Raw genomic sequence first — 57671 nt, 5'->3', positions numbered from 1 at the left:
TGCTGCCGGTGTTGCCAGCAGGCAGGATCAGCTCCAAGCGTTCGCGGTAGATCTGCGAGTCACCGAAGAACTCATCGCTATACGGCAGCCCAGGCGGCAGCTCGGGCTTAACCCCGGCGGGCAGACCGTTGAATTGCAGGCGGTGCTGGTAGAGGTAGTAGCCGGGAGCGATATCCCAGCGCAGCAGGGTTTCACCATTGGCCTGCGGTTCAACGCTGAGCTCAAACGCCTGCTCGGCGGGGAGGAATTCGGCCTGCTGGCTGTTACCCGTCAGCAGTGAGCTGATTGGAAAGCTGGAAGCCTGTACCGGCTGCAGTAGCCAGGCCCACATCAGAGAGAACAGTAGAAGCGTGCGCATGCATAACCACGTCTGTGAATGTCGATGTGCGCAGGATCGCAGTTGGCGGTTAAGTCAGGATTAACGATGTGATAATCGGCGCAAATTGCAGTCGCCGGTTATCATTTCGTGCCCCGCGATAACGGCGGCTTAATCCTGACAACGGATACTTCAAACTCCTCCACGGACTGGTTTCATGTACATATTGCTGACTGAAGACAACGCCCTGATCGCCAGTGGCGTCGTGGCCGGGCTCACCGCCCAGGGCTTTCGCGTGATGCGCGCCGCGACTGCGGCCGAGGCTGAGGCGCTGCTGCGCACGGTGGAGTTCGACGCATTGGTGCTGGATCTGGGCCTGCCGGACGAAGACGGTCTGAGCCTGCTGCGCCGGCTGCGTCAGCGTGGTATGGCGCTGCCCGTGTTGTTGCTGACCGCCCGTGACTCAATAGCCGACCGCGTGTCTGGCCTGCAGGACGGGGCCGACGATTACTTGGTCAAACCCTTCGACCTGCGTGAACTCGCCGCACGCCTGCATGCGTTGTTGCGTCGCGCCGCCGGACGCGCCAGCCCGCAGGTCGAGCACGGCCCGCTGCGTTACGACCCAGTGGCCTGCCAGGCGTTTTTGCACGAGCAACCGGTCGACCTTTCGCGCCGTGAGCAAGTGCTGCTGCAGGCGCTGTTGCAGAGCCCAGGCCGAGTGCTCAGCGGCGAACAGCTGAAGGATGCGGTCTACGGCCTCGACGGTGATGTCGAGAGCAACGCGCTCAACGTGCATATCCACCACCTGCGCCGCAAGCTGGGCAACGGTATTGTCGAGACGGTACGCGGCCTGGGCTACCGCCTGGGGCCAGCCGGGCATGCAACCACTTCTGACGAGAGCAACAGTTCATGAGTTTGCGTCTACGCCTGACCCTTATCCTCGGTTCCGCCTTTGTGCTGCTCTGGTCGCTGGCAGCTGTGTGGATGCTGTTCGATCTGCGTAATCAGTTGACCCTTTCACTCGATCAGCGCCTGGCCTCATCAGCGCGTATGGTCGCAGGATTGCTGGCACAGCTGCCGTCACCCCAACAGGGGGAGTCAGGAACGCCACTCAGCACCGAGCAGCTAGGCATTCCCGAAGGCATCGCCTGCCAGATCAGCTCGGTGCGTGGCGAGATCCTCGCCAGCAGCCGCGCCGCACCGGACAGTGCGTTGGGTGTGGTGGGAAGCGGTTTCCATGAGCGCACCATTGGTGATCTAACCTGGCGCACCTTCACCTTGGTTGAAGGCGACATGCGGGTGACCACAGCAGACCGCCTGGATGAACGCGACACACTCAAACGTTCCATCCTGCTGACTGCCGCCGCTCCGGTGCTTCTGGCCCTGGTCGGCAGCTTGTTGGTGCTCTGGTTTGGCCTCAGTCGCGAGCTGTCGTCTCTGCAGCGCATCCGCCTGGCGCTGGCCCAGCGTCGTGCCGACTGTATCGAACCTCTGCAAATCGAAGGCCTGCCGCAAGAGCTACAACCGCTGGTAGCAACCCAGAATCAGCTGTTTAAGCGTATCGCCCAGGCCATCGAGCGCGAACGCCGGCTCACCGAGGATGCCGCCCATGAGCTACGCAGCCCGCTGACCGCTATCAAGACCCACCTGCAAGTGGCCGGCATGACCGAAGGCGAAACTGCCCGCCAGGCACTGGCCAACGCTGAAGCCGGTGCCGACCGTCTGCACCAGACCCTAGAGCAGTTGCTGCTCCTGGCGCGGGTTGAGGGTCGACTGCCGTTTGACGAAAACCTGCAATACAGTGCCGAACAAGTGGCGCAGATGGCCATCAGCGATACTCATCAGCAGGGTCAGCCAGCTATCGAACTGCAGTTACTCGACTCCAGTGCGCAGCGTCTTTTAGCGATGCCACCAACCTTGGCGATTGCCGCCTTGCGCAACCTACTTGATAACGCCCAGCGCCATACCCCTACCGATACTGCCGTCAGCCTGATCGTGCAAATGCGTGGGGATAAAGTTTGTTTCAGCGTGCGCGATTCGGGGCCAGGCGTAGCTTCGGACAAGCTCGCCCAGCTGACCGAGCGCTTCTGGCGCAACTCCACCGGCGAAGGTAGCGGACTGGGACTTTCCATCGTCAAGGCGATTGCCGAGCGTTGCGGTTGCGAGCTTGAGTTTGTAAACACGGGTAGCGGGCTCTGCGTAAATTTTCTGGTGCCTAGATCACCCCTGGATTCGTAGCCACTCTTGAATGTCCGCTTTTGGCCCAGAGTGTGTAAAAACGCACCGGTAAACTCTTGCTATGATTTCCGAGAATCTCAGCGCAAGGGACGCCCATGAAACGGTTTATCCAGGGTGAACACCGAGGTCAAAGCACCTTACTTCCCGAAAGCCTCGACGATTACGTCAGCGATACCAATCCGGTGCGCGTGGTCGATGTCTTCGTCGACGAGCTTGACTTAGCCACGCTGGGTTTTGATGGCGTCATTCCAGCCGAAACCGGCAGACCTGCTTACCATCCCGCTGTCCTGCTAAAGATCTATATCTACGGTTACCTGAACCGCATCCAATCGAGTCGCCGTCTTGAGCGAGAAGCTCAGCGCAACGTTGAACTGATGTGGCTGACCGGGCGCTTGATGCCCGATTTCAAGACCATCGCCAACTTTCGGAAAGACAACAGCAAAGCCATTCGCGGCGTTTGCCGCCAGTTCGTTTTGCTATGCCAGCAGTTGGGGTTGTTCGGTGAAAGCCTGGTCGCCATCGACGGCAGCAAATTCAAGGCGGTGAACAACCGCGACCGTAATTTTACTAGCGCCAAACTGAAGCGGCGCATGGAAGAAATTGAGTCGAGCATCAATCGTTATTTGGCCACTTTAGATGCTGCTGATCGGCAAGTTCCTAGCGCTTCTGAGTCAGACGCTGCGAGCCTGGAAGAGAAAATAGCCAAGCTCAAAGCGCAGATGAAAGAGCTTCAGGGGATCGAATCTCAGCTCAACAAATCGTCAGACAAACAGGTTTCACTGACCGACCCGGATGCCCGCTCTATGATGACGCGCGGTAACGGCATCGTCGGCTACAACGTACAGACGGCAGTCGACACGCAGCACCATTTGATCATTGCTCACGAGGTTACCAACAGCGGTTCCGACCGTGACCAGCTCAGCTCGATGGCGAAGCAAGCTCGGGAAGCTATGGCCTCAGAAACGCTGTCTGTGGTGGCTGATCGAGGCTATTTCAAAAGCGAAGAAATCTTGGCCTGTCACGACGCCAGCATCACCACCTATGTACCCAAGCCGATGACCTCAGGTGCTAAGGCTGATGGGCGTTTCAATAAGGACGCCTTCATTTATGACGCCGTTAAAAACGAATACACCTGCCCGGCTGGCGAGGCGCTTATTTGGCGGTTTTCCAGCGTAGAGAAAGGCCTAAACATGCACTGCTACTGGAGTTCGAATTGCCAGAGCTGCGCGCTGAAAACGCAGTGCACGCCGAGTAAGCAACGGCGAGTGCGACGCTGGGAGCATGAGGCGGTACTGGACGAAATGCAGCGCCGGTTGAACCAAGCACCAGAGATGATGAAAGTTCGAAAACGGACTGTTGAGCATCCCTTCGGGACGCTCAAACAATGGATGGGCTCGACGCATTTTCTGACTCGCAAGCTGGTTGGAGTGAGCGCGGAGATGAGCCTGAATGTGCTCGCCTACAACTTGAAGCGTGTGATGAAAATCATCGGCATCGCAGGCTTATTGGAGGCAATGGCGGCGTAAAAACCCCGGCTTTCGTTGCGCTAGGAGGCGCTAACGCGCTTTATAAACGCTCTGGAACGTTACCGGTGGTGATCGTGGCAAATACTTGGGCAATCGCCTGTCCAGGAGCGCTGGGCTGCGGCACCCAAGCTACGAAAGTGTTTTTACACACTCTGGGCCGTTAACTGCCTATCGATACCAACAGCAAGTAGCCCTAACAACCATCGCAATGGTGGATGGATAAAGCGACATCCACCCTACGCGCGGAGTTCGGTTACATAACAACTCAGGAAGCCATGCTGGCCACCTGCCATTACCTGATATACCGTTACAACTAGGTCAGGCACGCATCAATGAAGCCAAGGGCTATCACGTGCGGTGACCGAACAAAGGCTTCGGCCCGCTCTCCGGTATGGGTTGACCCACCCCTCTACTTACCTGAAAAGAACTCTACGTAGCTGGCAAAAGGAAAACTGTCATAAAAATAAAAACAATAAATTTGCGCGGAGCAAGTCCAGCCCTGCGCACGAAGCCATCTATACGGGCGTTGGGGCTATTTCTGCTGGGTTGCTTTCTTGGCCCGGTGCAGGCTTCTACCGCAGTGCAACTGACCCTAGGCGGCATAACTGAGTCGGTTGTTTATACCCGTCAGGTGCTCGAGCAGACATTGGAACTCGGGGCACATCCTGTCAATGTGCGAGAGCTTGGCTATCTACCAACGACGCGTCTGGAACTCATGTTGCAACGTGGCGATATCAGCGTACTGTTCCTTGGGCCGACGGCCGAGCGTGATCACAGGTTTCTGCCCGTGCGGGTGGATATGACCGACAACCTTGTTAACAAGCGCATCTTGTTCATTCCCAGAGGTAGCCAGCCGCTGTATGACCCCGTGCAGAACCTGGAAGACTTCCGCGCTCTGCAGTATGTGGCAGGTATGGGCAAGGACTGGGCGGATAGCGCCATCTGGAAGGCCAATGGCCTTCCGGTGGCGACCATTGATGGTGACTGGAAACGGCTCTATCGCATGGTGGCTTCACAGTCGCGGCGGATCGACTATCTACCCCGCGGTGCTCACGAAATAGCTCTCGAATGGATGCAGCACGCCGATCTGGAGGTGGAGCAGAACCTGGCATTCACCTACACGCAGGATCACATTCTTTACGTCTCGCCAGCGCGTCCGGAGTTGCATCTGTTGTTACAAGAGCTGCTACCGCAGGCTGAACGAATGGGTCTGATAAGCCGTCTGGCCAGGGCTCACTACCATGAGGTCTTCGAGCCGCCCATCAACCTTCAACAACGGCGAGTCATTCGCTTGGAAATGCCAGCTAGTAGCGAGTAGCCCGGACAACCAACGCAATGATGGATGCCTAAGGGACATCCACCCTTGCGCTCGATGCTCTGGCGTCCCGCTGAGCGATCTTTGACCGCAATGACGCAGAACGTTTAAGGCTTGCGGCCACGAAGAGCCGTGTCGCTTTCGGTAGCTAAACGCCAGCGCACGTACCAACTCAGCCACTATGTCTCAACACTGCTCCACTGTTTGCTCAGGCGTTTGTCGGAGACCGGCAGTTTGGTGCCCAGTTGTTGGGCGAACAGTGACACGCGGTATTCCTCCAGCAGCCAGCGGTAGAGCGTCAGTTGTGGGTCGCGTTTGCCTTCCTGGTTGTGTTTGGCCAGGCGCGCCTGGTACTGCTCCCAGTAGCCGGCCAGCTCGCCGCTCCAGACGCGATCGCGCTGCACCTGGCCGCCAATCTTGTCCAGGCGTTGTTCGATGGCTTTGAGGTAACGCGGCACTTCTTTAAGCCATTGCGCCGGGGTTTCGCGGACGAAACCGGGATACACCAGATGGCTCAGCTGCTGCTTGATGTCGTTGAGCGCCATGGCCTGGGCCAGGTCGATCTTGCCTTTGAAGCGCTTCTGCAGGCCGTGCCAGAGTTTGAGTATTTCCAGGGTCAGTTTGGCCAGGCGCTCGGCCTCAGTGGTCCAGTCGCTGCGTTTGCGTTCGGCCAGGGCGGCCAAGCCAGCACCGTCACGCGGCAGCGGCTCAGCACCTTCAAGGATGCAGCTGTCGAGGCTGGCCAGCAGGATGTCTTCAACCAGCGCGTCAACGCGGCCCAGCTCGCGATAGAGCAGCGCCAGCTCGGTCAGCCCCGGCAGTTTGCCGCGCAGCCATTTACCTTGATCGGCCAGTTGTTGCAGCAGCAAACGCTGCAGGGCGCGGCGATGCTGGAATTCGGCTTCGGCCAGGGTCGGGAAGCGCCCTTCCTTGACCACGCCGCCCTCTTCCACCAGCGCCGGGTAAACGGTCATGGACAGGCCGGCGACCTGCTGCTGAGTCTTGGCCGCCACTTCGCTAAAGGCCTTGGCTTCCACCGGTTGCTGGCTCTTGGCGGTTTTCGGCAAGGCCAAACCGGCTTGGGTGGCTTCGCTAAAGCGTGCGGTCAGCTCGGCCAAATCGCGGCCTTCCCCCAGGGGTTTGCCCTGGTTGTCGACCACTTCGATGTTCATGCGCAGGTGGCCTTCGAGCTGCGCGGCGGACTCGGCCCACGCCTCGTCACTCACGCGTGCACCGGTCATGCGCGTCAACTCGCGGCCCAGAGCCTCGGGCAGGCTGCCATCAGCAAAACTGATCTTGTCCAAAGCAGCGCCGACAAAGTCCGGCACGGGGACAAAGTTCTTGCGCAGCGCCTTGGGCAGACCACGCACCAGGGCCATGCATTTAGCTTCCAGCAGCCCTGGCACCAACCACTCCAGCCGCTCGGGCGGCAGTTGCGGCAACAGCGGCGCCGGCACGCGCAGGGTCACGCCGTCACGCGGGTGATTGGGCTCAAAGTGATAGGTGAGCGGCAAGGTCAGTTCACCCAGGCGCAGGGTGTCCGGGTACTGCGCGGCGGTGACTTCCTTGGCATCACGGGCCAACACATCCTCTTCACGCATCAGCAGCAGCTGCGGATTCTTGGCGCTTTGCGTTTTGTACCAGCTGTCGAAGGTGGCGCTCTGGTAGATGTTCGCCGGCAAGCGCGCCTCGTAGTAAGCGAACAGCGTTTCCTCGTCGGCGAGGATGTCACGCCGGCGCGCCTTGGCTTCCAGCTCGTCGAGTTTTTCCAGCAGCTGGCGGTTGGCCGTCAGACACGTGGCGCGCGAGTTGATCTCGCCACCCACCAGGCCCTCGCGGATAAACAGCTCGCGCGAGGCCACGGGATCAACCGGACCGAAGTGCACCGGACGGCGACCGACCACGATCAGGCCGTACAGGCTGATTTGCTCGAAGGCTACAACCTGGCCGCGCTTCTTCTCCCAGTGCGGTTCCAGATGGTTTTTCTTGATCAGGTGGCCGGCCAGCGGCTCGATCCAGTCCGGTTCGATTTTGGCGACCATACGCGCGAACAGCTTGGTGGTTTCCACCAGTTCGGCAGCCATTAGCCAGCTGGGTTTCTTGCGGCCGATCACTGAGGACGGATGCACCCAGAAGCGCCGCTGACGAGCACCGAGGTAATCGCCGTCTTCGGTCTTTTGGCCGATCTGGCTGAGCAAGCCAGCGAGAATTGCCTTGTGCACGGCGGCGTAGCCTTTGGCTTTTTGCGCGGCCTGGTCTTTTTCGGCCAGCTCTTTTTCTTTCTGCGCAGCGGAGAGCTGGGGTGTGGCATTGCGGCGATGACTTTCTGGGCTCGAAGGCTTAGTTGCCTGAGCGCCCGAATCGCCAGCAAGCTGGCTCCTACCCTTCGCGTTGTCACCTGAAGACAGCTGCAAATCACGGCTAATCAGCACCAGCTGACGGTGCGCGTCGCGCCATTCGCGCAGGCGCAAATAATTCAGGAAGTTCTTCCGGCACCAACTGCGCAGGGCGCTGGAGCCGAGGGCCTGACGCTGTTCTTCAAAACCGCGCCACAGGTTAATCAAGGCGGCGAAGTCGGAATCGACATCTTTCCACTGCGCGTGGGCTTGGTCGGCGGCTTGCTGGCGGTCGGACGGGCGCTCGCGCACATCCTGCACCGACAGCGCGCTGGCGATGATCAGGATTTCCTCCAGGCTGCCCTGCTTGGCCCCTTCCAGCACCATGCGACCCAAGCGTGGGTCCACCGGCAAGCGCGCCAGCTGGCGACCCAACTGCGTGAGCTGACCTTCGCGGCTGACCGCCGAGAGTTCCTGCAGCAGGTTGAAACCGTCGCTGATGGCCTTGCCATCCGGCGGCTCAATAAAGGGGAAGGCGTCGATCTCACCAAGGCGCAGATGAAGCATCTGCAAAATCACCGCCGCCAGATTGGTGCGCAGGATTTCCGGGTCGGTAAAGGCCGGGCGACCGTTGAAATCGTCCTCGCTGTACAAGCGGATGCAGATGCCCGGCTCGACCCGCCCGCAACGGCCCTTGCGCTGGTTGGCGCTGGCCTGGCTGATGGCCTCAATCGGCAAGCGCTGGACTTTGGCGCGGTAACTGTAGCGGCTGATGCGTGCCGTGCCGCTGTCGATCACATAGCGGATGCCCGGCACGGTCAGCGAGGTTTCCGCGACGTTGGTGGCGAGCACTATTTTGCGCGCGCCCATGGGCGCAAAAATCTTCTGCTGCTCGGCCGGGGTCAGGCGCGCATACAGCGGCAACACTTCGGTCAGGCGCAGGTTGGCTTTGCGCAGCACCTCGGCAGCGTCGCGAATCTCGCGCTCGCCGGGCAAGAACACCAACACATCGCCGGGGCGTTTGCCTTCGGCCTTTTCAAAGGCGCTGATTTCATCCAGCGTGGCGAGGATCGCCTGATCGACCGAGAGGTCTTCCTCAACGCGGTTGCCGTCTTCATCCTGCTCGGCGGCCAGCGGCCGGTACCAGGTGTCCACCGGGAAGGTACGCCCGGACACTTCAACAATCGGCGCGCCGCCAAAGTGCTCGGAGAAGCGCTGCAAATCGATGGTCGCCGAGGTGATGATCAGCTTGAGATCAGGCCGGCGCACCAGCAGGGTTTTCAGAAAGCCCAGCAGAAAGTCGATGTTCAGGCTGCGTTCGTGGGCTTCGTCGACGATGATCGTGTCGTACTTTTCCAGGTAGCGGTCGTGCTGGGTTTCCGCCAGCAGGATACCGTCGGTCATCAATTTGATCAGGCTGCGCTCGTTGCTCTGGTCCTCGAAGCGCACCTGATAGCCGACCAGTTCGCCCAGCGGCGTGCCGATTTCTTCCGCCACCCTTGTGGCCACACTGCGCGCAGCCAGGCGGCGCGGCTGGGTGTGGCCGATCAGCCCGTGCACACCGCGGCCCAGCTCCAGGCAGATTTTCGGCAACTGGGTGGTTTTGCCCGATCCGGTTTCCCCGGCGATCACCACCACCTGATGCCCGGCGATGGCGGCTTTGATTTCATCGCGCTTGGCGGCAATTGGCAGCGCGTCGTCGTAGCGCAGGGTCGGCACGCTCAAACGGCGCGCCTCGACCTTGGCCTTGGACGCCTCAAAGCGCTGCAGCCATTGCGCCAGCTTGGCCTCGTCCACCGGCGTTTGCTTGCGCAGCTCCTGCAACTGACGGCGCAGACGAGGACGATCGCCCAGCAGGGTCTGGTCGAGGTTTTTCAGCAGTTGATCAAAAGCGGGCGTGGCGTCGGTCATCGGGTAATCGCGGGGGTGGAGTCAAGGGGAAGAGCAGGAAGGCGGCGATTGTCGCATTTTTGCCTAGGGGAAAACGACCGAAGGGCAGAAAGCAAAAAGCCCATCGGCGATGGGCTTTCTACTGAGGGAATGGGCTTAAACGGCGGACACGTCGTCAGCCTGCAAGCCCTTCTGCCCCTGGGTCACGGCGAACTCGACCTTCTGCCCTTCGAGCAGGGTGCGATGGCCCTCGCCACGGATCGCACGGAAATGCACAAACACGTCCGCGCCGCTCTCGCGCTGAATAAAGCCATAACCCTTGGAATCATTGAACCACTTGACGGTGCCTGTCTCGCGCTCAGCCATTACCTGTATCTCCAGCGTGCAGTTTTTATTGTTTGGCGCGGCCTGCAGGCGAGTGCCCGGCCATCACCGAAAGCCGAGTATAAAACAGCGTTTATGACTGAAAAGCACTTTTTGCAGGAAGGCTACAGGCCATACAGGACAAGCTATGCAGCGATATTCATAAGGTGGAAAGGCGGGCGCGGGATGGGTTAGCCGCACAGCGGCGTAACCCATCACCATGTGCCGAGGTGAAAGCCGACTAGTCGCGCTCAGACCACATCACACCACCAGTGGCCCAGTCGCCTTTTTTGACCTCTTCAAAGATCACATCCACCGCGCTGGCATCGCAGCCAAGCACGTTGGTCGACGCGTCGGTCAGGGCTTTGGCGTACTCGCGTTTGATCTCATCGCTGCGGCCTTCGAATATTTTGACCAGGAGAGTCGGCATCTAATTAATCCTCAAGACAGGTGAAGCAGGACTGGTTAGATCGGTCACGGCGATCCGCTTGGCGCATAGGCGCGAGGGGCATTATGGCGTGAGTTGCGGTTTTTGGCTGCACTGCGCTTAGACCCTGAATTACCGCCTTGGCCGCGATGCTTTATGGCCTTGATCGCGGGCAAGCCCGCGCCTACAGAGACAGAGTGGCAATAGCGTGGGAGGCGCTTTAGCGGCGGGCTTTTAATCGCTTTTATCGCGGCTGCGACTGCATGGATGCAGGAGGTAGGCCGCACCCGCTCCCGGCGGGTCTGCGGCATTCACCACATCCCTGTGGATCGCGAAGCAGGATGCCAGAGCCGAAAGCCCCTCCCACACGGTTCATAAAGAAGCACAAAAACAAAGGGCCGCATCAAGCGGCCCTTTGCAGGCACTAACGGAATCAGCCGTGCTTGCGCCGACGCCACAGCCACAGTGCCAGCACGCCGAGGGTCAGCACCAGCGGCACCAGGGCGATATTGAGGAACTTGAGCGTGCTGCCCAGGGCCTCGATATCGGCATTCAGCTGGTAACGCACATCGCGCAACTCCTTGCGGATCGCCAGTTTCTGCTGCACAAACTGCTGCACCGCGGCTTGCTGCTCGGGCGTCAGTTCCAGGGTTTTGCTCGGGTCCTCGCTCTGCTGCAGGGCGGCGAGTTTTTGCTCGGTATCGGCCAGTTGCGTTTGCAGGGCCTGTTCCTTCTCGCGGAACTTGACCTCGGCCTCACGCTGAATGGCGTCCACCACCTCGAACGGCCGGGTGAAGCGACCGCGCGAACGCACGCTGATCAGGGCTTCGGAACCGGCCAGGTTGTCCAGGGCGTTGATCGCAAAGCCGGCGTTGTCTGCCCACGGCTGCGGGATGCGCTGGCCGAAGAAATCCTGCACCTGCACCCACATGCGGTCGGTGAGCATGTCGGTGTCGGCCACAACGATCACGTTGATGTTATCGGCCTGTTTGAGGCCATCCTTCTGCCCCTCGATACCATCAGGGAAGGCCGTTTGTGCCGGACCACTGATGCGCGCCGCCAGGGTGTAGCGCTCGCCGGTGGGTTTGAGTTCGCGGATCAGCTCTTCCGGGTTGGCCAGCATGCCGAAGCGTTTGACATCAAACGGCATGGCGTACTGCGAGCTGCGCACCAGTGGGATGAACTGGGTTTTCGCGCCGTCCAGCGGTTCCAGCATGCCGGCGGTGGCCACCGTGATGGTTTCCAGCGAGGCGGTGCTGATGTCGTCCTTGTCCAGGGCGTTTTTCGGCAGGCTCAGCCAGGCAGCGTGACGCACCGGACGCTGACCTTCACCCATGCTCACCGACATGGCGTAGGAACCGTCGCCGAGCACCTGGTCCGGCACCATGCGCAAGCCCCAAGCCTTGAACAGTGCGGGCAGGTCGGACGCTTTGTCGACCACCATCTCGCCGGGCATTTCGGCCTGGTTATCGGCCTCGCTGAACGGATCGACGAAGGTCAGCAACTTGCCGCCGCGCAGGACGAACTGGTCAATCGCATACAGGGTCTGCTCGGGCAGCTGCTTGGGGTGGATCAGCAGCAGCACCGAGACCTTTTCCGGGATCAGGTCGACATCGCGCTTGAGGCTTTCGATCTGGAACAGCTGACGAATTTCCTCGATCAGCATCCAGGCCGGTGTCGGCTGACGCGCGGCCATGTCGAAACCACCATTGACCTGCAAGCCAGACAATACGCCGACCACCGGCCGCTCGGGCTTGGCCAGGCTCTGCACCAGACGGCTGAGTTCGTATTCGAGGAACTCTTCCTGATCCAGGGCGAAGAACGGGATCACCTGGGTCTGGCCTTCGGCATTTTTGCCGGCCAGGCCGAAGTAGATCGAGTCGCCGCCCTGCTGCAGTGGAATACCCTGCAGGCCGAACTCAGCGGCCTTGTCTTCGTCCTCGGAAAACGGCGCCGGATCAATGATCGTCAGCTTGAGCTTGTCACCGGCCTCGCGCTGGTAGGCCTTGAGCATTTCCTCGACGCGCTTGGCATAGGTGCGCAGCGCCGGCAGGTCCTTGGTCGCGGTGTCGGAGTAGAAGAAGTTCAGCTCCACCGGCTCGTCCAGTTCGGCGAGAATCTGCTCGGTGCCGCTGGAGAGGGTGTAGAGCTTCTGCTCGGTCAGATCCAGACGTACGCCACTGAGGCTGACGCTGGAGAACAGGTTGAAGGCAAGAAACGCCAGGGCAATGAGTGCAAGCCCGGCGCTGGAAACCATCAGCTTTTTCATGGGCGGCCTCAGTCAGCTTTCTTCAGATCGATAACCACCGCCGTTGCCGCCAACCAGGCGGCAATCAGGGTGAGGAAATACAGCAGGTCGCGCAAGTCGATCACGCCCTTGCTGATCGCATCGAAACGGGTCAGGAAGCTCAGGGAAGCCACCGCATCCACGAACCATTGCGGTGCCCAGCCACTGAAACCGTCGAGCACCATGGGGAAGCCGCTGACGATAAACAGGAAGCACACGCTGACGGCCAGGATAAAGGCGATCACCTGATTCTTGGCCAGTGCCGACATGCACGAACCAATGGCCAGATAAGCCCCGGCCAGTAGCCAGCTGCCGATGTAGCCGGTGATGATCGCGCCGTTGTCCGGCTCACCGAGGTAATTGACGGTGATGATCATCGGGAAGGTCAGCAGCAGCGCCAGGCCGGCAAACACCCAGGCGGCGAGGAACTTGCCGGTCACCGCGTCAAAGCGGGTGATCGGCAGGGTCATCAGCAGCTCGATGGTGCCGCTCTTGCGCTCCTCGGCCCACAGGCGCATGGCAATCGCCGGCACCAGAAACAGATACAGCCAGGGGTGGAAATTGAAGAACGGCGCCAGGTTGGCCTGACCGCTCTCAAAGAAACCGCCCAGGTAAAAGGTGAACACCCCGGACAGTACCAGAAAGATCAGGATAAACACGTAGGCCAGCGGCGTGGCGAAGTAGCTCGCCAACTCGCGCTTGAAGACCACCGATAACTGACTCATACCACCTCCCCACGGGTCAGGCTGCGGAACACTTCATCCAGCCGCCCGCGTTCAACATTCAATTCACGCACCTTCCAGCCGCGCTCGACGATCAGCGCATTGACCTGCGGGAAAATCACCTCGCCCGGTTTGGCCAGCACGCTCAAGCTGTGTTCCGGGGTGTTTTCTTCCACCCCGGCCACGCCCGGCAGTGCCGCCAGCGCGGTTTGATCCAACGCCTCATCGGCCACCAGGGTGACGGCCTGGTGATAACGTGAGCGGCTTTCCAGCTCCAGCGGCGCGCCATCGGCCAGCAGCTTGCCGTGAGCGATGACCACCGCACGGGTGCACACGGCCGAGACTTCTTCGAGGATGTGGGTGGAAATGATCACGATCTTGTCGTGGGCCAGGCTCTGGATCAGCTTGCGCACCTGGTGCTTCTGGTTGGGGTCGAGGCCGTCGGTGGGCTCGTCGAGAATCAGCACCTTGGGGTCATGCAGAATCGCCTGGGCCAGACCGACGCGGCGCTTGAAGCCTTTCGACAGGGTTTCGATGCTCTGTTCCAGCACGGCTTCCAGCTCGACCTGAGCGACCGCCTTGGCCACCCGTTCACGCTTCTCGATGCCCTTGAAACCGCGCACCTCGGCGATAAATTCGAGGAAGCTGCGCACCGTCATATCGCCGTAGCACGGCGCGCCTTCGGGCAAATAACCGATCTGCCGCTGGGCGTTGAGGGTGTCTTTCTGGATATCGAAACCGAGAATGCTGGCTGAGCCTGATGTCGGCGCCAGAAAGCCGGTGAGCATCTTCATGGTGGTGGATTTGCCGGCCCCGTTAGGGCCGAGAAAGCCCAGCACTTCACCGGGCTTAACACTGAAGGACAGGTCGTCAACAGCCGTGTGCTGCGCAAAACGCTTGGTTAGGTTTTTTATTTCGATCATGGCCTCTCACCATTGCGGTAACAGGCCCTGCTTGCAGCCGGGCAGGCGCAAGCCGGGCGCGCTTAAATGCCGGCGGACTATAAGGAGTCACGCGCGGCCAGCGCAAGCCAAGAACCGGAGAGTCATGTATCAGTTCGCTACAGCGCCGCCCGACGCTGGCTGCTTAGCAACCGGCGCCGGGCTAGATCGCAGATCTAGAGAGAGCCGCGCAGGGCTTTTTCGAAAAGCTGACTGTATTGCGCAGCGGTAAAAGCAATCGGGTTGGTGCCGGCAGAAGGATCGACCTCAGCCATCTGCCCGACCTGCTCGATACGCGTGTCATCAATACCAATTTCGCCCAGGCTATGCGGGATACCGACCTGCTCACGCAACGCCATCACCCACTCCAGCACGCCATTGAAACCGGGCTTGGCCAGATCCAGGTAGCGCGCTATTTTCTCCATCTGCGGCTCAATGCGCTCACGGTTGGCGACCAGCACATAGGGCATCAGCACCGCATTGAGCAGGCCGTGGTGGGCGTCGTACAGCGCGCCCAGCGGGTGGGCCAGGGCATGCATGGCGCCCAGGCCGCGCTGGAATGCCGTGGCGCCCATGCTGGAGGCCACCAGCATCTGCAGACGCGCTTCCACATCACCTCCGTGCGCCACGGCGCGTGGCAGGTAGTGCTGCACCAGACGCATGCCTTCCAGGGCGATGCCCTCGGCCATAGGATGGAACAGCGGTGAGCAGAACGCCTCCAGGTTATGCGACAGCGCGTCCATACCGGTGGCAGCGGTGATCTTGGTTGGCAGGCCGAGGGTCAGTTCCGGGTCGAGGATCACCAGCGCCGGCAGCATGCGTGCGTGAAAGATGATGCGTTTTATATGCGCGGCATCGTCAGTGATCACCGAGGCGCGCCCCACTTCCGAGCCAGTGCCGGCGGTAGTCGGCACCGCCACCACCGGGGCCATGCCGGCAACATTGACGCGGTTGCAGTTGTCGCCGATGTCCTCGAAGTCCCACAGCGGCCGGTCCTGGCCAACCATCAGGGCAATCGCCTTGCCGGCATCCAGCGCCGAACCGCCGCCAAAGGCGATCACCCCGTCATGCTTGCCGGCCTTGAATGCGGCCACCCCATCCATCACGTTCTGCCCGGTGGGGTTGCCCCTGATGCCATGAAACAACCCGACCTTGAGGCCATCATCACTGCAGTGCAACAGCGCCCGTTCGATCATCGGCAAAGCGGCCAGGCCGGGGTCAGTAACCAGCAGTGGCGCGCTCATGCCCAGTTGCTGACAGGCAGCCGGCAACTCGCGGGCACGACCAACACCGACGCGCACCGAGGTCGGGTAGTTCCAGTTCATACGGAAGTGATTCAGGTCCATGGCGCGCCTCACAGCTTGGTTTTCAGATGAAAGGATTTCGGCCGGGTGACCTGCTCGAAGCCGACGCTGGACAGGGTGCAACCGCGCCCGGATTTTTTCACCCCGGTCCAGGCCAGCGCCGGGTCGAGGTAGTCACAGCGATTGAGAAACACCGTGCCCGCCTCCACCCGTTCGGCCAGGGCCATGGCGGCGTCGACATCACGGCTGAAGATGGCGGCCGTCAGGCCGAACTCGCTGTCGTTCATCAGCGCCAGGGCTTCTTCATCATCCTTGACCTTCTGAATACCCACCACCGGGCCGAAGGATTCTTCGGTCATCACGCGCATGCCATGGTGCACATTGGTCAGCACTTGCGGCGCGAGGTACTGCGAGCCGGGATGGTCCAGGGCAAAATCGGCCGGTACCAGATGAGCAGTGGCCCCCTGCTCGATGGCATCGTGGATCTGCCCACGCACGAAGTCCGCCGCCTCGGCACGCACCAGTGGGCCTAACGTGGTGTCCGGATCGTCGGAGCGACCCAGCTTGTACTGCTTGACCAGCGCCACCGCCTGCTCGACGAAGGCGTCATACAGCGATTCGTGCACGTAGATGCGCTCGATACCGCAGCAGGATTGCCCGGAGTTGAAGAACGCGCCATCAATGCTGGTTTCCACCGCGTGAGTCAGGTCGGCGTCGGCGCGCACATAGGCTGGGTCCTTGCCACCCAACTCCAGACCGATGCTGAGAAAGCGCCCCACCGCCACCCGTTCGACCATGGTGCCGCCGGGCACCGAGCCGGTGAAGGCCACGTGATTGATACTCGGTGCCTGAATCAATGCCTCGGTTTCGCCGTGGCTCAGGTGCAGGTACTGAAACACCCCATCTGGCAGACCGGCCTCACTGAAGGCTTCGACCATACGTTCGGCGCATAGCGGAGTTTGCGCCGAGTGTTTCAGTAGCACCGCATTGCCGGCCAGCAGTGCCGGCATCACCGCGTTTACCGCTGTCAGGTAGGGGTAGTTCCAGGGCGCGATCACCAGCGCCACGCCCAGCGGCTCGCGGCGGATAAAACGAATAAACCCGGGTTTTTCCGGTACCTGGATATCCGCCAGGGCCTTCTCGGCAATATCGGCCATATAACTGGCACGTTCGACAAAGCCGCGTACCTCGCCGGCGGCATAGCGGATCGGCCGCCCCATCATCCAGCACAGTTCTTCAGCCAGCTGAGTTTCCTTGGCGGCGAAGGCGGCAATCGCCTTGCGCCCGATGGCGATGCGCTCGGCCAGTGGCGTGTTTTTCCAGGCCTGCTGCGCCAGTTCGGCCTTGGCCAGGGCCGCCTGAATTTCCGGATTGGAGGCCAGATGGCGCTCGACATACACCGAGCCGTCGATGGGAGAAATGCATTGCAGTTTGCTCATTGCTTGCACCTTAGAATCCTGTCGCGAACAACAGGAGGTCTGCTGTGACTCTACAAGCCTGGATCTCGTATTGGCGGATGACGCTTTATCCATCCACCAATACGCGAGTAAAGGAAAACACCCCCCTCCACCCAACCCAGCGCCTCTAGCCCCTGTGTCTATTGGTGCCTGCCGCGAGGCAGCGCATCAGATAATTTCGAAGTAGCGATCCAGTTCCCAGTCGCTGACATGCCGGCGGTATTCGCGCTCTTCCCATTCACGGCTGGCGGCAAAGTGCTCGACAAATTCATCACCAAACAGCTCCCGCGCCGCCGTCGAGGCTTTCAGCCGTTGCGCGGCATCCCACAGGGTGCGTGGCAGGGCCAGCGCCTCGGGGTGCTTCATGGCGTAGGCGTTGCCCACCACCGGCGCGGTCGGCTCCCATTGCTGCATCACCCCGTACAGACCAGAGCCAAGCGCCACCGAGAGGGCCAGAAACGGATTGCCGTCGGCTGCACCCAGGCGGTATTCCTGACGTTGGGATTTGTCGCTGCCGGGAATGACCCGCAGCGCAGCGGTGCGGTTTTCCACGCCCCAGGTGGCATCCGTGGGTGCCCAGAAACCGGGGATCAGCCGGCGGTAGCTGTTCAGCGTCGGCGCCACCATGCAGAGAAGTTCCGGCATCAGGCGCTGCTGACCGGCCAGAAAGTGGCGCTGAATCGTGCTCATGTTGTGCGCCTGGCTCGGGTCATAGAATGCCGACTTACCACTGGCCAGATCGCGCAGGGAGACATGGATATGCCCACTCTGCCCTGGATACTTGCCCGACCACTTGGCCATAAAGGTGGCCATCAGACCGTTGCGCTGGGCCAGTACCTTCATAAAGGTCTTGAACAGTGCACCCTTGTCAGCCGCAGCTTCGGCGCGATCATAGGCAATCGCCGCCTCCAGCACGCCGGGACCGGTCTCGGTGTGCAGGCCTTCAATGGGGAAATCCATGCGCTCGGCCATTTCGAGAATCTCGTGGTACAGCTCGGCATGCACCGAGTTGCGAATCATCGAGTAGCCAAACCAGTCCGGGGTAAAGGGTTTGAGGTTGCGAAAGCCCTTCTCGCGGGCCGACTCCGGGGTTTCATCGAACATGAAGAATTCATATTCCAACGCCGCAAACGCATCAAAACCCATGGCCTTGCAGCGCTCGGCCACCCGGCGCAGCGTGCCGCGCGGGCAGACTTTTTCCGCCGCTTCGGCAAACTCGCAGATAAACAGCAACATGCCGTTCTCGAAGGGCAACTCACGGCAGGTGTGCGGCAACACCCGCACCGGGGCATCCGGGTAACCCGTGTGCCAGCCGGTGTACTGGGCGTTGTCGTAGAGCTGGTCCTTCACGTCCCAGCCGAGTACCACATCGCAGAAGGCAAAGCCGCTGTCGAGGGCAGAAAAGAACTTGCTGCGGCAGAGGTATTTGCCGCGCATCACGCCATCGTTATCGAACACCCCAACCTTGATATGGCTAAGGCCGCGCTCTTCGACAATACGCTTGGCATCCTGAACGGTTTTCACGTCTCGCGGATTGAGCATAAATGCACCTGTGTCTTGTTGTTATGACTGTCGTTATGGCCGACATCCAGGGCAACAACTGAGTTTCAAGCGCATCCCCACAACCACCGCATAACGCGCCCAGACTGCCACCCAACGTCTGTTAGAACACCCGGTAAAAAGCCTGTTGAGTGTGGTACAGGATTGGACAGTTGGCTGACTGATCCGTGAAAATCGATGCCAATGCATCCGCAACCATGCGCCTGAGCTTCACCACCAGTGCTGGCGGTAGTAGTTAGAGCTGTCCATGCACAGCTTGAACAGGGTTTTCAGGTGCTCGGGCACCTCGACCCATTTGTCCGAGTTGGCAAAGTAGGAACCGCACTAAAAGAAGGTCTTGCTGATTGAGGAGTACAGCAGCACGCCGAGAATGGCGAAGACCAGGGACATGGCGAAGCGCCCGATAACGCGGTTGAGCGCCTACACTGCGTGCACAAACAGCCTGATGGCCTTGGGCATACCGCACCTGCCGAATAATTGTTATTCCGAGAGCCTAGAGCAAGATGGCATAAAGCCAATCAGCGCAAAGAGCGTAAGCACAAAGCACGTCAGCTCTTTTATGCGGGCAATCTCTCTCGAAGTATCAGCAGCTTAGTGTGCGGCCCACAACTGCGGAAACCCCGCCTAGCCATCTAGAAACCCCATCAGCACCGCCACGGTGCGCGCAGGGTCCTCTTCTTGGGGCACATGGCCCAGGTCGTCGAACAGCACCAGGCGACTGCCCTGGATATCGCGGTTGAAGCGCTCGGCGTTGTCCGGCGGAATCAATTCATCGCGGCCGCCCCAGATAATCAACGTCGGCACCTTGAGCTCAGCAATACGCGTATAGCTCTGCCCCGCTTCGGCCTGAATAAAGCGCTGACGCAAGGCTTCACGGTTGCCGGCGCGCAAGGTCAGCTCGTAGTAACGGTCGATCAGTGCATCGCTGACCTTGCTCGGGTCGCCATAAACGTTGCGAATGCTTGATTCGATCATCGGCCGGGGCAGCAGGTTGGCCATCACCGGCGCCAGCGCGGGAATCTGCGCCAGACGAAAACCGATGGGGATAGAGGTGGCATTGCGCGGGTAACCGGCCGCATCCACCAGCACCAGCCGCTCAACGCGCTGCGGATGGTCAAGGGCAAACTGCCAGGCCAGTTGCCCGCCAAAACTGTTGCCCGCCACCACCGCACGCGGCACCTGCAACTGATCCAGCACATGGCCGAGAAAGGCGCTGTAGTGGGCCATGCGGTAATCGCCATCAGGGAATGGCCCGGTCAGGCCGAAGCCTGGCAGATCAAGGCTGATCACCCGACGCTTAGTCTGCAACGCCGCCACCCAGCCTTCCCAGGTGTGCAGGCTGGCCGAGGTGCCGTGCAGCAGCAAAATCGGCGCGGGGTCATCCCGCGGGCCTTGGTCACGCAGGTGCACCAGCATGCCGTCAACCGCCACAAACTGCGACGGTGGCAAAGCCCAGCGCGGCTTGAGGTCCGCCACGGGGCGATCAGGCGCCCAGTTCCAGGCAACCGCAGCGGCCAGGCTGATCAGCACCAACAAGACAACGGATACAGCAATCGGTGCAACACGCTTCATGGTCGATACCTGATGACGGGGCACTGGCAATACTAGTCAACGAGGCGCAGCTTGCCTGCAGAGCGCCGGATATCAATCGACACAAGCGGCCGATACCGGACGAAAAAGCTATGTAGCCATTGCGTGTTGTGAGGCGATAAACCGTAGGTTGGTGTTGAGCGCAGCAAAGCCCAACAGGCCGCTGCATGTCTCGTTGGGCTTCGTCGCGTTGCTCCTCAACCCAACCTACCCGTGCACCCGATATGCAGACGAAAAAAAGCCCCGATGTGCCGGGGCTTGAGGAGTGTTGCACCGTTTTGCGGTGCACACGATAAAACCAATAGTTACACCAGGCTGGTCAGCGCATCGCGGCTAAACGGCAGAATGTCCTGCTCGCGGCCATCACGCACTTTCACCGCCCAATCCGGGTCAACCAGCAGGGCACGGCCTACAGCCACCAGGTCGAACTCCTGCTTGTTCAGGCGCTCCAGCAGGTTTTCCAGGCTGGCCGGCTGGGCCACCTTGTCGGTGTTGACCATGAACTGCAGGAACTCACCATCCAGGCCGACGCTGCCAACGGTGATGGTTGGTTTGCCGGTGAGCTTGCGCGTCCAGCCGGCCAGGTTGAGGTCCGAGCCTTCGAACTCCGGCTCCCAGAAGCGGCGCGTCGAGCAGTGGAAGATGTCCACGCCAGCATCGGCCAGCGGCTTGAGGAAGGCCCCCAGCGCTTCCGGCGTTTGCACCAGACGCGCGGTGTAATCCTGCTGTTTCCACTGCGAGAAGCGGAAGATGATCGGGAAGTCCGGACCGACGGCAGCGCGCACGGCCTGGATCAGTTCAATGGCAAAACGCGAGCGCTGCGCCAGGTCACCGCCGTAGGCGTCGGTGCGCTTGTTGCTGCCTTCCCAGAAGAACTGATCAACCAGGTAGCCGTGGGCACCGTGGATTTCCACGCCGTCCATGCCAATGGCTTGGGCATCCTTGGCGGCCTGGGCGAAAGCGGCGATCACCTCGTTGATGTCGTCCTGGGTCATGCCGTGCACAACCACGTTACCCTCTTTGATCTTCTCGCTCGGGCCGTAGCCTGGGACGCTGGCGTCCGGCTCGGTACCCAGTTTGCGCACATTGCCCACGTGCCATAGTTGCGGAACGATCTTGCCGCCTTCGGCATGCACGGCATCTACCACTTTCTTCCAGCCGGCCAGGGCGTCTTCACCATAAAAACGCGGCACGTTCGGGTAACCGTTGGCAGCCTTGTGGCCGACGGTGGTGCCCTCAGTGACGATCAGGCCAACACCGGCAGCGGCGCGGCGGCGGTAATACTCGATAACCTTGCTGTTCGGCACGCCACCTGGGGAGAAGGAACGGGTCATGGGCGCCATGACCACACGGGTCGGCAGCGCCAGATTGCCCAGGGTAAAGGGTTGGAACAGCGCTTTAACGGGATCGGTCATCATCATTCCTCGGGGCGGCCAGAACGCCGCAACTGGTTAAAGGGGCTTGTGATCAAGGCTGCAACAGCAGCTGCAGGCGTTGGATAAAGTCAGTCAGGGCACGGGTGTTGTTCGCCACCTTGAGCCGGGTCAATGCGCCTTGCCAGGCATTGGCGATAAAACTCGCCAGGTTGCGGCAATCTTCGTCGGCGGGAAGTTCGCCAACGGCTTGCGCCTGATCGAGGCAGGCCTGGAGGATGTCCGCCGAAGCTTGCAGAATCGCATCGACCTGCGCGCCCAGCGTCGGCGACAACTCCGCCATCTCAAAACTCAGGCTGCCGATAAAGCAGTGGTATTCCAGACGTTCCTGACGGGCGAAGTGCTCCACCAGTTCGGCGTAATAACCCAGGATGCGCTCGCGTGGGCTTAATGCAGGATTGGCCAGCGCTTCGGCATAACGCGCCAGGCGCGGCTGATAGACCTGCTGCAAGGCTTGCAGGGCAAAGTCTTCCTTGCTGGCGAAGTAGTGGTAGAAGGAGCCTTTCGGCACCCCCGCAGCCTGGACGATTTCCTGCACGCCGGCACCGTGATAACCCCGACGGGTCATCACCTCGGCGCCTTTGGCGAGGATCAGGTCACGCTTGTCGAGTCGGATGCTGGCGTTCATGCCGGCAAGAATATGACCGGTCGTCTCGCCTCGCCCAGCACTATTGATTTGCGTGATTATCAGTAAGAAGCAGCGCGGGTTTCAGAAACAACAAAGCCGCGAACAGGTCGCGGCTTTGTGGGAGAGGAAGATGCAGAACCTGCTCAACGTCTCGCGAGCTAGAGCCATGCAAGGCAAAAGCAGGTGAGGAAGCGGAGTTTACTGGCTGTAAATGAGCATTCCGAACCTGCTTTTAACGCAGCAGGGCCGACGCGCAGCAGACGTTGGGCAGGTTCTTAGCCGCGGGCGGCTTTGATCACTTCGATATAGGGCTCGGCAAAACGTTGATCCTGGATCAGTGCGATAAAGTCGTTACCCTGGGCATCCTTGGCGTTCAGATCGTAGCCGGCGGCAACGAAGAAGCCGACAAAACGCTCGAAATCGTCGATACGCAGACCACGGTAGGCCTTGACCAGCTTGTGCAGCGACGGCGGCGTGGCATCGGCCGGTTCTACGCTGAGGAACAGTTTGATCGGCTCGTCACCAATCGCTTCGCCAATCACCTGTTTCTTGTCTTTACGCATCGTTCACTCCAGCTAACCAGGCCACACGGGGCCGGCAGTGTACCTCCGGGGCGGGCAAGGGCTCAACGGATGCCGGACAACCACAGGGTTTAACACGCGTTGAGGCTGGCGCACAGCCGACTTAGGTCAACACCGCCCGTCGCGCATGGCCCCTATACTGCGCCCAGCCACCTGGGAGTCATTATGTCGCTGCCCTTACCGCCACTGTTCTCCGCCTGGCGCCAGACGCTGCGCGCCGGCTATGGCTGGAAAAACCTGCGCAGCGACCTGAGCGCCGGTTTAACGGTGGGGATCATCGCCATTCCGCTGGCCATGGCCCTGGCAATTGCCGTCGGTGTGGCGCCGCAGCACGGCCTGTACACGGTGCTGGTAGCCGGCACGCTGATCGCCCTGTTTGGCGGCTCGCGCTTTAACGTATCCGGGCCGACCGCCGCCTTTGTGGTGATTTTGCTGCCGGTCACCCAGCAATTCGGCCTGGGTGGCCTGCTGCTCTGCACCCTGATGGCGGGCGTTATTCTGATTGCCCTCGGGCTGATGCGCGCCGGGCGGCTGATCGAGTTTATTCCCTACCCAGTAACGCTGGGTTTTACCGCCGGTATCGGCATCGTCATCGCCACCCTGCAGATCAAGGACCTGTTAGGCCTGCAGCTCAGCAGCCAGCCGAACAACTACATCGAACAGCTCAACGGCCTGCTGCACGCCCTGCCCAGCTTGCAGCTGGGTGACAGCCTGGTGGCGCTTGTGTGCCTGGCGACGCTGCTGATCTGGCCGCGCTGGGTGCCGAAAATACCCGGGCATCTGGTGGCACTGACCATCGGCGCACTGCTCGGGCTGTTGCTGGAAAGCCTGCAGATTCCCGTGGCGACCCTTGGCGAGCGCTTCAGCTATAGCCTGAATGGCGTTGAGCACCCGGGTATTCCACCGTTTCTGCCGAGCTTTATCTGGCCCTGGCAGCTACCTGGCGCCGATGGCCAACCGCTGGTGGTGAGCTTCGAGCTGTTCCGCCAGCTGCTCGCGCCGGCGTTTGCCATCGCCATGCTCGGAGCGATTGAGTCGCTGCTGTGCGCGGTGGTCGCCGATGGCATGACCGGCAGCAAACACGAGCCCAATGGTGAGTTGATCGGCCAGGGCATCGGTAATCTGGTTGCGCCACTGTTCGGCGGTATCACCGCCACTGCTGCGATTGCCCGCAGTGCCGCCAACGTACGCGCCGGGGCTTACTCGCCACTGGCGGCGATTACCCATGCCGGCGTGGTGCTGATTGCCATCCTGTTTCTCGCCCCCTTATTCAGCTACCTGCCGATGGCGGCGCTGGCGGCCTTGCTGCTGGTGGTGGCGTGGAATATGAGCGAGCCGCGGCATGTGCGACACACCCTGCGCATCGCCCCACGCAGTGATGTGCTGGTGCTGCTGACCTGCCTGATTCTTACCGTGCTGTTCGACATGGTACTGGCCGTGGGCGTCGGCCTGCTGCTGGCCGCCGGGCTGTTTATCAAGCGCATGAGCGACCTGACCGATACCGAAGCGCTGCCCAAGCACTTTCACCAGGCGCTTAATGATCTGCCCGAACACGTGCTGGCTTATGCCATTCGCGGGCCGCTGTTCTTCGGCGCAGCAGAAAAGGCCCTAAGCGTGCTCAGGCGCTTTACCCCAGGAGTGAAGGTGGTGATCGTCGATATCAGCGCCGTACCGTTACTGGACATGACCGCGATTGCCGCGCTGGACAATGTACTGCGCGACTACCGCGAACAGCATGTCGCCCTGGTGCTCAGCGGCCCAACGCCACAGGTGCGCCTGCAATTGCGCCGCGCCGGCATCGTGCGTATTGAAGGTGAGTTGGCTTATGTACGCGACCTGGCGCAGGCCAGGGAGAAAGCGTTGCGGTGGCTAGCGCCAAAGCCCGATGGGGAATAAACGGACTACGTGAATTGTGCGCGCATCCAGGCCCGGTAGTCGGCAACGCCAGGTTCGCCTTCACGCGGTGCCCAACCGGCCTGCTCGCCCTCCCCCACTGGTTTGTAGGGCCCGGCTTTGCATTCGAAGAGAATGCTGTTGGCTTCCAGCACCACCAGAGCATGAAACACCCCAGGCGGCAGGTCGACGCCGACACACTCGCCACCGGCCTGCAGCACACGCTTATCCAACACCTCACCGGCGTCATCGAAGATCAGCACGCCCAGGCGACCCTTGAGCACCAGCAGCGCTTCGGCCTTGTCCGCCGAAAGATGGCGGTGCGGCGGGATATAGGTGTCAGGCTGCAGCCCCACCGCCATGCGGTGGCAGGGTTCTTCCATCTGGTGGAAGTTATGGTGCTGGCGTTGCCGTGGGCTGGCCGCCGCTTGCTCGACCAATGCGCCAAACAGGGTCTGATCGAGAAAGCGTGGCTCAGTCATACGTCTTACAACCCTTTAACCGCGTAAATACCCGGCGCATTACGCCAGTAGCCCTTGTAGTCCATGCCGTAGCCAAACACATAGCGATCAACGCAAGACATACCGACGTAATCGGCCTTGAGGTCGGGGCGCGCTTTGCGGTCGTGGGTTTTGTCTACCAGCACGGCGATGCGCACGTTCTTGGCACCCGCATGCCGGCAAAAATCAATGATGGCACCAAGGGTGTGCCCTTCATCGAGTATGTCGTCGATGATCAGCACATCGCGGTCGATAAAGGAGATTTCCGGCTTGGCCTTCCAGAACAACTCGCCACCGCTGGTTTCATTGCGGTAGCGGGTGGCGTGCAGGTAGGACAGTTCCAACGGAAAATTGAGCTTGGGCAGCAGCTTACCGGAGAAGATCAGTCCACCGTTCATCACGCAGAACACCACAGGGTTGCTGTCAGCCATCTCACTGTTGATAGCGGCCGCCATGGTGTCGATGGCCACCTCAACCTCGGCATTGCTGTGCAGGCAATCGGCTTCGGCCATGACTTGGCGGATATGCGCGAGATCGACGGACATGCTGTTTCCTCTTGGGAGCGGGACGGTCAGACCAGAAAGCTGATCGAAGCGTCAAAATAAAAGCCGGCAAAGGTACGCATCTGCGCCAGACAGAGCAAGCCCTGACAGACCAACTGCGTCAATTGCCCGCAAGCAGCAGCACGATAGCTACTTTTTAGCGACTTTAGACCATCAAGGCTCAGCACTTGGCACAGCCAATGCTTTAATCTATCGCGAATTTTTGCCGTCCTGCCGGAGAGCCCTGTCCATGCCCATTCTCGAGATCCGCCATCCGCTGATCCGCCACAAACTCGGCCTGATGCGCCGCGCCGATATCAGCACGAAAAATTTCCGTGAGTTGGCCCAGGAAGTGGGTGCGCTGCTGACCTATGAAGCAACCAAGGATCTGCCCCTGGAAAACTATGAGATCGAGGGCTGGTGCGGCACCGTGCAGGTGGAAAAAATCTCCGGCAAAAAAATCACTGTAGTGCCGATCCTGCGCGCGGGCATCGGCATGCTCGAAGGCGTGCTCAGCCTGATCCCGGGCGCCAAGGTCAGCGCGGTCGGTGTGGCGCGCAACGAGGAAACTCTGCAGGCGCACACTTACCTGGAAAAACTGGTACCCGAAATCGACGAGCGCCTGGCGATGATCATCGACCCGATGCTCGCCACTGGCGGCTCAATGGTCGCCACCATCGACCTGCTGAAAAAAGCCGGTTGCAAGGAAATCCGCGCCATGGTGCTGGTGGCTGCACCAGAAGGCATCAAGGTGGTCAACGATGCACATCCGGACGTGACCATTTACACCGCCTCCATCGATCAGCGCTTGAACGAACACGGCTACATCATTCCCGGCCTCGGTGATGCCGGCGACAAGATCTTCGGCACCAAACAAAAGGACGCCTGAGCCATGCTGGATGAATACAACGATCCACTCTGGCGCCAGGTGCTATCAGGAGCGCAGATGCTGTTCGTCGCGTTCGGTGCCCTGGTGTTGATGCCACTGATCACCGGCATGGACCCTAACGTCGCACTATTTACCGCCGGCATCGGCACCTTGCTGTTCCAACTGGCCACAGGGCGTCAGGTGCCGGTATTCCTCGCCTCCAGCTTCGCCTTTATCGCGCCGATAATCGCCGCCAAGGGCGAATTCGGCCTGCCGGCGGTACTCGGCGGGGTGGTCGCAGCCGGCTTCGTCTATATGTTTCTCGGCCTGGCGGTGAGGCTCAAGGGGCCGGGTTTTATCGACCGTATCCTGCCGCCGGTGGTGATCGGCCCGGTGATCATCGCCATCGGTCTGGCCTTGTCGCCGGTCGCGGTAAACATGGCCATGGGCAAGACGGGGGATGCCAGCGTGCAGTTGGTGCCCTACCAGACCGCAATGCTTATCTCCATGCCGGCACTGGTCACCACCTTGCTGGTGGCCGTACTCGGCAGCGGCCTGCTGCGCCTGGTGCCGATCATCGCCGGCATCGTGGTCGGCTGCGGGCTGGCGGCCTTCTTCGGGGTGATCGACACCGCTGGTATCGCCGCCGCACCCTGGCTGGCGATGCCCAACTTCGTCGCCCCCGAGTTCCACCTGGGCGCCATTCTCTACATGCTGCCAGTGGCCCTGGCGCCAGCCATCGAGCATATCGGCGGGGTGATCGCCGTCGGCACCGTCACCGGTAAGGACTTCGTGCGCAAGCCCGGCCTGCATCGCACCTTGCTTGGTGACGGCCTGGCCACCTCGGCCGCCGGCCTGTTTGGTGGCCCCCCCAATACCACCTACGCCGAAGTCACCGGCGCGGTGATGCTGACCAAGGCCTACAACCCAAAAATCATGACCTGGGCGGCAGTCTTCGCCATCGGTCTGGCCTTTATCGGCAAGTTCGGCGCCGCACTGCAGAGCATTCCTGTACCGGTGATGGGCGGTATTCTCTGCCTGCTGTTTGGCTCCATCGCGGTGGTCGGTTTGAATACCCTGATCCGTCACCAAGTCGATCTGTCAGAAGCCCGTAACCTGATCATCGTCTCGGTGACCCTGGTGTTCGGCATCGGCGGCATGGTCATAGGCGGCAACGAGTTCGCCCTGTCCGGCATCTCGCTGTGCGCCATCAGCGCCCTGGCACTCAACCTGCTGCTGCCCAGCGGCCAGGGCTGGAAGAACAGGGCGCTCGACGACGAGCCGACGCCCTAAGCAGTGCACTGACGCTGGATAAAAAAGCCCCGCAATCGCGGGGCTTTTTTATCCAGACACAGTCTCAGGTCGAAGGCTTCAGCTCACCAACGACGGGCACCTCGATCTTGGCAGCCCCACCGCCGCTCCACTGCTGCAACCGCACCACGCTCTCGCGGTAAGGCTTGAGGCTCATGCTCAGCAGCACAATCGAGCTGAACACGGCGATGCTGGTGACGATCAGCAGCGAGTAACGCAGCGCCATGTCATCGGCAAACACATAGTCGGTCACCAGCGCCACCGCCGTCGGGCCGATGCCCAAGCCAATCAGGGTGATCACAAACAGGTAGATCGCTGAAGCCTGACCGCGCATCGAGTTGGGCATGATTTCCTGAATAGCGGCCGGTGCGACACCAAACGGCATGCTCAGGAAAAACACCGCCGGCGCAGTGAGAATCGCCGCCCACAGTGCCGTTTCCATCAAGGGGAAGGCCAACACACAAGGCACCGCACCGATGGCGGCATACAGGCCGACACGCATATTGGCGTCGCTGCTGCCGCGCTTGGCCATCCAGTCCGCCAGACGGCCACCGAAGACAATGCCCAGGCATCCGAACACCGCCACGATGCTGCCGTAAACGATCCCTACCTGACTGGCATCCCAACCGTAAGTGCGAATAAAGAAGGTCGGAATCCAGGCCGCACTGCCGTAACCAGCAAACGCCAGGCCGGCAAAACCGAAGTTGTGGCACAGCACGGTACGCCGGTTGGCACGGATATACCGGCCGACATCCGCCAGCGGCACCGCCACCCCGGCCCCCACGCCGCGCCTTACCGGCTCCTTGATCGCCAGCATCAGCAGGGTGAACAACACCCCGGCCGCACCGAGAATCAGGAAGATCAGCTGCCAGGGCCGTACTTCACCGAACACCGGCAGCACCACATCACCCTGCGCCGAAGCAAACTGAATCACCAGGCCGCCAAGCAGAAACGCCAGTCCGGACCCCAGGTAAACCCCCATGGAATACACGCTGATCGCCGTGGCACGCCGCTCGGCCGGAAAGCTGTCGGCAATCAGCGAGTAGGCCGCCGGCGACAGTGCCGCCTCACCGACGCCTACGCCGATGCGGCAGAGCAGAAATTGCCAATACAACTTGGCCATGCCGCAGGCGGCAGTCGCCGCGCTCCAGAACAGCACGCCGATGGCAATCAGCCCTCGACGGCTCTTGGTATCAGCCAAACGGCCCAGGGGAATGCCGCAGACGGTGTAGAACAGCGCAAAGGACAGCCCCATCAGCAAGCTCATCTGCGTGTCACTGATCATCAGGTCACGACGGATCGGACCGACCAGCAAATTGAGAATCTGCCGATCGATAAACGACAGCACGTACGCCACCATCAAGATGGCGACAGTTACCCAGGCTCGGGTAGCAGAGGGATAGCCGGTATTGTTGTTGGGCACTGGCAGTCTCCTCGGCACCGTTGGTGCGGTGCACGACGGTTGAAAGAGCTGCCAGCTTAGGCCGAGGACGAAGCAAATGAGTACCGCGCGAAGCCGTTATCAGCCAGACGAATGCGCAACACCGCTTTGCACGAATGACTGTTACAAGACGTGCCGTTACAGCATCAGCGGTGCGCGCTCACTCAGCGTTTTCAGGGCGGCCACCCAGCTTGGATGATCATTTAGACACGGCACCAGTTGCAGGCTCTCGCCACCGGCCTCAACAAACTGCTCGCGGCCACGGTCGCCGATTTCCTCCAAGGTCTCGATGCAGTCGGCGACAAAGGCCGGGCACATCACCAGCAACTTCTTCACGCCCTGCTTGGCCAGTTCATCGAGACGCGCCTCGGTGTAGGGCTCGATCCACTTGGCGCGGCCCAGACGCGACTGGAACGACACCGACCACTGCTCGGGCTTGAGGCCCATGCGCTCGGCGAACAACTCTGCACTGCGCAGGCACTGCGCCCGGTAACAGCTGGCGAGCACTTCGGGCGAAGCGGTACGGCAGCAATCAGCACCTTTCAGGCAATGACCGCTGGCATCGAGCTTGTGCAGGTGGCGTTCAGGCAGGCCATGGAAACTCAGCAGCAGGTGGTCGAAATCCTGCTCCAGATAGGGCTTGGCACTGTCGACCAGTGCATTCAGGTATTCCGGCTGATCGTAAAACGGCGGCAGGATGGAAAAACGGATCGGCAGTTGTTGCTCACGCACCACCCGCCTGGCCTCTTCGATCACCGTGGTGGTGGTGCTGTCGGCAAACTGCGGGTACAGCGGCGCCAGGGTGACCTGCTTGATACCCTGTTCGGCCAGGCGCGTCAGCACGGTTTGCAGGGACGGCTCGCCATAGCGCATGGCCAGCTCCACCGGACCGTGGGTCCAGGACGCCTTCATCGCTTGGTGCAGACGCTTGCTCAGCACCACCAACGGCGAGCCGTCTTCCCACCAGATCGAGGCGTAGGCATGCGCCGAAGCCGCGGGACGCTTGATCAGAATCAGCGAAACCAGCAGGCGCCGCAGCGGCCAGGGCAAGTCGATGACGTAGGGGTCCATCAGGAACTGGTTGAGGTAACGGCGCACATCAGCCACGTCAGTGGAGGCCGGCGAGCCCAGGTTTACCAACAGCAAGGCGTGATCGGTCATGCAAATTCCTAGTCCGGTTGACCCAGCAAATCTGCCAGGGCTACATCCAAATGAGTAAAACGAAAACTGAAACCCGCCGCCTGCAAGCGTGTCGGCATCGCGCGCTGACCACCGAGCAGCAGCACCGACAGTTCCCCCAACAGCGTGCGCAAGGCAAACGCCGGAGCCGGCATAAAGGCCGGCCGATGCAACGCACGGCCCAAGGCCTGGCTAAAGGCGTGATTACGCTCAGGCGTCGGCGCACAGGCATTATAAGGACCGCGAGCCGAGTCCTGCTGCAGGAGAAAATCAATCAGGGCGATTTGATCGCTGAGATGAATCCACGGCATCCACTGCCGGCCATTGCCCAGCGGGCCGCCTAAACCGAGCTTGAACGGCAGCAACAGACGCTTGAGCAGCCCGCCATCACGGGCCAGCACCAGTCCGGTGCGCAGTAGCACCACACGGATGCCCAGCTCCTCAGCGCGCAAGGCGGTCTCTTCCCAGGCGCCACACAACTGCGCAGCGAAATCCTCACTCACCGGCGGCGAATCTTCATGCAGCTCGCGCTCGCCACCGTCGCCGTACCAGCCTACCGCCGAGCCGGACAGCAACACCTGGGGCTTGTGCGCGCGGCTTTCCAGCCAGGCCAGCAGTTCTTCGGTCAGGCCGATCCGGCTAGCCCACAACAGCGCCTTGCGCTTGCACGTCCAGGGACGATCGGCAATCGGCGCACCAGCCAGATTGACCACGGCATCCAATGGTTCTTCAGCCAACTCATCAAGCTGAGCAATACCACGCACCGCTTGGCCACACAGGGCACCGACCTGCTCGGGCCTGCGGCTCCAGACCGTCAGCTGGTGGCCCTGTTGCAACCAGTACCGACAGAGTGCGCGCCCGATCAAGCCGGTTCCACCGGTCAGAAGAATGTGCATGCGCTTGCCCTCATGTATGCACCGGATAAATCGCCGCCGACTGATTTGTGCCTGTGTGGCTTCAATCCGGCTGCAGGTTGTCTTAACTATAGAAAGGCAGGATCAACTCCGACATAGCTTATACACAAAAACAATATTGTATAGCTTTTGTCTAAAGCGTAGCCTAACGCTTGAAAACACGAGGTAGACCATGACCGCTCTACACCCCATCGCCATCATCGGCACCGGCATCGCCGGGCTGTCTGCCGCCCAGGCACTGCATGCCGCCGGACACCCCGTCCAACTGTTCGATAAGAGTCGCGGCAGTGGCGGCCGCATGGCCAGCAAACGCAGTGATGCCGGCGCGCTGGACCTTGGCGCGCAGTATTTCACCGCCCGTGACCGCCGCTTTGTCGAGGTGGTGCAGCAATGGCAGACGCGAGGCTGGGTCGCTGAATGGACCCCCAGCCTCTACAACTTCAGCAACGGCCAGCTCAGCGCCTCACCGGATGAGCAAGTGCGCTGGGTCGGCAGCCCGCGCATGAGTGCGATCACCCGCGCCCTGCTCGGCGCACTACCCGTGGCCTTCTCCTGCCGCATCACCGAAGTGTTTCGCGGCGAGCAGCACTGGCACCTACAGGACGCTGAAGGCAACAGCCACGGCCCCTTCAGTCATGTCATTGTCGCCACCCCGGCGCCGCAAGCCACCGCACTGCTGTCCAGCGTACCGAAACTCGCCGGCGCCGCCGCCAGCGTGATGATGGACCCAACCTGGGCCGTCGCCCTGGCCTTCAACAGTCCGCTGGAAACCCGCGTCGAAGGTTGCTTCGTGCAAGACAGTCCGCTCGACTGGCTGGCCCGTAACCGCAACAAACCCGGTCGTGACACCCAACTCGACACCTGGGTGTTGCATGCCACCAGCCAGTGGACCAAGCAGCACTTGGATCTGCCCAAGGAAGCCGTCATCGAACAGCTGCTCGGTGTCTTTGCCGAACTGATCGGCTGTGCCGTACCCGCCCCGGCCTTCAGCCTGGCGCACCGCTGGCTCTACGCCCGCCCCGCCAGCGCCCACCAGTGGGGCGTATTGGCCGATGCCGACCTGGGCATCTATGCCTGCGGCGACTGGTGCCTGTCCGGTCGGGTTGAAGGCGCCTGGCTCAGCGGCCAGGAAGCAGCCCGCCGCCTGCTTGAGCACCTGCAATGACCGCGCATGCGCACAAAACACCAGCCAAGCATCGGCTTAACCCGCGCAAGCTGTTGCTGTCGAAATGGACCGCAACGCAGCCGCAGAATCGCGAAAAGCACTTTCTCGTCACCGAGCTGTTCTGTGACGAAGACGGCACGGTGTTGCAGATCGAACTGCAGGCCGTGCTCAATCAGCGCTGCCAGCGTCTGGACTGGCGTGCACTGGAAAACCCCGAACATTGGCGCATGGGCTGGACGTAACACCCTTACACACAAAGCCATACAGTAGTTGTACAAAAACATTGACTTGTACAATTACAAACCTATGATGAACTTAAGTTGTACATCCACCAGGATCTGTACAAGTCGTAAGTCAGAGGTTGCCCATGAGCCCATCCGCCAACGCCGCCGCCAAACCCAAACTGGGGATCAGTGCTTGCCTGCTGGGCAATGAAGTGCGCTACAACGGCGGGCATAAGGAATCGCGCCTGTGCAGCCGCATCCTCAGCGAGCATTTCGACTTCGCCCCGGTGTGCCCGGAAGTGGCCATCGGCATGGGCACGCCGCGTGAGCCAATCCGGCTGGTTGGCGATCCGCAAGCGCCTCGCGCCGTCGGCACGGTCAATCGTACAGTGGATGTCACAGCCCCGCTGACCGCTTATGGTGAACGCATGGCCGGTGAGCTGACCGACATCTGCGGCTACATCTTTATGCAGCAGTCGCCGTCCTGCGGCCTGCACCGGGTCAAGGTCTACCAGGACAATGGTCGCCCCAGCGAGCCGGGCCGCGGTGTCTTTGCCCAGGCCTTCTGCGCCCGCCACCCCAACCTACCGGTGGAGGAAGATGGCCGCCTGAACGACCCGATCCTGCGCGAGAATTTCATCACCCGCGTGTTTGCCTACGCACAATGGCAACAGCTGCTGCGTGATGGTTTGACGCGCAAAAACCTGATCGACTTCCACTCACGCTACAAATACCTGCTGATGGCCACCAATCCGGTGCAGTACAAACTGCTCGGGCGCATGCTCGGGAACCTGGGCCAGCAGGACCTGAACGAGCTAGCACCGCGCTACTTCAGCGAGCTGATGAGCGCGTTGAAAAGCTGTGCCACCCGCCGCACCCACAGCAACGTGCTGCAGCACCTCAGCGGTTACCTCAAACAATCCCTGAGCAGCGAAGAGAAACAGGAAATGCAGCAACTGATCGGCCAGTACCGCCATGGCGTGGTGCCGCTGGTGGTGCCTATGACCCTGCTCAAGCACCACTTCCGTCGTCACCCGGACCGTTACATCGCGCAGCAGGTCTACCTGCAGCCGCACCCGGAAAACCTCAGCCTGCGAAATGCCCTATGAGCCTTGAACCGATCACTGACGGCCTGGCCGCCGACGATTACCAGGCCGCGATCGCCCAGGGCTTTATGCCGATTCGCGATGTGGCGCGCATCACCGGAGTCAACGCTGTCACCCTGCGCGCCTGGGAGCGTCGCTATGGGCTGATCGTGCCGCACCGCACGCCCAAGGGCCATCGCCTGTATTCCGATGAACATGTCACCCGTATCCAAGCGATTCTCACCTGGCTGGGCCGTGGCGTGTCAGTGAGTCAGGTCAAAGGGCTGCTGCGTTCCAATCAGCCGGCCTTCGCCGAAGCCAGTTCGCAATGGGAAAGCAAGCGTCAGCAGTTGCAGGAAGCCGTCTGCAACCTCAACGAGCGACGCCTGGACGACTGTTTCAACAGCGAGCTGGCGCTCTATCCGCCGCATACTCTGTGCCAGCAACTGCTGCTGCCGCTGCTCAGCGAGCTTGACCTGCGCTGGCGCAACCAGTTCGGCGCGCAGGCCGAGCGGGTGTTCTTCTACTCCTGGCTGCGCAGCAAACTCGGCGCCCGCCTGTACCACAACAATCGCCAGTACAACGGTGCGCCACTGCTGCTGATCAACGTTTCCGACCTGCCGATGGCCCCCGGCCTGTGGCTCACGGCATGGCTGGCGAGCAGCGCCGGCAGCCCGGTGGACGTTTTCGACTGGCCACTGCCGCCCACCGAACTGGCACTGGCGGTTGAACACATCCAGCCGCGTGCGGTGTTGCTGTATTCCAGCCAGGCGCTGAACAGCACCCACCTGCAACGCCTGCTCGGCGGTTACGACTGCCCCTGCCTGCTGGTCGGGCAAGTGGTGCAGATCCACGCCGACGAGCTGCAAAGCATCACCGCACAGAATGCCGAACTGAGCCTGGCCGCCGACCCACTGGCCGCCCTGCACAGCCTCAGTGATCTCAACCTGCTGCACAGCTGACAGGATTCAACATGCTGCAATTGATGTGGTTCCGCACCGACCTGCGGGTACAGGACAACAGCGCCCTGGCGGCCGCCATGCGCAGCGGCCCGACTGTGGCGCTGTTCCTGCTCAGCCCCGGCCAGTGGTTGGCCCATGATGACGCGCCGAGCAAGGTCGACTTCTGGCTGCGCAACCTCCAGGCGCTGAGCGCCGAACTGGGCAAGCTCAACGTGCCGCTGCTGGTGCGTGAGGCCGACGATTGGAGCGCCGCGCCGCAGGTGATCGGTGAGTTATGCCAGCAGCTGCAGATCGGCAGCGTGCAGGTCAATGAAGAATACGGCGTGCATGAAAGCCGCCGCGACCAGACCGTGGCGCAAACGCTTGATGGTCTGGGAGTGACTTTTCACAGCCACCTGGATCAACTGTTCTTTAAGCCCGGCAGCGTGCTGACCAAATCCGGCAGTTATTTTCAGGTCTACAGCCAGTTCCGCAAGGTCTGCTATCAACGCCTGCACAGCGCCCTGCCCGCGCTGATCGCGACACCCAAGGCGCAGGCGCCGCTGGCGATTCAGCGTGATGCCATACCTGAACACGTCAACGGGTTTGCTCTACCCCCTGCGGCCCTGCGTGCATTGTGGCCGGCCGGTGAGACCGAAGCCGCACGACGCCTGGATGATTTCGCGGCGCAACAGATCGACCTCTACCAGAGCGCCCGCGACTTCCCTGCGCAGCCCGGCACCAGCCAGCTGTCCGCTTACCTGGCCGCCGGAGTGATCTCGCCACGCCAATGCCTGCACGCCGCACTGGCGGTCAATCAAGGCGAGTTCGACAGCGGCCATATCGGAGTCATCACCTGGATCAACGAGCTGCTTTGGCGTGAGTTTTACAAGCACATCCTGGTGGGCTACCCACGTGTATCCATGCACCGCGCCTTCCGCCCGGAAACCGAGGCCGTGGCCTGGCGTGATGCACCGCTGGAGCTCAAAGCCTGGCAACAGGGCCGCACCGGTTTCCCGATTGTCGATGCGGCCATGCGCCAGCTGCTGGCCACCGGCTGGATGCACAACCGCCTGCGCATGATCGTGGCGATGTTTCTGACCAAGAACCTGCTGATCGACTGGCGCGAAGGTGAGCGTTTCTTTATGCGCCACCTGATCGATGGCGACCTGGCAGCCAACAACGGCGGCTGGCAATGGAGCTCATCGACCGGCACCGATTCGGCGCCATATTTCCGCATCTTCAACCCGCTCAGCCAGTCGCAGAAATTCGATCCGGACGGGCGTTTTATCCGCCAGTGGCTGCCGGAGCTGATCGGTCTGAACAAAAACAATATTCATAACCCGGCCGCCATGGGTGGACTGTTCGGCATCGCCGACTACCCCACGCCCATTGTCGACCTGAGCAAAAGCCGCACGCGTGCCCTGACTGCATTCAAGAGTCTGCCGCACTTTGCCGGCGAGGAGGCCCTATGAGCGATTTTCTGCGACAGTTCGCCCAGGACTTTGCCGGGCTGAACAAGGACAATCTCGACCGCCTGGGCCAGCTGTACAGCGATGACGCATTGTTCTGCGACCCGCTGCATGAGGTGCGCGGCCTGGCCAATATGCAGCGCTACTTCGGCGAGATGTACGCTAACGTCAGCGAACTGCGCTTTGACTTCTACGGTTTTGACCAGGTGCGCGACGGCGAAGGCTACCTGCGCTGGACCATGAGCTACCGCCACCCACGCCTGGCTGGCGGGCAACTGATCCGCGTGGAAGGCTGTTCGCACCTGCTGTGGCAGGACAAGGTCTATCGTCACCGTGACTATTTCGACGCCGGCAGCCTGCTCTACGAGCACCTGCCCTTACTCGGCTCAGCAATTCGCTGGCTGAAACGGAGGTTGGCATGAACGCGAACGCACGGCGCATCTGGCTCACCGGCGCCAGCAGTGGCATCGGCGCGGCCCTGGCCGAACAATTGCTCGAACAAGGCCACCGCCTGGCCCTCAGTGCCCGCAGCCTCGAACCATTACAAGCCTTGGCCAAGCGCTACCCACAGCAAGTGCTGGTGGTGGCCGGCGACCTCAGTGATGCCGCGCAAGTGCGCAGCATCGGCGAGCACATTGCCCAGGTCTGGGGCGCGCTGGACTGCGCCATCCTCAATGCCGGCACCTGCGAATACGTTGAAGTGCGTACCTTTGAGGCGGCGATGGTCGAACGGGTGATGCGCGCCAACCTGCTCTCTGCCAGCTACTGCATCGAAGCCGCCCTGCCCCTGCTGCGCCAGGGCAATCGTCCGCATCTGGTGGGGGTCGGCAGTTCAGTGACGTTTATGCCACTGCCGCGCGCCGAAGCCTACGGCGCGTCGAAAGCCGCCATGCGCTACCTGCTTGAAGCACTGCGCATCGATCTGCATGCGGAAAAAATTGCCGTCACCCTGGTCAGCCCCGGTTTTGTCGACACCCCGCTGACACAGAAAAACGACTTCCCCATGCCCATGCGCTGGCCGGTGGACAAAGCCGCCGCCTACATTGCTCAACGCCTGGATCAGCAGCCCTTTGAAATCGCTTTCCCTGGCCCGTTTATTGCCATTCTCAAACTACTCGGGCGCTTGCCCAAAGGCCTGCAGGTCGCCCTCGGCGCCCGCATGGCCCGCACCGAAGCCAAGACCTAAGGACAGCCCATGAAAATTGCCATTATCGGCAGCGGCATTGCCGGCCTCACCAGTGCTTACCTGCTCAACCGCCGTCACGAGATCACGGTGTTTGAGGCCAGCGACTGGATCGGCGGCCACACCCACACCGTTGATGTTGAGGTGAGCGGGCAGCGGTACGCCGTGGACACCGGCTTTATTGTGTTCAACGACTGGACCTACCCGAACTTTATCCGCCTGCTCAGCCAGCTCGGCGTTGGTTTCAAGGACACCGAGATGAGTTTCTCGGTCAGCGACCCGCTAAGCGGCGTGGAATACAACGGGCACAACCTCAACAGCCTGTTCGCCCAACGCAGCAACCTGGTGTCGCCAAAGTTCTGGGGCATGGTGCGTGGCATCCTGCGCTTCAACCGCGAAGCGCTGAACGACCTCAACCTGCAGCGCATCGCCAGTGACATGACCCTCGGCGATTACCTCAAGGCCAATGGCTACAGCGAGCGCTTTATCCAGCATTACATCGTGCCCATGGGCGCGGCGATCTGGTCGATGTCGCTGAATGACATGCTCGGTTTCCCGCTGCAGTTCTTTGTACGCTTCTTCAAAAACCACGGCCTGCTATCGGTCAGCGACCGCCCGCAGTGGTGCGTGATCGAAGGCGGCTCCAGCAGCTATGTGGCGCCGTTAACCGAATCGTTCAAGCAACAGATCCGCCTGAACTGCGCGGTGACCCGGGTTGAACGCGATGGCGACGGTGTGACCGTGCACAGCGCTGCCGGTAGCGAGCGCTTCGACAAAGTGGTGTTTGCCTGCCACAGCGACCAGGCCCTGGCGTTGCTGGCCGCGCCGACGCCTTCCGAACAGGCCATCCTCGGCGCGCTGCCCTATGCCGACAACGATGTGGTGCTGCACACTGACACCCGCCTGCTGCCGAAACGGCCACTGGCCTGGGCCAGCTGGAACTACCGCCTCGGTGGCCCTGTAGATCAGCCAGCCGCCGTCACCTACGACATGAACATCCTGCAAGGCATCCAGAGCGACACGACTTTCTGCGTCAGCCTGAACCAGACCGCCGCCATCGACCCAAACAAAATCCTGGCGCGCTACACCTACGCCCACCCGCAATACAGCCTGGCCGGCATGGCCGCACAGGCGCGCTGGGAAGAACTGCTCGGTGCCAACCACAGCTACTTTTGTGGTGCTTACTGGGCCAATGGTTTCCACGAAGATGGCGTGGTCAGCGCGCTGCGCGTAGCCCGTGAATTCGGTGAGGCGCTGTAGTGAACAGCACAACGGCACTGAACAGCGCCCTCTACAGCGGCTGGGTGCAGCACCGGCGTTTTGCCCCACGCCTGCACAACTTCCGCTACCGCATGGGCCTGCTCTACCTCGACCTGAGCGAGCAGGACGCCGTGCTCGCGCTATCGCCCCTGGCTGGGCATGGTCGCTTCGCGCCCTTTGCCTTTCGCGAAACCGATTACCTGCCGCAGTTCACCGGTGCAGGTATCCGCCTGATTGATGCCGTGCGCCAGCGCGTGACAGAAGCTCTCGGGCGCACGCCGCTGGGTACCATCTGCCTGCTGACTCAGCCGCGCAGCTGGGGGCTGAGTTTCAATCCGGCGAGTTTCTTTTACTGCCATGAGGCTGATGGTCGTCTGGCGGCGATTCTCTGTGAAGTGAGCAACACGCCCTGGCGCGAACGCTACCACTACGTCTTGCCGGCCGAGGGCGAGGGGCATCAGCACGTTGCCGTGGCAAAGGCGTTTCACGTCTCGCCCTTTCTGCCGCGCGAGCTGGAATACCGCATGAGCTTCAGCCCGGCTGGCGAACGCCTGGGCATTCATATGGCTGACTGGCAGGGTGAGGACAAACTCTTCGACGCCAGCCTCAGTCTGCAGCGCAGCGCACTCAACCGCGCGAGCCTGCACCGCTACCTGATCAACTTTCCCTGGATGACCGGTAAGACCGTGGCCGCCATTTACTGGCAAGCCCTGCGTCTACTGCTCAAACGCATTCCCCTGTTCACCCACCGGGCCGCTGAAGGTAATTTCCGCGTCGCTCGCCCCGCATCAAAGGAAGTCCCCCATGAAAAGCTCTAGCCTGGCTTCTGCAAAACACACCGTACGTGCCGGCAGCGGCATCGGTGCCAGCCTGCTGCGCCGCGCGGTGCTGCGCCAGCTGAAACAGCTACGCCACGGCCAACTGGTGATCGTCGAAGGCGATGAGCGCATGGAGTTCGGTGATGTCCACTCCAGCCTCTGTGCCGAGATCCAGGTGCAGGATGGTGCGGTCTGGGGACTGGTGGCCGGCAATGGCTCGATCGGCTCGGGCGAAGCCTATATCCACGGCTACTGGACCACCCCGGACCTGACCGCGGTGATCCGCGTCTTCGTCAGCAACCTCGACGTCCTCGACGCCATGGAAAGCGGCCTGGCCCAGCTGGGCCGCCCGTTGATCCAGGGCTTGCACTGGCTCAACCGCAACACCCGTAAAGGCTCGCGCAAAAACATCTCGGCGCATTACGACCTGGGCAACGAGCTGTTCGAGCAGTTCCTCGACCCGACCATGATGTACTCGGCGGCGATGTTCCAGAGCGCCGATGACAGCCTGGAACAGGCGCAGCTGAATAAGCTCGAACGTATCTGCCAGAAGCTTGCCCTCAAGCCCAGCGACCACCTGCTGGAAATCGGCACAGGCTGGGGCAGCATGGCGATCTACGCCGCCACCCACTACGGCTGCAAGGTCACCACCACCACCCTGTCGCGCGAGCAATTCGCCTACACCCAGCAACGTATTGCCGAGCAGGGTTTGCAGGGGCAGATCACCCTGCTGCTGGAGGACTACCGCGATCTGTCCGGGCAGTACGACAAGCTGGTGTCGATCGAGATGATCGAAGCCGTTGGCCATCGCTTCCTGCCCACCTACTTCGAGCAATGCGCCAGCCTGCTTAAACCCGATGGCCTGATGCTGCTGCAGGCCATCACCATCCGTGACCAGCGTTATGAGCAGGCGAAAAACGCCGTGGACTTTATCCAGCGCTATATCTTCCCCGGCGGCGCGCTGCCCTCGGTAAACAAGATGCTGGAAATCATCACTGCCAAGACCGATATGAACCTGCACCACATGGAAGATTTCGGCCTGCACTACGCCCGCACCCTGCGCATCTGGCACGACAACCTGCGCCAGGCGCGGCACAAGCTGGAACAGCAGGGTTACGACGACTACTTCTTCCGCCTGTGGGAGTTCTACCTGTGCTATTGCGAGGGTGGCTTTATCGAGCGCACCATCGGCACCGCGCAATTGCTGCTGGCCAAACCCGCCGCACGCCCAGCTCCTCTGTTAGGAAACCTAGATGGCTAAGTTGATCGTCAACACCCTGCTGTTTCAGCTTGGCTGGTTTGCCTGCGTCTTCGGCGGCGACAGCCTGTGGCTGCTGGTTATCGCAGCGGTGCTGGCGATACATCTGCTGTGGACCAGCAGCTGGGCGGCGGAAGGCAAACTGCTGATCACGGTGTTTCTCGCCGGCAGCGCACTGGACAGTTTCCTACTCAACCTCGGCGTGTTCGACTTCGGCGAGCCGCGCACGCTGATCCCGCTGTGGCTGGCCAGCCTATGGCTGCTGATGGCCACCACGCTCAACCACTGCCTGGCCTGGACCGCGCAACCCTGGTGGCGCGGCAGCCTGCTCGGCGCAATAGGTGCACCACTGTCCTATTATGGCGGCGCACAGATTGCCGGCGTCGATCTGCCCTACGGCACCTGGCCAAGCCTGCTGCTGATCGGCGTTATCTGGGCGCTGGTGATGCCCGTGCTGCACGGCTTCGCCAAGCTCTACCGCAGCCAGTACGAACAGAGCCTGCGGACACGCCAGTCGGCGTAACAAACAGGCTCAGCGCAGGGCTCGATGGCTAAAACGCCAGCCACCCTACGTCGACAGCAGACGCCGCAGTAACACCGATGGCGTACACTGCGCGGCATGAGTCAGAACATCCCCCATACCCAACTTGCGGATGAACCCGCAGTAAGCTGCAGCAACTGCGCCGCCTGCTGCTGTCAGCTGGAAGTCATGCTGATCACCGACACCGGCGTGCCGCTGCGCTATATCGACACCGATGACTGGGGTGGCGAAGTGATGTTGCGCCTGGACGACGGCTGGTGCGCCGCGCTGGACCGCGACAGCATGCGCTGCACCATCTACGAAGTGCGCCCACTGATCTGCCGCGAATTCGAAACCGCCTCGCCGGAATGCCTGGATGAGCGCAAGGGCATGAACAGCATCTACCGCTAAGCACGCACAAAAAATCGTCAGAAACGATTTTTAACGTCGCGCAGCAATGGCTCCGAAGGGCTGGCGCTGTGGATGGCAGGCCATAAAAAGCCGGATAACAATCCGGCTTTTTAACAGCTCAAACCGCTAGAAACTCATGCGGTAATGCAGGCTATAAGTCTCAACCCCGTCGTTAGGCTGTTTAAGCCCTGCGTTGGAGTAATGCAGGGCGCGCACGCCGACTTCCTGCCCGGCGAAACGCACACCGAAACCGATGCGGTCTTCAAACTGGAAAGACGAGCCCAGGTCGTTGTCTTCCAACTCGGTACTGCTGAACGCGGCAATGCCGATACCGGCTTCGATATAGGGTATGAAGCGTCCGCCGGCAAACTCGTAAACAAACACCGGACTCAGCGAAAGGCTGTGGTTGCTGGAGGTTTCATCCCCGTCCCAGTAGGTATACGCAGCATCCCAGTAACCCGTTAGACGACCGACATCACTGGCAAACCAGCTCTGGTTGAAATCGAACTGCGTGCCCAGGCGGTAAGTCATGGTCGAGTCGCCCGTCTGGCCAACTGCCGCACTTACATCCATCGCCTGCACTGCACTCACATGCCCCCAAGCCAAGGCCAGCAACGCAGCCAAGGTCACGACTTTTCTCATGGCAATTTCCTTGTTCAGCCCAATAGCGGAGGTGTCTGTAGACGCCGCCTGAGAGTATAGAAATCTTTAGCCGCTTAGAGAGTATTCAGCGTACCGCCACATCAGGGCAGACAGTGCACCTGGCTGGCTTCGTGCCAAAGCAGCGGCAGCACCCGCTGCATGGTTGCCGGCTCGGCACTGGACCAGAATGCCGTGGGCTGTGCCGGTCCAGTGGCCAGCAGCTCACGCGCCGCCAGCAGGCGCTGAACCTGGCGCGCCACCGCCGCACCGGTGTCGACCAGGCTGATTGACTCCGGCACCAGGCTGCGCAGCAGCGGTTTGATAAAGGGGTAATGGGTGCAACCGAGAATCAGCGTGTCACAGCCTTCGGCCAGCAGCGGTGCAACAAAACCCTGTAGCAGCTCGCGAGTGGCAGGAGTGTCCAACTCGCCGGCCTCAATCCGCTCGACCAGCCCCGGGCAAGGCTGGGTGATCACCCGCACATCGCTGGCAAAACGGTCGAGCAAGGCGGCGAACTTGGCGCTCTTCAGTGTGCCGGTGGTGGCCAGTACGCCGACCACGCCGGATTGCGTCGCAGCCGCCGCTGGCTTGACTGCAGGCTCCATGCCCACCAAGGGCAACTGCGGATACAACTCACGCAACTCGGCCACCCCTGCCACCGTGGCGGTGTTGCAGGCCAGCACCAGCGCCTTGGCGCCCTGAGCCAAAAGAAACTCGGCCAGCACCCGGCAGCGTTCGCGGATAAATTCCGGACTTTTCTCGCCATAGGGCACATGGCCGCTGTCGGCCACATACAGCAACGACTCATGAGGCAACAGCGCGCGAATTTCGCGCAACACCGACAAACCGCCGACGCCGGAATCGAACACACCAATCGGCGCGTTACTCACCGCTGGTCACTCCACACACGCTACAGCCCGGATCACGTTTGACCCGCAGCTCGCGGAAACGGCTGCCAAGGGCATCAATCAGCAGCAAACGCCCCACCAGCGGCTCACCGAACTGCGCCAGCAGCTTCAGCGCCTCCAGCGCCTGCAGGCTGCCGACCACACCGACCAGCGGGCCGACCACACCGGCTTCGCTGCAGGTCAGCTCCGCTTCGCTGCCGTGGCCGTAAATGCAGTGGTAGCACGGGCTGTCGTCACAACGCGGATCAAACACCGACAGCTGGCCCTCCAGGCGGATCGCCGCACCGCTGACCAGCGGCACCTTGGCCGCAACACAGGCGGCGTTGACCGCCTCGCGGGTGTTGAAGTTGTCCGAGCAATCCAGCACCAGGTGCACCGCTGCAACCGCAGCCGCCAGAGAATCGCAGTCCAAACCCTGGCGATGGGTGTGCAAGCGCAGCTGTGGGTTGATCGCCAACAGACGCTGGCTCGCCGAATCGACCTTGCTCAGACCGATGCTCGCGGTGTCGTGGGCGATCTGCCGTTGCAGATTGGTCAGGTCGACCGTATCGAAGTCCGCCAGATGCAACTCTCCGACACCCGCAGCCGCCAGATACAGTGCCACCGGCGAACCCAGACCACCGAGACCGATGATCAGCACGCGGCTGTTTTTCAGGCGCAGCTGGCCGGCGATATCGATCTGTTGCAACAAGATCTGCCGGCTGTAGCGCAGCAGTTCCTCGTCATTCAGCATGTCATGCGGGCTCATGGCATCACTCATTCTCGAAACGTCCCAGACTGATACGCTCATGGCCGCCCAAGTCACGCCGGCTTTCCACAGCGCTAAACCCACGCGCGCTAAGCAGCTCACGTACCGCCGCAGCCTGATCGAAGCCATGCTCCAACAGCAACCAACCACCGGGTTCAAGAGAGCCCGGAGCCTGCTGGATGATCAGGCGAATATCGTCCAACCCATCCACACCGGCGACCAGTGCGCTGCTTGGTTCGAAGCGCACATCGCCTTCGGCCAGGTGACGGTCATCGGCGGCGATATAGGGCGGATTGCTGACAATCAACTGATAGCGCTGGCCTGACAGGGCACTAAACCAGTGGCTCTGCACAAAATTGGCATTGGCCAGTTTAAGGCGTGCGCGGTTGCGTTCAGCCAGGGCGACCACCTCAAGCACACGGTCCACACCGGTCAATCGCCAAGCCGGGCGCTCACTGGCCAACGCCAGGGCAATCGCACCGGTGCCGGTGCCCAGATCAAGCAGCGCAGCCGGTGTGGCCGGCAGCAGCGCGAGCACGGTCTCCACCAACAACTCGGTATCCGGCCTTGGGATCAGGGTATGCGGGGCAACCTCCAACTCCAGGCTCCAGAAGCCTTGCTGGCCAAGGATATAGGCCACCGGCTCGCCGGCCTGACGCCGAACGAGCGCGGCCTGATAACGCTCAATCTGCTCGGCCTCAAGTGCGCGCTCCGGCCAGGTATGCAGGTAACTGCGCGATTTTCCCAGGACGTGGGCGAGCAACAACTCGGCGTCCAGCCGTGGGGTGGGCGAGTCGGGCAGGTCGGCGTGATTGAGCAGGGATTCGATGGTGACCATAGTGTTCTCGTGGGGCGGCTCGCGCTTTATCGATCCACCGCAAGCTTCTGCTGGATAAAAATCCTCATCCACCCTATGTGGCGTACGGCGTAGGGTGCGCCGTGCGCACCACAGCACTCAATCGCCCAGCGCGGCCAACTGATCAGCCTGATATTCGACCAGCAGTGGCTCGATAATCGCTTCGACGCCGCCGGCAATCACTTCGTTCAGCGAATACAGGGTCAGGTTGATGCGGTGATCGGTCACCCTCCCCTGCGGGAAGTTGTAGGTGCGAATGCGCTCGGAACGGTCACCAGAGCCCACCAGCAGTTTGCGCGAGTCGGAAATTTCCTTGTGCGCGGCAGCTTCCTGCTGATCCTTGAGTTTCGCCGCCAGCCAGGCCATAGCCTTGGCGCGGTTCTTGTGCTGCGAGCGCTCTTCCTGACATTCCACCACGGTACCGGTGGGAATGTGGGTGATGCGGATCGCCGAGTCGGTGGTGTTGACGTGTTGACCGCCCGCGCCGGAGCTGCGGTACGTGTCGACACGCAGGTCCGCCGGGTTGATGTCGATAGCCATCTGCTCATCCGGCTCGGGCAACACCGCAACGGTACAGGCCGAAGTGTGAATACGGCCCTGAGATTCGGTTTCCGGCACACGTTGCACGCGGTGCGCGCCTGATTCGAACTTGAGCTTGCCGTAAACGTTGTCGCCCTCAACCCGGGCAATCACTTCTTTATAGCCGCCATGCTCCCCTTCGCTGGCCGACAGCACTTCCACGCGCCAGCCCTGCTTCTCGGCATAGCGTGAATACATGCGAAACAGGTCGCCGGAGAAGATCGCCGCCTCGTCACCACCAGTGCCGGCACGCACTTCGAGGAACACGTTACGGCCGTCATTCGGGTCTTTGGGCAGCAGCATGCGCTGCAAGGTGGCTTCCAGTTCGATCAATTGCGCCTTGGCTTCGGCGACTTCTTCCTCGGCCATTTCACGCATGTCCGGGTCGCTGTCCTTGAGCAGCGCCTGGGCGCCTTCCAGATCTGCCTGCACCTTACGGAAGGCGCTGAACGCCTGGTAGACCGGCTCAATCTCAGCGTATTCCTTGGAATAGGCGCGAAACTGCGGCTGATTGCTGATCACGTCAGCATCACCGAGCAAGGCAGTCAGCTCTTCGAAACGATCCTGCAACAGGTCGAGTTTGTTGATCAGTGACGCTTTCATTGCAGACCTTTATTGATGGGCCGAGCTGTTAGGGGTAGCGGCAGGCGGCACGCCCTCGTCGAGGGCAAACAGTTCTTGAGCCACGCCCAGCGCATCGACGCGGCCGTCAGCAGAGAATTTCTTCAGCTGCACGCTGGGCGCATGCAACAGTTTGTTGGTCAGACCACGGGCCAGTTGCGCCAGCACGTCCTCGGCGGAGCTGCCATTGCTCAGCAGGCGCAGCGCCTTGCCCAATTCCTCGTCACGCAAGCGCTCGGCCTGCTGGCGATAGGCCTTGAGCACATCCACTGCCGCCAGTTCACGCAGGCGCTGCATAAAGTCCTGAGCGCCAACGCTGACCAGCTCTTCGGCGGCCTGGGCCGCGCCCTGACGGCTCTTGAGGTTTTCTGCGATGACCTCATGCAGGTCATCGACGGTATACAGATAGACGTCGTCCAGTTCACCAACTTCCGGCTCGATATCACGCGGCACGGCGATATCGACCATGAAGATTGGCTTGTGCTTGCGCTGCTTGAGCGCCCGTTCGACAGCGCCCTTGCCAAGAATTGGCAGCTGGCTGGCGGTGGAGCTGATAACGATATCGCTGTTGACCAACTCATCGGGGATTTCCGAAAGCAGCACGGCGTGCGCGCCGAACTGTTCGGCCAGGCTGCTGGCGCGCTCCAGGGTGCGGTTGGCCACCACGATGCGCTTGATGCCCTGATCGTGCAGATGGCGGGCAACCAGGCTGATGGTCTCGCCGGCGCCGATCAGCAACGCCTGACTGCGGTGCAGGTCGGCGAAGATCTGCTTGGCCAGGCTGACGGCAGCGAAGGCCACGGAAACCGGGTTTTCGCCAATCGCGGTATCGGTACGCACGGTCTTGGCGGTACTGAAGGTGGCCTGGAACAAGCGCCCGAGCAGCGGGCCGAGGGTGCCGGCCTCGCGGGCCACAGCGAACGCCGACTTCATCTGCCCGAGAATCTGCGGCTCACCCAGCACCATGGAATCCAGCCCCGACGCGACGCGCATCATATGCCGCACGGCTTGATCATCGGCATGGATATAGGCGCAGGCACGTAACTCGTCGAGGCTCAGCTGATGATAATTGGCCAGCCATGCCAGCACCTCATCGGCGCCCAGGTCATCCTGTTCAAGATACAACTCGCTGCGATTGCAGGTCGACAGAATCGCCGCTTCACGGCTGCTGGTGCGCTGACAGAGCTGCTGCAATGCCTCAACCAACTGCTCGGGAGTGAAAGCCACGCGTTCGCGGACATCCACCGAGGCGGTCTTGTGGTTGATACCGAGGGCAATAAAGGCCATGCACGATCGCTGACAGGGAGTGGAAGCCGGCAATTGTCCTACTTCGGCAATGCGAGAACAACCACTGCGGCTTATTGTCCCTATAGGCAGCTTTGTCTCTCTCACCAGGATCGTGGCAGCCCATGGGCTTGCCCCAGCGCTTGTGTCATGATGCCCAGACCGCAGGTTGGCCACATACTCTTCTTATGAATAGATCCTTTGCCTTGCTGACTGCCGCTGCCTTCTTAAGTGGCTGCCAGACCTTTGCCCCTTCTGCCCCGGATGGCAAGCCACCCGTGGAAGATCCAGCCACTGTTGCCACGCCTACGCAGCCGCAGGTGTATCGCGCATTCAGCCAGGAAGCCCTGCTGGCGCTGTTGACCGCAGAGCTGGCAGGCCAGCGCAACCGTTTTGATATCGCCCTGGAAAACTACCTCCAACAGGCCAAGGCCACCCAGGATGCCGGTGTCGCCGAACGCGGCTTCCGCATTGCCGAGTACCTGGGAGCCGAGCAGCCTGCACTGGAAACCAGCCTGCTGTGGGCCAAAACTGCACCCGAGAATATCGACGCGCAGCGCGCCGCCGCCGTACAACTGGCCCGCGCTGGCCGTTACGACGAATCCATGACATTCATGGAGCAGGTGCTACAGCGTCAGGGCGATACGCACTTCGACTTCCTTGCCCTGTCTGCCGCCGAAACCGACCCGGATACGCGCGCTGGTCTGCTACAAAGCTTCAACCGTCTGCAGGCGAAATATCCGGACAACAGCCAGCTGCAATTCGGCAAAGCCCTGCTGCTGCAACAAGATGGCCGCCCACAGGAAGCCTTGGAGCTGCTCGAAGAGCAACCCAGCAAGAATCGCCCAATTGCATCAATCCTCCTGCATGCCCGCCTGCTGCAAAGCCTCGATCGCAATGAAGACGCCCTGCCGCTGCTGGAAAAAGGCCTTGAACAGTACCCTAACGACAAACGCCTGCGCCTGACCTATGCACGCCAGCTGGTTGCACAAGACCGCTTGAACGATGCCAAGGGCGAATTCGCCTCACTGCTGCAGCAATACCCCAATGATGATGACCTGCGTTTCTCCCTGGCCCTGGTCTGCCTGGAGGCCGAATCCTGGGAAGAAGCCATCGTCTACCTGGAAGAACTCGTCGAGCGTGGCAGCCACAGCGATGCCGCGCATTACAACCTGGCCCGCGCCTACGAAGAACTGGACGACATCCCTAGCGCGCTGATCGAGTACGCACTGGTCGGCCCGGGCAACGACTACCTGCCAGCCCAGGCCCGCCAGAGCGAGTTGTTGTTCAAACAGCAGCGTGGCGACGAAGCCGCTGAACGCCTTAGCCGCGCCCGCGAAAGCCAGCCCGACTACGCCATCCAGCTGCACCTGATCGAGGCCGAGGCCTGGTCCAAGCAACGCAACAGTGAGCGTGCCTGGCAAGTCATCGAGCAGGCCCTGGAACAGTTCCCGGAAGACCTCAACCTGCTCTACACCCGCGCCATGCTGGCGGAAAAACGCGGCGACCTAACCCTTTTGGAGGAGGATCTGCGCTTTATTCTGGAACGCGAACCCGACAACGCCATGGCCCTCAACGCCCTGGGCTACACCCTGGCCGACCGCACCACACGCTATGCCGAGGCCAAACAGCTGATCGAGCAGGCCCATCAGCTCAACCCCGGCGACCCAGCCATTCTCGACAGCCTCGGCTGGGTCAACTACCGCCTGGGCAACTTAGATGAAGCCGAACGCCTGCTGCGCAAGGCCATGCAGGAATTCCCCGACCACGAAGTCGCCGCCCACCTGGGCGAAGTGCTATGGGCCCAGGGCAAGCAGAAGGAAGCGCGCAAACTTTGGCGCGAAGCCCTGAGGCAGCAACCCGACAGTGACATTCTGCGCAGCACCCTGCTGCGCCTGACCGGAGCAGAGACGCTGTGAAGCTTGTCCGCCACCTGCTGGTTTTCAGCCTGATCACTTTACTTGCAGGCTGCGCCGGCCTGACCTCGAAAGAAGCGCTGCAAGGCCAGGGCAATGCACAAAGCTGGCAGGCCCACAAACAGCGCATCAGCAGCCTGGATGCCTGGCAAATCAATGGCAAAGTCGGCATCCGCGCACCGAAGGACTCCGGCAGCGGCACGCTGTTCTGGCTGCAACGCCAAGATTACTACGACATTCGTCTCTCCGGGCCACTCGGTCGCGGCGCCGCTCGCCTCACCGGCCGACCAGGCGAAATCATCCTGGAAGTGGCAAATCAGGGCCGCTATCAAGCCGCCTCACCGGAACAGTTGCTGCAAGATCAGCTCGGCCTCAACCTGCCAGTCTCCCATTTGCTCTGGTGGATTCGCGGCCTGCCCTCACCGGACAGTAAAAGCCGCCTGAACCTCGACGAGCAGAGCCACCTGGCACAACTGAGCCAGGATGGCTGGTACGTCGAATACCTCAGCTATACCGAGCAAAATGGCTTTTGGCTGCCGGAACGCATCAAGCTCAGCGGCGTTGACCTGCAGGTCACCCTGGTGATCAAGGACTGGCAACCACGCCAGCTCGGTCAATGAGCAACCTGGCCATACCCACCTCTGCCGAATTGACTCTGCCGGCACCGGCCAAGCTCAACCTGATGCTGCATATCCTCGGTCGGCGCCCTGATGGTTACCACGAACTGCAAACGCTGTTTCAGTTTCTCGAGTTTGGCGACGAACTGGGGTTTACCCTGCGCCACGACGGCGAAATCCGCCTGCACACCCCTATCGACGGCGTGCCCCATGACAGCAACCTGATCGTTCGTGCTGCCCGACTGCTGCAGCAGCAAACTGGCTGCACACTGGGCGCCGACATCTGGCTCGACAAACGCCTGCCCATGGGCGGCGGCATTGGTGGCGGCAGCTCGGATGCGGCCACCACCCTGCTCGGCCTAAACCACCTGTGGCAACTGCACAGCAGCGAAGACCAACTGGCAGCGCTAGGACTCAGCTTGGGGGCAGATGTCCCTGTATTCGTGCGTGGCCACGCCGCCTTTGCCGAAGGCGTTGGTGAAAAGCTACAGCCAGTAACGCTGAACGAACCCTGGTTTCTCGTGGCAATTCCGCAAGTGCTTGTCAGCACTGCGGAAATTTTCTCCGACCCTGAGTTGACACGCGATACGCCGCCCATTAAAGTTCGCAGCCTTCTTGAGGGGGGTGGTCATAATGACTGCCAGCCGGTGGTTCAGAAGCGTTACCCTGAAGTTCGTAACGCTTTGATCTTGTTGAACAAATTTGTTCCAACTCGATTAACCGGCACTGGAGCTTGTGTGTTTGGGAGCTTCCCAAACTGGGACGATGCTGATAAAGTCGCCCGCCAACTTCCAGGCACTTTGCCAAGTTTCATTGCCCAAGGTCGTAACATTTCGATGCTGCACCGCAAGCTGGAAACACTGGTCAGGAAGTAGATGCATGCTCTGCAGTTAAATAGAGCAACGGGTTGTACATGTAGGGGCGTCGCCAAGCGGTAAGGCAGCAGGTTTTGATCCTGCCATGCGTTGGTTCGAATCCAGCCGCCCCTGCCATTCCGTCCTGGAGCGGATACTCAACTCAAAGCATTTGGTTACACAGGATACAGGGGCGTCGCCAAGCGGTAAGGCAGCAGGTTTTGATCCTGCCATGCGTTGGTTCGAATCCAGCCGCCCCTGCCATTTTCTGTACTCATCCAGGTATACCCTCAGCCGGCAGGTACTGCGCGTGTCCAAGATGATGGTCTTTACGGGGAACGCTAACCCCGATCTGGCGCGACGTATCGTACGTCAGCTGCACATTCCCCTCGGTGATGCTTCTGTCGGTAAATTCTCCGACGGCGAAATCATGATTGAAATCAACGAAAACGTCCGCGGTAAAGACGTCTTCCTGATTCAACCGACGTGTGCGCCAACCAATGACAACCTGATGGAACTGGTGGTGATGGCAGACGCCTTCCGCCGCTCCTCAGCGACCCGAATTACTGCTGTTATCCCCTATTTTGGCTATGCCCGCCAAGATCGCCGCCCACGCTCCGCGCGCGTGGCCATCAGCGCCAAAGTCGTGGCTGACATGCTCACCGTGGTAGGCATCGACCGGGTTTTGACCGTCGACCTGCACGCGGATCAGATCCAGGGCTTTTTCGATATCCCGGTAGATAACATCTACGGTTCCCCAGTACTGGTGGACGATATCGAAGACCAGCGCTTTGAAAACCTGATGATTGTCTCCCCGGATATCGGCGGCGTGGTGCGCGCTCGTGCCGTGGCCAAATCCTTGGGTGTTGACCTGGCGATCATCGATAAGCGCCGCGAGAAAGCCAACCACTCCGAAGTGATGCACATCATCGGTGATGTTGAAGGCCGCACCTGCATCCTGGTCGACGACATGGTGGATACCGCAGGCACCCTGTGCCACGCCGCTAAAGCGCTGAAAGAACACGGCGCCTCGAAAGTCTTTGCTTACGCCACACACGCAGTACTGTCTGGCCGCGCAATCGAAAACATTGAAAAATCCGTACTCGACGAGCTGGTGGTGACCAACACCATCCCGCTGTCCGCTGCCGCTCAATCCTGCTCGCGCATTCGCCAGCTGGATATTGCTCCGGTAGTCGCTGAAGCGGTACGCCGCATCAGCAATGAAGAATCGATCAGCGCGATGTTCCGCTAACCCGGACCCCGCCCTGAACGCAAACGCCCTGCCCTGATGGCAAGGCCTTTCAACCAACCGTCCCGTCGCTGGTCGCAAGCGTAACGGACGGTTTGGTTATTTTGGAGAAGTGAAATGACTGTTGAATTTAGCCTGAATGCCGAAGTGCGTTCCGACCTGGGGAAAGGTGCGAGCCGCCGCCTGCGTCGTAACGTTGCCATGGTACCTGCGGTAATCTACGGCGGCGAAAAAGCCCCACAATCGATCAGCCTGCTGGCCAAAGAACTGGCCAAACTGCTGGAAAACGAAGCCGCGTTCAGCCACGTACTGAGCCTGAACGTTGCAGGTAGCACCGAAAGCGTGCTGATCAAAGCCCTGCAGCGCCACCCAGCCAAAGGCTACGTACTGCATGCTGACTTCGTTCGCGTTGTCGCCGGCCAGAAACTGACCGCTCACGTCCCCCTGCACTTCATCAACCAGGAAACCTCGGTTGGCGTGAAGCAGCAAGGCGGCGAAGTGTCTCACGTACTGGTAGAAGTAGAGGTTTCCTGCCTGCCGAAAGACCTGCCTGAGTTCATCGAAGTCGACATGGCTGCCGTTGAAGTCGGTCAGATCGTTCACCTGGCCGACCTGAAACTGCCGCAAGGCGTTGAGTTGGTCGCACTGGCTCATGGCAACGACCTGGCAGTGGCCAACATCCACGCCTCCCGCGTTGTTAAAGACGAAGGCGCTGCCGAGTAAACCTCGCAGTGTCGGAAACCAGCCTGGCATGCGATTCTGCCAGGCTATTTCCACATAAGGGCTCCTGACATGACTGCCGTACAACTGATCGTTGGCCTGGGTAACCCCGGCCCTGAATACGACCAGACCCGGCACAATGCAGGGGCCCTTTTCGTTGAACGGCTGGCAGACAGTCAGCGCATCAACCTGAGCCTTGATAAAAAATATTTTGGCCTGGTGGGTAAGTTCAGCCATCAAGGCCGCGATGTTCGCTTGCTGATCCCGACGACCTTTATGAACCGCAGCGGCCAGGCCGTTGCCGCATTGGCGAATTTCTTCCGCATCCCGCCAGACGCCATACTGGTCGCTCACGACGAACTCGACATGCCGCCAGGCGTCGCCAAACTCAAACAGGGTGGCGGGCACGGCGGACATAACGGGCTGCGCGACATCATCGCCCAACTCGGCAATCAAAATAATTTCCACCGCCTACGGCTTGGCATTGGCCATCCTGGGCACAGCAGCCTGGTCTCCAGTTTCGTTTTGGGCCGCGCGCCTCGCAGCGAACAAGATTTATTGGATACCAGCATTGGCTTCGCACTGGATGTAATGCCGGAAATACTCGCCGGCGACTGGACCGTCGCCATGCGTAAACTGCACAGCCAGAAAGCCACCTCCTAACTTTTATCGCCAGCGCGCGAGGGAACCATCATGGGATTTAACTGCGGCATCGTCGGCCTGCCCAATGTCGGCAAGTCCACCCTGTTCAACGCCCTCACCAAATCCGGGATCGCGGCCGAGAACTTTCCGTTCTGCACCATCGAACCCAACAGCGGCATCGTCCCTATGCCCGACCCACGCCTCGACGCCCTGGCAGAAATCGTTAAACCCGAGCGCGTGATTCCCACCACCATGGAATTCGTCGACATCGCCGGCCTGGTAGAAGGCGCCTCCAAAGGCGAAGGCCTGGGCAACAAATTCCTCGCCAACATCCGCGAAACCGACGCCATTGCCCATGTGGTGCGCTGCTTCCAGGACGACAACGTGATTCACGTTGCCAACAGCGTCGACCCCAAGCGCGATATTGAGATCATTGACCTTGAACTGATCTTCGCCGACCTCGACAGCTGCGAAAAGCAACTGCAGAAAGTCACTCGCAACGCCAAGGGTGGTGACAAAGAAGCGGTCACCCAGAAAGGCCTGCTGGAAAAGCTCATCCCCCACTTTACCGAGGGCAAGCCTGCACGCACCCTCATGAAAACCCTGAGCGATGATGAAAAGGCTCTGGTACGCGGCTTCCACCTGCTCACCAGCAAGCCCGTGATGTACATCGCCAACGTCGCCGAAGACGGCTTCGAGAACAACCCGCTGCTCGACGTGGTGCAAGCCATCGCTGACGCCGAAGGCGCTCCGGTGGTGCCCGTGTGTAATAAAATCGAAGCCGAAATCGCCGAACTCGATGACGGTGAAGAGAAGGACATGTTCCTCGATGCTCTAGGCCTGGAAGAACCTGGCCTCAATCGCGTTATCCGCGCCGGCTACGAGTTGCTTAACCTGCAAACCTACTTTACTGCAGGCGTGAAAGAAGTACGCGCCTGGACCGTCAAAGTCGGCGCCACGGCACCGCAAGCGGCCGCTGTCATCCACACCGACTTCGAAAAAGGCTTTATCCGCGCCGAGGTCATCGCCTACAACGACTTCATCCAATACAAAGGCGAAGCCGGGGCTAAAGAAGCGGGTAAATGGCGACTGGAAGGCAAGGAATACATCGTCAAGGATGGCGACGTCATGCATTTCCGTTTTAACGTGTAAGCGCTTGATCGCGCGCAGAAATTTTCGAAAAGAAGGGTTGACACCCACCCCCAAGACGCGAATAATGCGCGCCACATCGGCTACGTAGCTCAGTTGGTTAGAGCATAGCATTCATAATGCTGGGGTCCGGGGTTCAAGTCCCTGCGTAGCCACCAAACAAAACAAGGGTTTAGCGAAAGCTAAGCCCTTTTTTGTTTTCTGGGTGTCCCAAAGGTGTCCCAATATTGACTCACCCCGCCTCACTGAAGAGGCAGGGGAGACTCAAAGACTATTTCTTGCGCGCTGAAGGTTTTTTACTTTTCGGAGCAAAGGAAATTTGACCCGACTTAACCATCCCCTGGATAAATGGCTGGGCAACCTTGGGATTCGACATAAGCAATCGAATCGTCTCCATTTCATCCACTGGCCCACCCTGCCCCTGCTGAATAAGAGCAGATAAGAGCTCAGGGGAGTCCAAAAGCCCCATAAATGCCTGCATCTCAAGGGGCACGTCTTCTTCCTTTTTATAATCCGGAAAGGCATACCCAGTAAGCTTAGCAAGCTCCAAAAAATGATTATCTGGACGCTCTGGCTGCTTATCAAAATGATCGAAATAAGTGCCGAGCTGTGTAGCTAGCTCCTTCAAGCCTAGAGTCGTGTTCGTGTACTCAATGTACCGGAGGTGTGCGATGTCGAAGGGAACGCTGTCTACAGCTTTGTCCCTGATAATGATGGTGCCTACCTTACAAGCGTGGCGTAGGCCAAGTTCGTAAAAAACGTTAGGGTTCGGATAAGTGACGTCAGCTACTACGTAGTCCGAGTGCATCAGACGCGTGATGATATCGGTAGTAATTGTGCCTGGGACCGAAACTTCATCAGCTCGTACCACCTCCAGCCTGGGTCGAGCTTTCAGAATTGCCTCTTTGATCAGACTGTCATACTTCGCCTTAAGGTCAGAAGAAGAGACTTGCTCGCCATTGAAGGTCTGATTACCGATTGCCATAACTACGAAACACGTTTTCCCTGCCATATGCTTCCTACATCCTGTCCAATTAGTACCGAACAAGAGACACCAAAGGAATCTCTAGGGTCTGGCTCAAAACCTGTCCCCACAGACAGCCTATAAGAGATATTCAAGCCTTATCAAGCAAAGCCAGCGGCGAGAAGGTCAATGCCGTGGCGAAGTGATCAGGGGCAAGATGCGAATAGCGCATCGTCATCTTGATATCGCCATGCCCAAGGATTTTCTGTAACGCCAGGATGTTCCCGCCCTGCATCATGTAGTGGCTGGCGAAGGTGTGGCGCAGGATGTGAGTTAGCTGGCCGGGCGTGTGTAGCCCTGTTCGCTCATAGGCTTTGCGGAATGCCGACCGGCACGAACTGAACAAGCGCCCTCCCCCTGGATAACCCCGCTCCAATATCAGCGCTTGCAGGTCAGCCGGTATAGGCACTGATCGACCCTTGCCGTTTTTCGTCCTGGCAAACCTGACTAGACCGTTTGCAACTTCCGCCCGTGTGATGCTTTCGGCTTCATCCCATCGAGCACCCGTCGCAAGGCACAGCTTGGCGACAGGCAGCGTATGGCTGTTGTTCGACGCGGCGCATTCATCGAGGACGAGACGGCAATCGTCCAGGCTCAAGAACGTCAGCTCTACCTCATCCACTTTCAATTGCCGCAGGTTGGCTACGGGGTTGGCTTCATTCCAGACACCCAGGCGGATTAGCTCATTGAACACGGATTTGATGTAGCGATGCTCATGGTTGACCGTCGAGGCGGTGCAGGTCTTCAAGCGCTCCATACGAAAGCGACTGAAATCCAGGGCAGTCAGGCTGGAGGCTATCGGGTTACCCAGCAGCTCAACCACAGCCAGGGTGCGCGGCAGTCGGTATTTGTCTTTCAGGGTGCAGCCGTGCAACTCATGCCACACGTTAACCAGATCAGATAAGCGCTCGCCTGGATCACGTCCGCGTAACGAGTATTGGCGCTTGAGGTCGATCATCCAGCGCTCAGCCTCGGACTTGGTGCGAAATGCCTTCTTGCGCTTACGGATACCGGCCGAACGATCCAGCCAGAAATCGACATCCCAGCCGTTCTCGCCTTTGGTGATCATACGGCCCTACCCCACCGGATATGGCGCTCTTCAAGAATGCCCTTGATGTGCTTATACAGCCTGTCTTCATCCATGCCCTTAGCGGCATAGTGATCGCGAATAACGGGCCAGCATGCCCAATCCTTGAGCGTGTGAAATGCTTTTCTAGCGCCCACTCGCTCCCGTGCCAGCAGGCTTACGAAGTTTCCCAGGAAGAGTTCCACGTTCTTGCCGGAGAAGCCCCGAGAGGTTTTGTAGTAGCGCTTGTACTCGGTGTCATCGAGCAGGGAATCAACCGGTAGATCCACGCGCACATCATCGCGAATCAGCGTCCAGATCGGCGCGTAGTAACCAGGGCGCGCAAGCAGCTTGAATTGACGCAGGCCATAGCGCCACAGCCCGTCCAGATGCCCGGCAAAGGCTGCAAACGAACGGGTGTCGATGATTTCACCGGTTTTCACATCCAGGGAGCCGCTAGCGAACTGCTGAATGATGGAGTGGTGATAACGCAGCTCTACACGCCATACCGGTTGTTCGGGGTCGTAGTTCTCCGGGTCTGCTGAATCGAAGCTGTCACGACGACGCCAAACGCTTTCCCAGTAGTCGAGCTTGTCGCTGGCCCTGGCCTGCTCGGTTTTGTTGTAGATACACAGTTGCACGCCACCGGCAGAACCAAACATCGAGGTTTCACCGCGGCCATAGGTGCTGGATTTGGTCGCCCAGCTGATTTCACTGATGCCGGAAATATCACGGTGCGTCCGGGCCTTACAGTGCATGCGGGCCACCAGATCGGCGGGAGGCGTCCAGCCCTGCAGGTCTAATGCAAGGTGGACGGCACACTGGTTGATTTCCAAGTGGGTCAGCACCTGGGCAGCATAGAAATCTAACCGGGACTGCAGGCGCTCGGGCGACAGG

At 60.5% G+C, this 57671-nt stretch carries 54 protein-coding genes, 3 tRNA genes and 1 pseudogene (2 of these 58 cut by a window edge); 29 read left to right on the top strand and 29 right to left on the bottom strand.

Annotated elements, in window-relative coordinates; genetic code table 11:
• Positions 1-358, bottom strand: the beginning of a protein-coding gene (gene dsbD / locus OU997_RS14140; protein ID WP_267807165.1) for a protein-disulfide reductase DsbD. Its footprint begins 1403 nt before the window's first position; only the first 358 of its 1761 coding nucleotides appear in the window; it begins with the start codon at positions 356-358; its stop codon lies off the left edge, out of view.
• A gap of 175 nt (positions 359-533) precedes the next feature.
• Here dsbD and OU997_RS14135 point away from each other — a divergent pair, with 175 nt between their 5' ends.
• From OU997_RS14135 to OU997_RS14120, 4 genes are all read left to right on the top strand, one after another.
• Positions 534-1229, top strand: coding sequence for a response regulator transcription factor (locus OU997_RS14135; protein ID WP_267807163.1), 696 nt, complete (start codon positions 534-536; stop codon positions 1227-1229).
• Positions 1226-2554: a sensor histidine kinase gene (locus OU997_RS14130; protein ID WP_267807161.1), complete on the top strand. Its 1329-nt coding sequence runs from the start codon at positions 1226-1228 to the stop codon at positions 2552-2554. Before OU997_RS14135 ends, OU997_RS14130 begins: the two co-directional genes overlap by 4 nt.
• A gap of 95 nt (positions 2555-2649) precedes the next feature.
• Positions 2650-4080, top strand: coding sequence for an IS1182 family transposase (locus OU997_RS14125; protein ID WP_267807159.1), 1431 nt, complete (start codon positions 2650-2652; stop codon positions 4078-4080).
• Between the two features lie 580 nt (positions 4081-4660).
• Positions 4661-5398 carry a hypothetical protein gene (locus OU997_RS14120; protein WP_267807158.1) on the top strand — a complete coding sequence of 246 codons (738 nt, stop codon included), beginning with the start codon at positions 4661-4663 and terminating at the stop codon, positions 5396-5398.
• 176 nt (positions 5399-5574) lie between these two features.
• On the opposite strand, the gene hrpA is transcribed toward OU997_RS14120, so the two are convergent.
• The 14 genes and pseudogenes from hrpA to OU997_RS14055 form a co-directional block, all read right to left on the bottom strand.
• Positions 5575-9642, bottom strand: a complete 4068-nt coding sequence (gene hrpA, locus OU997_RS14115) for an ATP-dependent RNA helicase HrpA (RefSeq protein ID WP_267807157.1) — start codon at positions 9640-9642, stop codon at positions 5575-5577.
• Between the two features lie 135 nt (positions 9643-9777).
• Positions 9778-9987: a cold-shock protein gene (locus tag OU997_RS14110; RefSeq protein WP_090251540.1), complete on the bottom strand. Its 210-nt coding sequence runs from the start codon at positions 9985-9987 to the stop codon at positions 9778-9780.
• Between the two features lie 238 nt (positions 9988-10225).
• On the bottom strand, positions 10226-10414 hold the full coding sequence (locus OU997_RS14105; protein WP_108487110.1) for a 4-oxalocrotonate tautomerase: 189 nt from the start codon (positions 10412-10414) through the stop codon (positions 10226-10228).
• Between the two features lie 430 nt (positions 10415-10844).
• On the bottom strand, positions 10845-12680 hold the full coding sequence (locus OU997_RS14100) for a GldG family protein (protein ID WP_108487109.1): 1836 nt from the start codon (positions 12678-12680) through the stop codon (positions 10845-10847).
• Between the two features lie 8 nt (positions 12681-12688).
• A complete protein-coding gene (locus OU997_RS14095; protein WP_267807153.1) occupies positions 12689-13423 on the bottom strand; it encodes an ABC transporter permease subunit in 735 nt (244 codons plus the stop codon).
• On the bottom strand, positions 13420-14343 hold the full coding sequence (locus tag OU997_RS14090; protein ID WP_267807151.1) for an ABC transporter ATP-binding protein: 924 nt from the start codon (positions 14341-14343) through the stop codon (positions 13420-13422). The genes OU997_RS14095 and OU997_RS14090 overlap by 4 nt, the downstream gene beginning before the upstream one ends.
• Before the next feature lie 194 nt (positions 14344-14537).
• Positions 14538-15707 (bottom strand): iron-containing alcohol dehydrogenase, encoded by a 1170-nt coding sequence (locus tag OU997_RS14085; RefSeq protein WP_267807149.1) that lies wholly within the window; start codon positions 15705-15707, stop codon positions 14538-14540.
• Positions 15708-15715: 8 nt separating this feature from the next.
• Positions 15716-17104: an aldehyde dehydrogenase family protein gene (locus OU997_RS14080; protein WP_267807148.1), complete on the bottom strand. Its 1389-nt coding sequence runs from the start codon at positions 17102-17104 to the stop codon at positions 15716-15718.
• A gap of 186 nt (positions 17105-17290) precedes the next feature.
• The gene (locus OU997_RS14075) at positions 17291-18664 is read right to left on the bottom strand and encodes a glutamine synthetase family protein (RefSeq protein ID WP_108487104.1); all 1374 of its coding nucleotides are present in this window, start codon (positions 18662-18664) and stop codon (positions 17291-17293) included.
• A gap of 231 nt (positions 18665-18895) precedes the next feature.
• Positions 18896-19003 (bottom strand): annotated as a pseudogene (locus tag OU997_RS21050) (C4-dicarboxylate ABC transporter); the annotation flags it as partial.
• 303 nt (positions 19004-19306) lie between these two features.
• Positions 19307-20254, bottom strand: coding sequence for an alpha/beta fold hydrolase (locus OU997_RS14070; protein ID WP_267807147.1), 948 nt, complete (start codon positions 20252-20254; stop codon positions 19307-19309).
• Positions 20255-20577: 323 nt separating this feature from the next.
• Positions 20578-21687, bottom strand: coding sequence for an NADH:flavin oxidoreductase (locus OU997_RS14065; protein ID WP_108487101.1), 1110 nt, complete (start codon positions 21685-21687; stop codon positions 20578-20580).
• A gap of 52 nt (positions 21688-21739) precedes the next feature.
• Positions 21740-22333, bottom strand: a complete 594-nt coding sequence (locus tag OU997_RS14060; protein WP_108487100.1) for a TetR/AcrR family transcriptional regulator — start codon at positions 22331-22333, stop codon at positions 21740-21742.
• 275 nt (positions 22334-22608) lie between these two features.
• Complete coding sequence (locus tag OU997_RS14055; RefSeq protein WP_108487099.1) at positions 22609-22896, bottom strand: PA4642 family protein; 288 nt, start codon at positions 22894-22896, stop codon at positions 22609-22611.
• A 183-nt stretch (positions 22897-23079) separates the two neighbouring features.
• On the opposite strand from OU997_RS14055, the gene dauA reads away from it, so the two are divergent.
• On the top strand, positions 23080-24810 hold the full coding sequence (gene dauA, locus OU997_RS14050) for a C4-dicarboxylic acid transporter DauA (protein WP_177479867.1): 1731 nt from the start codon (positions 23080-23082) through the stop codon (positions 24808-24810).
• Between the two features lie 5 nt (positions 24811-24815).
• Here the strand turns inward: dauA and OU997_RS14045 are convergent, their stop codons facing one another.
• The gene (locus OU997_RS14045; protein WP_108487098.1) at positions 24816-25289 is read right to left on the bottom strand and encodes a WbuC family cupin fold metalloprotein; all 474 of its coding nucleotides are present in this window, start codon (positions 25287-25289) and stop codon (positions 24816-24818) included.
• Between the two features lie 5 nt (positions 25290-25294).
• Positions 25295-25852 carry a hypoxanthine-guanine phosphoribosyltransferase gene (locus OU997_RS14040; RefSeq protein WP_090375611.1) on the bottom strand — a complete coding sequence of 186 codons (558 nt, stop codon included), beginning with the start codon at positions 25850-25852 and terminating at the stop codon, positions 25295-25297.
• A 247-nt stretch (positions 25853-26099) separates the two neighbouring features.
• Between OU997_RS14040 and upp the strand changes: the two genes are divergently transcribed.
• Both upp and OU997_RS14030 read left to right on the top strand, forming a co-directional pair.
• Complete coding sequence (gene upp / locus OU997_RS14035; protein WP_108487097.1) at positions 26100-26738, top strand: uracil phosphoribosyltransferase; 639 nt, start codon at positions 26100-26102, stop codon at positions 26736-26738.
• Positions 26739-26741: 3 nt separating this feature from the next.
• Entirely contained in the window at positions 26742-28010 is a 1269-nt protein-coding gene (locus OU997_RS14030; RefSeq protein ID WP_108487096.1) for a uracil-xanthine permease family protein, read from the top strand.
• 64 nt (positions 28011-28074) lie between these two features.
• On the opposite strand, the gene OU997_RS14025 is transcribed toward OU997_RS14030, so the two are convergent.
• The 3 genes from OU997_RS14025 to OU997_RS14015 form a co-directional block, all read right to left on the bottom strand.
• Positions 28075-29451: a spinster family MFS transporter gene (locus OU997_RS14025; RefSeq protein WP_108487095.1), complete on the bottom strand. Its 1377-nt coding sequence runs from the start codon at positions 29449-29451 to the stop codon at positions 28075-28077.
• A 156-nt stretch (positions 29452-29607) separates the two neighbouring features.
• Positions 29608-30630, bottom strand: a complete 1023-nt coding sequence (hemH, locus tag OU997_RS14020) for a ferrochelatase (protein WP_108487094.1) — start codon at positions 30628-30630, stop codon at positions 29608-29610.
• An 8-nt stretch (positions 30631-30638) separates the two neighbouring features.
• Positions 30639-31544: a TIGR01777 family oxidoreductase gene (locus OU997_RS14015; RefSeq protein WP_267807142.1), complete on the bottom strand. Its 906-nt coding sequence runs from the start codon at positions 31542-31544 to the stop codon at positions 30639-30641.
• Between the two features lie 190 nt (positions 31545-31734).
• On the opposite strand from OU997_RS14015, the gene OU997_RS14010 reads away from it, so the two are divergent.
• The 12 genes from OU997_RS14010 to OU997_RS13955 all read left to right on the top strand — a co-directional run bounded on the left by OU997_RS14010 (position 31735) and on the right by OU997_RS13955 (position 41899).
• Positions 31735-32727, top strand: a complete 993-nt coding sequence (locus OU997_RS14010; RefSeq protein WP_108487092.1) for an NAD(P)/FAD-dependent oxidoreductase — start codon at positions 31735-31737, stop codon at positions 32725-32727.
• Positions 32724-32969, top strand: coding sequence for a TIGR02450 family Trp-rich protein (locus OU997_RS14005; RefSeq protein ID WP_267807140.1), 246 nt, complete (start codon positions 32724-32726; stop codon positions 32967-32969). Before OU997_RS14010 ends, OU997_RS14005 begins: the two co-directional genes overlap by 4 nt.
• Positions 32970-33094: 125 nt before the next feature.
• A complete protein-coding gene (locus OU997_RS14000; RefSeq protein WP_267807138.1) occupies positions 33095-34060 on the top strand; it encodes a YbgA family protein in 966 nt (321 codons plus the stop codon).
• Complete coding sequence (locus OU997_RS13995) at positions 34057-34998, top strand: MerR family transcriptional regulator (RefSeq protein WP_267807135.1); 942 nt, start codon at positions 34057-34059, stop codon at positions 34996-34998. Before OU997_RS14000 ends, OU997_RS13995 begins: the two co-directional genes overlap by 4 nt.
• 14 nt (positions 34999-35012) lie before the next feature.
• Positions 35013-36452 (top strand): deoxyribodipyrimidine photo-lyase, encoded by a 1440-nt coding sequence (phrB, locus tag OU997_RS13990; protein ID WP_267809913.1) that lies wholly within the window; start codon positions 35013-35015, stop codon positions 36450-36452.
• The gene (locus tag OU997_RS13985; RefSeq protein ID WP_108487088.1) at positions 36449-36871 is read left to right on the top strand and encodes a nuclear transport factor 2 family protein; all 423 of its coding nucleotides are present in this window, start codon (positions 36449-36451) and stop codon (positions 36869-36871) included. The genes phrB and OU997_RS13985 overlap by 4 nt, the downstream gene beginning before the upstream one ends.
• A complete protein-coding gene (locus OU997_RS13980; protein ID WP_108487087.1) occupies positions 36868-37635 on the top strand; it encodes an SDR family NAD(P)-dependent oxidoreductase in 768 nt (255 codons plus the stop codon). The genes OU997_RS13985 and OU997_RS13980 overlap by 4 nt, the downstream gene beginning before the upstream one ends.
• 9 nt (positions 37636-37644) lie before the next feature.
• Positions 37645-38892 carry an NAD(P)/FAD-dependent oxidoreductase gene (locus OU997_RS13975; protein WP_267807133.1) on the top strand — a complete coding sequence of 416 codons (1248 nt, stop codon included), beginning with the start codon at positions 37645-37647 and terminating at the stop codon, positions 38890-38892.
• Positions 38893-38909: 17 nt separating this feature from the next.
• Positions 38910-39710 carry a DUF1365 domain-containing protein gene (locus OU997_RS13970; protein WP_108487127.1) on the top strand — a complete coding sequence of 267 codons (801 nt, stop codon included), beginning with the start codon at positions 38910-38912 and terminating at the stop codon, positions 39708-39710.
• Positions 39697-40971 carry an SAM-dependent methyltransferase gene (locus OU997_RS13965; protein ID WP_267807132.1) on the top strand — a complete coding sequence of 425 codons (1275 nt, stop codon included), beginning with the start codon at positions 39697-39699 and terminating at the stop codon, positions 40969-40971. The genes OU997_RS13970 and OU997_RS13965 overlap by 14 nt, the downstream gene beginning before the upstream one ends.
• Positions 40964-41491, top strand: a complete 528-nt coding sequence (locus OU997_RS13960; RefSeq protein ID WP_108487084.1) for a DUF2878 domain-containing protein — start codon at positions 40964-40966, stop codon at positions 41489-41491. The genes OU997_RS13965 and OU997_RS13960 overlap by 8 nt, the downstream gene beginning before the upstream one ends.
• 96 nt (positions 41492-41587) lie before the next feature.
• Positions 41588-41899 carry a YkgJ family cysteine cluster protein gene (locus OU997_RS13955; protein WP_267807131.1) on the top strand — a complete coding sequence of 104 codons (312 nt, stop codon included), beginning with the start codon at positions 41588-41590 and terminating at the stop codon, positions 41897-41899.
• Between the two features lie 126 nt (positions 41900-42025).
• Here OU997_RS13955 and OU997_RS13950 read toward each other — a convergent pair whose 3' ends face one another.
• From OU997_RS13950 to hemA, 6 genes are all read right to left on the bottom strand, one after another.
• Positions 42026-42541: an acyloxyacyl hydrolase gene (locus OU997_RS13950; protein ID WP_267807129.1), complete on the bottom strand. Its 516-nt coding sequence runs from the start codon at positions 42539-42541 to the stop codon at positions 42026-42028.
• Positions 42542-42642: 101 nt separating this feature from the next.
• Positions 42643-43431, bottom strand: a complete 789-nt coding sequence (gene murI / locus OU997_RS13945) for a glutamate racemase (RefSeq protein WP_267807128.1) — start codon at positions 43429-43431, stop codon at positions 42643-42645.
• Entirely contained in the window at positions 43424-44182 is a 759-nt protein-coding gene (locus tag OU997_RS13940; protein WP_267809912.1) for a molybdopterin-synthase adenylyltransferase MoeB, read from the bottom strand. Before OU997_RS13940 ends, murI begins: the two co-directional genes overlap by 8 nt.
• Before the next feature lie 19 nt (positions 44183-44201).
• The gene (prmC, locus tag OU997_RS13935; protein WP_267807127.1) at positions 44202-45035 is read right to left on the bottom strand and encodes a peptide chain release factor N(5)-glutamine methyltransferase; all 834 of its coding nucleotides are present in this window, start codon (positions 45033-45035) and stop codon (positions 44202-44204) included.
• Between the two features lie 117 nt (positions 45036-45152).
• Positions 45153-46235: a peptide chain release factor 1 gene (prfA, locus tag OU997_RS13930; protein ID WP_108487079.1), complete on the bottom strand. Its 1083-nt coding sequence runs from the start codon at positions 46233-46235 to the stop codon at positions 45153-45155.
• Positions 46236-46244: 9 nt separating this feature from the next.
• Positions 46245-47540, bottom strand: a complete 1296-nt coding sequence (gene hemA / locus OU997_RS13925; protein ID WP_108487078.1) for a glutamyl-tRNA reductase — start codon at positions 47538-47540, stop codon at positions 46245-46247.
• Positions 47541-47725: 185 nt separating this feature from the next.
• Here hemA and OU997_RS13920 point away from each other — a divergent pair, with 185 nt between their 5' ends.
• From OU997_RS13920 to OU997_RS13875, 10 genes are all read left to right on the top strand, one after another.
• Positions 47726-49456: a tetratricopeptide repeat protein gene (locus OU997_RS13920; protein ID WP_267807125.1), complete on the top strand. Its 1731-nt coding sequence runs from the start codon at positions 47726-47728 to the stop codon at positions 49454-49456.
• The gene (gene lolB, locus OU997_RS13915) at positions 49453-50073 is read left to right on the top strand and encodes a lipoprotein insertase outer membrane protein LolB (RefSeq protein ID WP_267807124.1); all 621 of its coding nucleotides are present in this window, start codon (positions 49453-49455) and stop codon (positions 50071-50073) included. Before OU997_RS13920 ends, lolB begins: the two co-directional genes overlap by 4 nt.
• Positions 50070-50945, top strand: a complete 876-nt coding sequence (gene ispE, locus OU997_RS13910) for a 4-(cytidine 5'-diphospho)-2-C-methyl-D-erythritol kinase (protein ID WP_108487075.1) — start codon at positions 50070-50072, stop codon at positions 50943-50945. Before lolB ends, ispE begins: the two co-directional genes overlap by 4 nt.
• Before the next feature lie 42 nt (positions 50946-50987).
• Positions 50988-51062, top strand: a tRNA-Gln gene (locus OU997_RS13905).
• Positions 51063-51113: 51 nt separating this feature from the next.
• Positions 51114-51188 (top strand) — tRNA-Gln (locus OU997_RS13900).
• A 46-nt stretch (positions 51189-51234) separates the two neighbouring features.
• Entirely contained in the window at positions 51235-52176 is a 942-nt protein-coding gene (locus OU997_RS13895; protein WP_090251437.1) for a ribose-phosphate pyrophosphokinase, read from the top strand.
• A gap of 114 nt (positions 52177-52290) precedes the next feature.
• Positions 52291-52896, top strand: a complete 606-nt coding sequence (locus OU997_RS13890) for a 50S ribosomal protein L25/general stress protein Ctc (protein ID WP_108487074.1) — start codon at positions 52291-52293, stop codon at positions 52894-52896.
• Between the two features lie 69 nt (positions 52897-52965).
• Complete coding sequence (pth, locus tag OU997_RS13885) at positions 52966-53556, top strand: aminoacyl-tRNA hydrolase (protein ID WP_267807120.1); 591 nt, start codon at positions 52966-52968, stop codon at positions 53554-53556.
• A 30-nt stretch (positions 53557-53586) separates the two neighbouring features.
• A complete protein-coding gene (gene ychF / locus OU997_RS13880; RefSeq protein ID WP_267807119.1) occupies positions 53587-54687 on the top strand; it encodes a redox-regulated ATPase YchF in 1101 nt (366 codons plus the stop codon).
• 78 nt (positions 54688-54765) lie between these two features.
• Positions 54766-54842 (top strand) — tRNA-Met (locus OU997_RS13875).
• A gap of 113 nt (positions 54843-54955) precedes the next feature.
• On the opposite strand, the gene OU997_RS13870 is transcribed toward OU997_RS13875, so the two are convergent.
• From OU997_RS13870 to OU997_RS13860, 3 genes are all read right to left on the bottom strand, one after another.
• Complete coding sequence (locus tag OU997_RS13870; RefSeq protein ID WP_267807118.1) at positions 54956-55696, bottom strand: hypothetical protein; 741 nt, start codon at positions 55694-55696, stop codon at positions 54956-54958.
• A 103-nt stretch (positions 55697-55799) separates the two neighbouring features.
• Positions 55800-56777: a tyrosine-type recombinase/integrase gene (locus OU997_RS13865; RefSeq protein WP_267807116.1), complete on the bottom strand. Its 978-nt coding sequence runs from the start codon at positions 56775-56777 to the stop codon at positions 55800-55802.
• Positions 56774-57671 carry the 3' portion of a hypothetical protein gene (locus OU997_RS13860; RefSeq protein WP_267807114.1) on the bottom strand. Its footprint extends 383 nt past the window's final position, so 898 of the gene's 1281 nt are visible here — the last part of the coding sequence; the start codon falls outside the window, past its right edge; the stop codon is at positions 56774-56776. The genes OU997_RS13865 and OU997_RS13860 overlap by 4 nt, the downstream gene beginning before the upstream one ends.

It is taken from the genome of Pseudomonas sp. SL4(2022) (assembly GCF_026625725.1).
Classification (GTDB): Bacteria; Pseudomonadota; Gammaproteobacteria; order Pseudomonadales; family Pseudomonadaceae; genus Aquipseudomonas.
Note: the sequence above shows the minus strand (reverse complement) of the source record. Positions and strands in the feature narration are given on the sequence as shown.

Bases quoted from the DNA above. Each gene is read 5' to 3' on its own strand.
- OU997_RS14135 (WP_267807163.1), top strand. From the start codon at position 534: ATGTACATATTGCTGACTGAAGACAACGCCCTGATCGCCAGTGGCGTC.
- OU997_RS14130 (WP_267807161.1), top strand. From the start codon at position 1,226: ATGAGTTTGCGTCTACGCCTGACCCTTATCCTCGGTTCCGCCTTTGTG.
- OU997_RS14125 (WP_267807159.1), top strand. From the start codon at position 2,650: ATGAAACGGTTTATCCAGGGTGAACACCGAGGTCAAAGCACCTTACTT.
- hrpA (WP_267807157.1), bottom strand. From the start codon at position 9,642: ATGACCGACGCCACGCCCGCTTTTGATCAACTGCTGAAAAACCTCGAC.
- OU997_RS14110 (WP_090251540.1), bottom strand. From the start codon at position 9,987: ATGGCTGAGCGCGAGACAGGCACCGTCAAGTGGTTCAATGATTCCAAG.
- OU997_RS14105 (WP_108487110.1), bottom strand. From the start codon at position 10,414: ATGCCGACTCTCCTGGTCAAAATATTCGAAGGCCGCAGCGATGAGATC.
- OU997_RS14100 (WP_108487109.1), bottom strand. From the start codon at position 12,680: ATGAAAAAGCTGATGGTTTCCAGCGCCGGGCTTGCACTCATTGCCCTG.
- OU997_RS14095 (WP_267807153.1), bottom strand. From the start codon at position 13,423: ATGAGTCAGTTATCGGTGGTCTTCAAGCGCGAGTTGGCGAGCTACTTC.
- OU997_RS14090 (WP_267807151.1), bottom strand. From the start codon at position 14,343: ATGATCGAAATAAAAAACCTAACCAAGCGTTTTGCGCAGCACACGGCT.
- OU997_RS14085 (WP_267807149.1), bottom strand. From the start codon at position 15,707: ATGGACCTGAATCACTTCCGTATGAACTGGAACTACCCGACCTCGGTG.
- OU997_RS14080 (WP_267807148.1), bottom strand. From the start codon at position 17,104: ATGAGCAAACTGCAATGCATTTCTCCCATCGACGGCTCGGTGTATGTC.
- OU997_RS14075 (WP_108487104.1), bottom strand. From the start codon at position 18,664: ATGCTCAATCCGCGAGACGTGAAAACCGTTCAGGATGCCAAGCGTATT.
- OU997_RS14070 (WP_267807147.1), bottom strand. From the start codon at position 20,254: ATGAAGCGTGTTGCACCGATTGCTGTATCCGTTGTCTTGTTGGTGCTG.
- OU997_RS14065 (WP_108487101.1), bottom strand. From the start codon at position 21,687: ATGACCGATCCCGTTAAAGCGCTGTTCCAACCCTTTACCCTGGGCAAT.
- OU997_RS14060 (WP_108487100.1), bottom strand. From the start codon at position 22,333: ATGAACGCCAGCATCCGACTCGACAAGCGTGACCTGATCCTCGCCAAA.
- OU997_RS14055 (WP_108487099.1), bottom strand. From the start codon at position 22,896: ATGCGTAAAGACAAGAAACAGGTGATTGGCGAAGCGATTGGTGACGAG.
- dauA (WP_177479867.1), top strand. From the start codon at position 23,080: ATGTCGCTGCCCTTACCGCCACTGTTCTCCGCCTGGCGCCAGACGCTG.
- OU997_RS14045 (WP_108487098.1), bottom strand. From the start codon at position 25,289: ATGACTGAGCCACGCTTTCTCGATCAGACCCTGTTTGGCGCATTGGTC.
- OU997_RS14040 (WP_090375611.1), bottom strand. From the start codon at position 25,852: ATGTCCGTCGATCTCGCGCATATCCGCCAAGTCATGGCCGAAGCCGAT.
- upp (WP_108487097.1), top strand. From the start codon at position 26,100: ATGCCCATTCTCGAGATCCGCCATCCGCTGATCCGCCACAAACTCGGC.
- OU997_RS14030 (WP_108487096.1), top strand. From the start codon at position 26,742: ATGCTGGATGAATACAACGATCCACTCTGGCGCCAGGTGCTATCAGGA.
- hemH (WP_108487094.1), bottom strand. From the start codon at position 30,630: ATGACCGATCACGCCTTGCTGTTGGTAAACCTGGGCTCGCCGGCCTCC.
- OU997_RS14015 (WP_267807142.1), bottom strand. From the start codon at position 31,544: ATGCACATTCTTCTGACCGGTGGAACCGGCTTGATCGGGCGCGCACTC.
- OU997_RS14010 (WP_108487092.1), top strand. From the start codon at position 31,735: ATGACCGCTCTACACCCCATCGCCATCATCGGCACCGGCATCGCCGGG.
- OU997_RS14005 (WP_267807140.1), top strand. From the start codon at position 32,724: ATGACCGCGCATGCGCACAAAACACCAGCCAAGCATCGGCTTAACCCG.
- OU997_RS14000 (WP_267807138.1), top strand. From the start codon at position 33,095: ATGAGCCCATCCGCCAACGCCGCCGCCAAACCCAAACTGGGGATCAGT.
- OU997_RS13995 (WP_267807135.1), top strand. From the start codon at position 34,057: ATGAGCCTTGAACCGATCACTGACGGCCTGGCCGCCGACGATTACCAG.
- OU997_RS13985 (WP_108487088.1), top strand. From the start codon at position 36,449: ATGAGCGATTTTCTGCGACAGTTCGCCCAGGACTTTGCCGGGCTGAAC.
- OU997_RS13980 (WP_108487087.1), top strand. From the start codon at position 36,868: ATGAACGCGAACGCACGGCGCATCTGGCTCACCGGCGCCAGCAGTGGC.
- OU997_RS13975 (WP_267807133.1), top strand. From the start codon at position 37,645: ATGAAAATTGCCATTATCGGCAGCGGCATTGCCGGCCTCACCAGTGCT.
- OU997_RS13965 (WP_267807132.1), top strand. From the start codon at position 39,697: ATGAAAAGCTCTAGCCTGGCTTCTGCAAAACACACCGTACGTGCCGGC.
- OU997_RS13960 (WP_108487084.1), top strand. From the start codon at position 40,964: ATGGCTAAGTTGATCGTCAACACCCTGCTGTTTCAGCTTGGCTGGTTT.
- OU997_RS13955 (WP_267807131.1), top strand. From the start codon at position 41,588: ATGAGTCAGAACATCCCCCATACCCAACTTGCGGATGAACCCGCAGTA.
- OU997_RS13950 (WP_267807129.1), bottom strand. From the start codon at position 42,541: ATGAGAAAAGTCGTGACCTTGGCTGCGTTGCTGGCCTTGGCTTGGGGG.
- OU997_RS13940 (WP_267809912.1), bottom strand. From the start codon at position 44,182: ATGCTGAATGACGAGGAACTGCTGCGCTACAGCCGGCAGATCTTGTTG.
- prmC (WP_267807127.1), bottom strand. From the start codon at position 45,035: ATGGTCACCATCGAATCCCTGCTCAATCACGCCGACCTGCCCGACTCG.
- prfA (WP_108487079.1), bottom strand. From the start codon at position 46,235: ATGAAAGCGTCACTGATCAACAAACTCGACCTGTTGCAGGATCGTTTC.
- hemA (WP_108487078.1), bottom strand. From the start codon at position 47,540: ATGGCCTTTATTGCCCTCGGTATCAACCACAAGACCGCCTCGGTGGAT.
- OU997_RS13920 (WP_267807125.1), top strand. From the start codon at position 47,726: ATGAATAGATCCTTTGCCTTGCTGACTGCCGCTGCCTTCTTAAGTGGC.
- ispE (WP_108487075.1), top strand. From the start codon at position 50,070: ATGAGCAACCTGGCCATACCCACCTCTGCCGAATTGACTCTGCCGGCA.
- OU997_RS13890 (WP_108487074.1), top strand. From the start codon at position 52,291: ATGACTGTTGAATTTAGCCTGAATGCCGAAGTGCGTTCCGACCTGGGG.
- pth (WP_267807120.1), top strand. From the start codon at position 52,966: ATGACTGCCGTACAACTGATCGTTGGCCTGGGTAACCCCGGCCCTGAA.
- ychF (WP_267807119.1), top strand. From the start codon at position 53,587: ATGGGATTTAACTGCGGCATCGTCGGCCTGCCCAATGTCGGCAAGTCC.
- OU997_RS13870 (WP_267807118.1), bottom strand. From the start codon at position 55,696: ATGGCAGGGAAAACGTGTTTCGTAGTTATGGCAATCGGTAATCAGACC.
- OU997_RS13865 (WP_267807116.1), bottom strand. From the start codon at position 56,777: ATGATCACCAAAGGCGAGAACGGCTGGGATGTCGATTTCTGGCTGGAT.